Genomic DNA, 57,671 nt, shown 5'->3' with positions numbered 1-57,671 from the left:
ATGCAAAACACGCTTTTTTACGTTTGAATAAATGTTAGATATTCATGTGTATTATGCTTATTTGAATATATATTTTTAAAATGCCTTAAAAGTGCTGTTATTCTAATTTTAGGCGATAAAAAACCAGCTTAAAAGCTGGTTTAGTACTTAATTTTAACTTTGATTAAGCAGTTAAAGCGTATTCGACTTTTGTTCTTTATATTTTATACGGTAGCTATGTAGTAGTGGTTCAGTGTAACCACTAGGTTGCGTTACGCCCTCTAAAACCAGCGCAGTAGCAGCTTGAAACGCAATGCTATTATTAAGGGTTTCTTCGCTTGTTGCCATGGGTGTATACGCAGTGTCATGCTCGTTTTGGCCATCAACCACTTTGGCCATTTTAGCCATTGTTGATTTTATTTGCGCTTGTGAGCACACACCATTTAGCAACCAATTAGCCATATGCTGGCTTGAAATACGCAGTGTGGCTCTGTCTTCCATTAAACCGATATGGTTAATGTCAGGTACTTTTGAGCAACCTACGCCTTGATCAATCCAGCGTACAACGTAACCTAAAATGCCTTGTGCGTTATTTTCTAGCTCACTTTGAATATCTTCTTTTGAAAGCGTTTTAGGGTCTGCCATTAGCGGCGGTGTAAGCAGGTCATTAAGACTCGCAATAGTACGTTTAGCTATACTTTGCTGCTCAGTAAATACGTTTATATCGTGATAATGCATTGCATGCAGGGTAGCGGCTGTAGGGGAGGGCACCCATGCTGTATTAGCGCCTGATTTAGGGTGAGCTTGTTTTTGATCCATCATTAATGCCATTTTATCTGGCATTGGCCACATGCCTTTACCTATTTGTGCTTTATGACTTAAGCCACAAGCAAGGCCAATATCGACGTTGCGATCCTCATAAGCTTGTATCCATGGTTGCTGCTTAATCTGTGCTTTTGGAAGCACAACGCCCGCTTGCATAGAGGTATGAATTTCATCGCCTGTTCTATCTAAAAACCCGGTATTAATAAATACAACACGCCCTTTAGCTGCATAAATACACGCTTTAAGATTTACAGAAGTACGGCGTTCTTCATCCATAATCCCCATTTTAAGCGTGTTTTTAGGTAAGCTTAGCGCTTCCTCTACTAAGCTAAATAAAGTGTTAGTAAATGCTACCTCTTCAGGGCCATGCATTTTGGGTTTTACTATATTAATACTTTGCGCGCTTGAATTTTTTATACCTGTTTTTTTATTTAGGTCGTGCAGGGCAGCAGTGGCTGTAAACATCGCATCCATAATGCCTTCAAACACCGGTTGATTAAACACATCGGTAATAGCAGGGTTCGTCATTAAATGGCCAACGTTTCTTACAAACATCATGCTACGGCCTTTTAAAGTAACGGTGCCGCCATCAAGTGCGGTGTATGTTTTATCACTTTGCAGAGTACGCTCAACAGTTTTATCGCCTTTTTTAAACGATTCAACTAAGTTACCTTGCATCAACCCAAGCCAATTTTTATAAACTTGTACTTTATCTTCTGCATCTACCGCAGCTACTGAATCTTCACAATCCATAATGGTGGTAAGAGCGGCCTCTAGCACTACATCTTTTAAACCAGCCTTATCAGCTTGGCCAATAATGTGGTGGTGATCGATATGTAGCTCTATGTGTAAATCATTGTTTTTTAATAACACTACAGTTGGGTTTTGTGCTTCTCCTTGATAGCCAATAAGCTGAGATGGGTTAGCTAATGTGGTTTGAGAGCTGTCACGCAAGGTTATTAAAAGTGCGCCATCTACTACTGAGTAATTCGTGCTTTCTATATGGGAGCCATTGGTCAGCGGCAATGCTTTATCTAAAAACTGGCGAGCGTAGGCCATTACCTTAAAACCACGAACAGGGTTGTAGGTATTACCTTTTTCAGCCCCGTCATCTTCGCTTAACACATCAGTACCGTATAAAGCGTCGTATAACGAGCCCCAGCGAGCGTTAGCGGCATTAAGTGCAAAGCGTGCATTACTTACAGGCACAACCAACTGAGGGCCTGCTGTAAGGGCTACTTCGGGTTCTACATTTTGGGTTTCAATTTCAAAGTTGGCAGGCTCTTTAACTAAATAGCCAATATCTTGCAAAAAGGCTTGGTATTTAGCGCTATCCCAGGTTTTATTAGCAAGATGGTAGTCGTCTATTTGCTGTTGAAGCAGCTCTCGCTTTTCAAGCAGTGCCTTATTAGTAGGGGTAAGTGTTTGAACGATATGTGCAAAACTTTGCCAAAATTGTGACTCACTTAAGTGAGTACCTGGTAGCAATTGATTTTTAACGAAATCAGCGAGTTGTGTGTCTACGCTGAGTCCTGAATGTGTGAGAGTGTGGGACATAGTTGCCTTCCTTTAAACGGTCGCGATGTTGTTGTGTGCTTGTGCGTAAGGCAACAATAACTCAAAAAGGCAATGTTGAGTGCTTTTTAGCCATTCACAAAATGTATAGCCACAATAACAACTATAAATTTACTAAATCTAGAAAAGGAGCCTAATGTTGAATTAAGCGCTACGGAACACACTCCTAGCCACTCTCACAACATTAAAATAATTTACACACTCGTTCGAAGGATTTTATTATGACAACATATCAACGCGAAACAGACACACTCTCTACTCTTTGCCAAACACAAGGCAGCGCATGGAAAGCTATTAACCCTGAATACGCAAGCCGCATGCGTTTACAAAACCGTTTTCGCACAGGGATTGAAATTGCGCAATACACAGCAGACGTAATGCGTGAAGATATGGCTGCATATGACGCCGACACAAGCCAGTACACCCAATCTTTAGGCTGTTGGCATGGCTTTACAGCCCAGCAAATGATGATGGCTATTAAGCGCCATCAAAAAACAACTAAACGCAGCTATGTATACTTAAGTGGCTGGATGGTTGCAGCGCTTCGCTCTGCATTTGGTCCGCTGCCAGATCAGAGCATGCATGAAAAAACATCGGTACCTGCACTAATTGAAGAAATTTACACGTTTTTAAAGCAAGCAGATGCACGTGAACTCGATCACTTGTTTAACGACCTAGATGAAGCAAAAGCGAACGGCGGCGATGTTCAAGCTGTTATTGATAAAATAGACAACTTTGAAACCCATGTTGTGCCAATTATTGCTGATATTGATGCCGGTTTTGGTAACGAAGAAGCAACTTACTTACTGGCTAAAAAAATGATTGAAGCCGGTGCGTGTGCCATTCAAATAGAAAACCAAGTATCTGACGCCAAACAATGTGGTCACCAAGCAGGTAAAGTGACCGTTCCACACGAAGACTTTTTAGCAAAAATTAACGCAGTACGTTACGCCTTTTTAGAGCTAGGTATTGATAACGGCATTATTGTGGCACGTACAGATTCATTAGGCGCCAGCCTTACTCAAAAAGTACCTGTGTCGCAAACACCAGGTGACTTAGCAAGCCAATACAATGCATTTTTAGAAACTACGCCAATTAACGGTGTTGATGATTTAAATGAAGGCGATACGGCAATGAAAATTAATGGCCAGTTATGTAAACCAACTCGCCTAGATAACGGTTTATACCAGTTCCGCGAAGGCACTGAAAAAGACCGCGTAGTATTAGATTGTATTACTAGCTTGCAGTCGGGCGCTGATTTACTGTGGATTGAAACAGAAAAACCACATGTTAAACAAATTGCAGAATTGGTGAATCGTGTAAAAGAACAGGTGCCAAATGCAAAACTGGTATACAACAACTCGCCTTCGTTTAACTGGACGCTTAAGTTTCGTGAGCAAGTGTATCAAGAGTGGGAAGAAGCAGGCCGTGACCTTAGTGCTTACCCAAGCCTTGGCGATAATAAAGGCCTTATGGCACCAGAAATGGATGCAACAGAGCTTGCACAAGCAGCCGATTTACTAGTGCAAAACTTCCAGCGCGATGGCGCACGTGAAGCAGGTATTTTCCATCACTTAATTACTCTGCCTACGTATCATACTGCTGCGCTAAGCACTGATATTTTATCAGAAGGTTACTTTGGCGATATGGGTATGCTGGCTTACGTGCGTGATGTACAACGCCAAGAAATTCGCCGTGAGCAAGCTTCTGTTAAGCACCAAGACCTAGCAGGGTCTAACATGGGCGATACGCACAAAGAATACTTCTCTGGTGATAACGCGCTAAAAGCCGGTGGTGAAGACAACACCATGAACCAGTTTTAATTCCTAACTAGATAGTGTTACTCAAGGGCCAATAGGCCCTTTTTTATTGTTTTAAATAAAGTTAGAACATTTAAGCACAATTACAGATCAGACTTTAACTAGGGCGTGTTGATCTTTGTGGATTGAAATTTGTTCAAACTAGGGGCGATTAAATCGCGGCGCGAGGTTTGTAACCTAGTGGGCTAAGTAAAAACCGAGCAAAGCTTTCGCGTCCTGCTCACGCCCCTTACCTACATCCATGTAGGCAACAAAGAGTTTATCGTCCCTAGAAAGAACCCAAAGGGCAGCGCATGTTTGGTATTTATGCTACGTTATCGCCTATTCATGGGGAATAACCACACTACATAAGCTCCGCCTTGCCTAAAAACCAAACATACTGCTGCAAATTAACCCACCAAAGTTCAACACGCCCTTGCCAAATCATGTTGGATCACTATTTAACTACCTGAGTGAATTTACAGATCAGAGTTTAACTAACCTTTTATAAAACGGCATATTTGGGGTAATTTTGCTGTAAAAAGCGTTTACAACAACTTTAAAAGGCAGGTAAGTGACTGATTTTTGCTTTAACAGACAAACTTAGCGAATTTATAAACCGATTTTTTACTAACTTCTCCGTGCGATAAAACAAAATTTTACTAACTGAGAGGCTATAAACAGTGACTCAAACCGATTTTTTACCAACTCAAGTAACAAAAAATGCTATAAACCGAAATTTTACTAACTGAAGTTTTAGCTAAGTCCGATATTTAACTGTCACAGAAGTGTAAAGGGGGTTTACAGTTTGAATACTACGGCGATAAATATAAAAGCCACTTATTTAAAGTGGCTTTTATTTGAGCAATAAATGTTATACTAATTTTAGGTTATTTAGTGTGTTTATCAAACCACCATTGAATATAAGCTACTTTAGTCATTAAGTTTGATGGGCGAGCTGTAATACCATGTGAAGCATTAGGAATTCGCACCATTGCAGTATCAACACCTTGTAGTTTTAATGCTTGATAAAACTGTTCAGTTTCTGAAATTGGTGTACGGTAGTCAGATTCACCAGTGAGCAACATAGTAGGAGTTTTAACGTTTCCAACATAACTAATAGGCGAGCGTTTCATGTAATGCTCAATGTGATCCCATGGTTTTCCTGGAAACCAGTAATCAGCAAAAAACGGGTAAAAATCGGCAGTTAGTACAAAACTGATCCAATTAATAACCGGTTTGGCAACTACAGCCGCAGCAAAGCGATCGGTATGACCTACAATCCAAGCTGTTAATACACCGCCACCAGAGCCACCGGTTACAAACAATTTAGACTCGTCGATAAAGCCTTTCCCTATTAGCGCATCAACGCCCGTCATTAAGTCGTCAAAATCGTTACTTGGGTAATTATGATGAATAGTTTGTGCAAACTCTTTACCGTATGAATCACTACCACGTGGGTTCATGTATAAAACGACATTACCTTTGGCTGCAAACAGTTGAATTTCAGCGCTAAAATGTGGGCCATAATTAGCGACAGGACCGCCGTGTATTTCTAGTATTAGCGGATATTTTTTACTGCTATCAAATTCTGGTGGGTAAGCAACCCAACCTTGGATTGGTAGCTTATCGTGACTTGATTTAATCCAAATTTCTTCCACTTTAGCCAAAGCTTTGTCACCCAATGCATCTGCATTAAGGGTAGTTAAACGCTGCGCTTTACCGCGTTTAATTGTTGCTATATCAGCAGGGCGCTGAGTATCGGCAAGGGTAAAGGCTACCTCGCCATCTTCGCTTACATCAAAGTCGCCACCTGAATAAGGACGACCAAAGGCAACGCTGCCAATTTGGGTTGTTATTATTTTACGCTTGCCACTGCGAGGCTGATAGGCGAGGGCGGTTTGGCCTTTATCAGCGTAACTAAAGTACACACCTTTTGAATTGGCACTCCATTTTATTTGACCTACGCTACGATCAAAATTTGGTGTTAAACTAGTTGTGTTACCTGTTTTTAAATCACGAATATAAAGTTGAGCATTTTCGTAATTAGTGCGTTTATCGTCATAACCTGTGTACGCTAAGTAACGACCATCGGGCGATACTTTAGGTTGTTCATCAGGGCCATCTCGGTTAGTAATTTCGGTTATAGTTTGCGAGGCCAAATCAAGTTTATAAATTTCATTATTTGTGAATTTTAGCTGGTTGTTTGTGTGCCTGTTCGCAGAAAAATAAAGTGATTTACCATCGTTACTAAAGCTTACATCGCCCGCGTTATCAAACTCATCATGAGTGAGTTGTTTAGCATTACCACCGTTAGCATCTATGGAAAATAATTGGCTAAAACCTTTTTGTGTGTAACCGCCACCATCTGAGCGGTAATACACATCATCAATAAATTTGGCGGGCTCTGCCCAGGTTGCGCCTTTTGGTTTACCTGGTAAGCTCACTGGCGCTGAATTAGCGCTTGGGACAAACATGCTAAATATTAATTGGTTAGAATCAGGGCTCCATGTAATCGAACGTGGACTACTCGTTAAGTTACTAATTTTTGCCATAGCACCTGTTTTAAGCCATTTAATATATATTTGGCTGCTGCCATCGCGGGTTGATATAAACGCAAGGCGTTGACCATCAGGAGAGAGTACTGGCGAATAATCCATATGTACGCCAGAGGTTAGTGGCTGCATTTGTTTGGTTTTGTAATCAACAGACCAAATATTACCCACTTTGCGATCTGTTTTTATATCCATGCGGTTACGCACAAAATAAACAGTTTTACCGTCTTCGGTTATATCTATTTGATTAGCATATTCTAAATTAAACACGTCTTGCAGTTGTAGTGTATTTGTTTCAGCGTAGGCTAAATTGCTACAGCCTAAAATGAGGCTAAGTGTTAAAAGCTTTTTCATTTTTATCCCTGTTGTTACTTTTTTTAATTTGCTAAGTAGTTATATGTTAGGGATTATTAAATTAACAGTAGGATGCGATGAAGCTCTTATTTAAATCTATGAGTTAAAGCTGTAAAGGGGGTTTACAGCTTCTATTTGTGGTTGTGTAAAAGTGTTTAGTTAGCTGAGTTACACAGGGCTTTTATGTCTTTTATAAGCGCTATGCCATCAGCGTTGTCGCCATGTACGCATAAGCTATGGGCGTTGAGCGTTAGTTTTTTTCCAGTTCGTGTTGTCACGCTGCCATCGGATAAAAGCTGAGTTACTTGTTTTAGTAATGCAGCTTTGTTGTGAACGCTACCCTCAAGTGTTCGTGACACTAAATGCCCGTCGTCGGTGTACTGCCTATCGGCGAATGCCTCAAGTATTAGATCAACTCCTGAATCTTTAGCTATTTGAATGTGCTTATTGGCATTTTTAGTCGCTAAAACCATTAGCTTTAAATCTATTGGGTAGCTGGCAATTGCATTTATAACGGTTTGTAATATTTTATCATTTGCCATCATGTCGTTATAAAGTGCGCCATGGGGTTTTACATAGCAAAGTGTTAAACCTTGTACTTTTGCCATACCCTCGATAGCGGCTATTTGATAATGCAGGCAATTTGTAAGCTCTTTTTCGCTAAGTGTCATTGAGCGCCTACCAAAGCCCTGCTTGTCTGGGTAGCTTGGGTGAGCACCAATTTGTACGTTATGTTGCTTGGCAAGTACAAGAGTGTTTGCCATTACGTCGGCATCACCTGCATGAAACCCACACGCAATATTCGCCATATCAATATGTGGCATAACGTCATCGTCTAGCCCCATTTTCCATGCGCCAAAGCTTTCGCCTAAATCACAATTGAGCTTCATATTAGTGCGCCTTTTGCGGTTTTATTGTGACAGGTAATACACCGTTAGCCGGTGCTTCTCCTAGTAACACTTTTGCAAGTGCGGTAAAAGCAGGACCAGACACAATGTCATTTTTATCTACATCAATATTATATGCATACGATGCAAGTACAGCATTTGCATAATCGCCAAATTTAGCAATGTCGTAAGGTGCTCTTAGGCTTATAAATACAGTGCTTTTGTTTTCTTCTTTTGCCACTTTTAATAATGACTCAAGTGCTTTTGGCTGCTCCGCATTATTAAGTGCAAAATTTGAATCATCTTTTAAATCATCCATACCGCCAATTTCGACCGCACTTTGATTAGGTGTTGCATTACCGGCGATAACTACATCAGCAGCGTGTATTTGTGCTTTTGCGAGTGCTGGGTCGAACCCTTGTAAACTACTACAACTATAGTTAAGTTTTTGCTGGCTGATAGCTTCAATCGCTTGCTGCATTGCCATACATTTACGCTTGTCGGGCATAATAATATGAACATTACTTCCTGCTTTTAAATTAAGTGGCAAAGTACTGTTATTATTTTTAACCTGCGTTATTGCCTCTACAGCAAGCTGCGCTTCTATTTCGCGATGTGCTGCACTGCCAATTGTTTGCTTTGCATTTATGAGCGCGGTAATAGGGTCAAAATTAGTGCTTAATCTAAATTTATTTTTAAGTGTAATTATACGCTGTGCCGATTGTGCTATTTCTTGCTCATCAAGTTGGTTTGATTTAACCGCTGCAACAAGATCTTTAATAAGATCATCGAGTTTATTTAAATCATCTGGTGTTCTAATTCCAATAGGCATTAGGGCAATGTCAGCTCCAGCGGCAAATGTATTTATTACCGCTTGAGTTGGTGTGAAGAAGTTACTAATACCAGCCATATCAAGCGCATCAGTTACTACAACTCCTTGGTAATTAAGCTCGCCACGTAAAATATCAGTAATGATTGCGCGCGACATTGTTGCTGGTTTTACCATAGTTTTGCCATTAACACTTATAAACGTTGTGCTATCAAGCGCTGGGTATTGAATATGCGCCGTCATTATCATTCCTGGGTTTTGCTTGGCGATAATGTGTTTAAACGGTGCTAGGTCTTGCTCGTAAATAACTTCTTTTGCATGGTTTACTTTAGGCAAGCCTGTATGGCTATCTACGTTTGTATCGCCGTGACCCGGAAAGTGCTTTAACGAGGTAATCACGCCATTGCTTTCAAATCCTGCAGCCTGTGCGGCGCCCAATTTACTCACTAATGCTGGGTTTTCACCAAACGAACGAACGTTAATAACAGGGTTATCGGGGTTCATGTTTACATCAACCGTGGGCGCGTAGTTTACATTTATACCGAGCGAATTTAGCTCTTTAGCTATTACTGTTGCTGTTTTTGTCGCAAAGCTTGTACCGTGTTTTTTGTAGGTTGCGCCAATCGACATATTACCGGTAAATGAGGTGGCAACATCGCGTGGTAAACGCGCTACACGTCCGCCTTCTTGATCTATTGATATAAATAGCGGCAGCTTACTACTGGATTTACTTGCAGCTGTTTGCAATTGGCTATTAAGCGCAATTGTTTGCTCTATCGATTGAGTGTTTTCAGAAAATAAAATTACCCCACCAATATCGTATTTTGCAATAGCGGTAGCGAGCTCATTAGGTAACTCGGTCATTGGAGTTCGGCATTTATTACTTACTCCTTGCTGGCAGAAGTAACGAAAGTCGAGTATTAGCTTTTGCCCAAGTTTTTGTTCAAGAGAAAGCACGGGTTTAGCAAGCGAGGATTGTAATGGCATTAAGCACCCAGATAAAAAAACGATAGACGATACAATACACTTATTTAGCAAAACACACTCCAAAGCTAAAAAGTAGATAAGTGTAAGCAGCTTAACTACTTTTTGAGGTAACTGCAAAAGAAGGATTTTTTGCAGAGGAACCAATAACATATTGTAAAAGTTAAAGAAAATTTATAATTTTGCTATTAGCGAAAAGTTATATTTAGTTGTATTTTTTGTGGCTTTGTTAATGTTAGATAATAAATTTTCAAGAGGGTATAATTGCGGGCTTTATATACAATTATAGGTTCGGGTACTGAATACCTGTAATTAGGATGGCATACGTTTGCGAAAAAAATTATTAACGGCCTTAAATCTTCGATTTCTTATTTTGCTTTTAGCGATTACGGCTTCTATTAGTACTTTAGTAAGTAGCTTTTATTCTACCTACCACGTACAAAAGGAGCAGTTAACGGCTTACACGCTAAAAAGTAACTATGCTTATGCCAATAAACTGGCATCAGCAACAGATAATTTTTTAGAATCCGCAATGCAACAACTGGCCTATTCAGCTAAAAAAATAGAGCGAAGAGTTGATGATGAAGATTTATTAAACCAAGAAGCGACCCGCTTACACTTACAAACGAATAGCTTTAACTCGGTTGTAATTAATAAGCATAGTGTTGTTGTCGCAACCTCTCCTAAATTTCCGCAACTTATTGGTGAATCAATCCACTCACCTGGCGCTGTACAAGCGCTACAAGAAAAAAGACCATTAATCAGCGCGCCTTATATGTCGGCTGCTGGGAACTTTATTGTTTTTATTTCTCATCCTTTGTTTGATCAAAGTGGAGATTACCTTGGTTATATTGGTGGCTCCCTTTATCTAAAGGAGCGTAATATTTTAAATAGCTTATTAGAGCAGCATTATTATGAGGGTGGAACATATATTTATGTGGTCGACGCTAGTAGGCGAATTCTCTATCACCCAGATCAGGCACTAATAGGGACAGTCGTCACAAATAATTCCATCACTAATAATATGATTACAGGCCAAAGCGGTACTTCTATTGTTAAAAATAGCCAAGAGATAGAAATGCTAGCAGGCTTTTCCTCTGTGCCTAAAGCAAAATGGGTAATTGTCGCTCAGCGCCCTGTAAGCGCAACGCTTTCGTCACTTGATTTACTCATAACTGAAGTAATAAAACGTACATTACCGATGGCTGTTATTACGTTTCTTTTAATCGGTTTTTTTGCTCACTTTATTTCCAGGCCTTTAAAACAACTAGCAGACAAAGCAAATACACTTGACGATCCAACAAGTATTGAAGAGCTAAAAAGTGTTAAATCTTGGTACTTTGAAAGCCAAAGACTAAAAATTGCAATGCTCAATGGAGTTAATACTTTGCAAATGCAGATAGGTCAGCTTCGTCATGATGCGCAAACAGATCCCCTAACTGATACTCATAACCGTAGGAGTTTAAACGGTTTATTAAACCAATTGATGTTTAAGCAAACTCCATTTGCTATTTTAGAGATAGACATCGATTTCTTTAAGCGAGTTAACGATACCTTTGGCCATGATAAAGGAGATGAAGCTCTTAAATCGCTTACTGATATTATCAAAAAATTATCTCGAAAAGACGATATCGTAGCACGTATAGGTGGTGAAGAATTTGTACTTGTCTTGCCTAATGAAAACAGCCAAAGTGCACTCAAAATAGCAGAGCGACTACGTAAAACTGTTGAGTCTACAAATATGGAAACTATCGGCTTTATAACAATTTCAATTGGGATTGCAACTTGGCCTGAGCACAGTAACGACATAGACCAAGTTTACAAATGTGCTGACAAAGCACTTTACCATGCAAAAGAACATGGCCGTAATCAGTGCATTGTTGCTGATATTAGCTAAGCATAGCTTAGCTAAGTAATATTTTGCATTGAACTTAAATTGATAAATCCTTTACAAAGAGTGCATGAGTTTATTAAGCCAGCCATCAGCTTTTGATGGTTTGTAAATCATTACTACCTCTTCGCTGTAGTGACTGTTAACCCCCTTTACAGTAAATTTTTTAAGCCCTAAATCATCAATCACAAAGTTTGGTAAATATGCCAACGTCTAGCCACTTTGTACAACCTCTATTAATGCACTTCCAATTAGAATCTAGGAATCAATAAATAAAAAATTAAGTTGGGTGTCATCTTAAAAATAAACTCAACAAACGCTGCAGCTTCATGCAGCGTTTGTTGCTATTTAATTTTCTAGAAGCTAATTAAAACACATAGCTTATTTTGGCTGAAAAGTTACGCCCAGGTTGGGTGTATTGGCTAAAATCAGCACTTTGCGATTGCCCTGCAATTAGCTCAAAAGGCACATATTCTTTATCGAGCAAGTTAAGTACACCTACATTTAGCTGCCATGCTTGCCATTCGTAGTTTGCGTATAAATCAACAACGCCGTAGCCATGTCCTTGCGTAGTTTTATTACCGTTTGTATCAAGTACTACATCCGATTGCGATTTAGCCAAACGCAACGCGGCGGTCCAGTTAATATTACCCTGTTCTGTACTTAACAATACTGAGCCATTTAACGGGCTAATGCTGGTAAGTGGCTGATCGGTTTCTTTATTTTCACCATCAACGTAAGCCACGTTTGCCTCTAGTAGTATATTTTCAGCTACATACATGGCAATTCCTGCTTCAACACCGCTTATTTGTGTTTCGCTAATGTTTTGGTACTGATACAGCGTTTTGTTTACGCCAGGAATGTACGTTGGCTCAACACCCACTACGGCGGTTTCTATAAAGTCATCGTATGCTGCATAAAAAGCGCTTAAATTTACGCTAATATCGCTGCTGGCGTATCTTAGCCCAAGCTCAAACGAATCACTGCTTTCAGGGTCTAAATCGGCGTTTGGTAATATTTGATAAAACGGTTCAACGCCGTGGCTTTGATAGGCTTGGTCGTGTGGTGGTATTTTAAAGCCTCGTACGTATTGCCCGTACAACGACAAGTTATCATCCACTTGGTATATAGCACCTAGCTTAGGGGAAAAAGCAGATTCGGTAATATCACCAAGCTGCGCGTCAGCGTACAGCTCATCATTTTTAGCCTCTAGGGTGTAGTAATCGTATCGCACACCCGCAATAACCGACCACGCGCTATTATTAAACGAAATACTGTCTTGTACATAAGCGCCAATTAAAGAGGTATCAGCCCCCGGGAATGCTTTTTGTTTTTGGTCTGTAAAATCAACAGTGCCATCGGCTAAAATACGGGTTTTAAAACGTGGGCGGGTGGTGTCGTATAAGTCTATATCAATCCCGTATACCACTTCATGATCGGCACTCTCTGCGTTAAACCCTTTATTAAATACCGCTTTTAAACCTAAAATATTTTGCTCAAAACGATAGTCGTTATAATCGGTGTAGGTGCTTGCGCCACTAATTTGATCGCTTTGTTGCTCGTAACTACTATAAGACACTTGCCCGTACCATTTATCAAACGCAGCTGTAGTTACTTCTGAATGGTAATCTAGCGCCAGTGACCAACTCGTGTCATCTTCTTCGGTTTCTTGAACCGCGGGGGTTATTACTTGCTCAGTTGTTTGGTTAAAGTAATCAAGGGTGTATTTAACTGTGCGTTTTTCATCAAGCTGTTGCTCAAATTTAACTAATAAAGCGTCCGACTTAGCATCATAACCGGGTAAGTTTTCGTCATAGTTTTGTACTTCTTCGCTATCGCGGTGGCTATACACGGCGCTTACTGCAAAGTCGCCTAAGTCTTTTGCAGCAGTAACATCGGCGGCAACTTGATTACTTTGACCTTGATACCCAAGCGCCATTTTTACAAAGCTGCTGTTATTTTTTAAATAATCACTAGGATCTTTAGTGGTTATAACCACAATGCCACCGAGTGCGTCAGAGCCATATAATGACGATGCAGCACCTTTGGCTACTTCTACTTGTTTTACACCTGCTACGTCAAAATAATTACGGCCAACTAAATAGCCCCCTCCACCTGCATAACCATCGTTGGTGCGTCGGCCATCTTTTATAAATACAACCCGGTTACCACCAACACCACGTACTGTAAGTGTTTGCGCGCCTGCGCCACTGCCTGTCGTTGCAATGCTTGGGTCGTACTTAAACATGGTTTGTAAATCTACAGCTAGCTGACGCTCTATGTCTTGCTCGGTAATAACAGTGACTGAGCCTGTTACATCTTTAAGCTTTTGCTCAAAGCGCGAGCCACTTACAACAATATGATCGTCAATTATGTTTTCGGCAATGGCAGTGCCCGAGCCGAGTAGTAAGGTTGCTATAGCAGTAAATCTAAACGCAGAGGGATTCATTTTAACTCCAAATGATAATAGTTATTATTTATGGCGGAGATGTTACAACTAAGTCAAATTAAGATCAATTAATTATGATAATCATTTTCATTTAGATTTAACTGGTTATAATAGCCAAAAAATAAAACCGGAGTGTGTAATGAAATACCTATTTATATTGTTTGCTTTAATGGCCCAATCTGCACTTGCACAAGAGCGCGTTATTAGCGCTGGCGGCACCCTTACTGAAATAATTTATGCGCTAGGCAAACAAAATACCCTTGTAGCTGTTGATCAATCGAGCATGTACCCGCACCAAGCCACGCAATTACCGCAAGTGGGCTATTATCGCGATTTAGCTGCAGAAGGCGTACTTTCAATGCGTCCAACCACCTTGTTAGCGCTTGAAGGCGCAGGGCGAAGCCAAGCACTTAAGCAAATTGAGGCAACAGGGGTTAAGCTAATTCATTATAAAAAGCCGACCTCAGTTAACGAGCTACTTGAGCTTATAAAACGCCTTGGTACCGACTTAAACGCCAAGCAAAAAGCACAAACACTTATTACACACATTACAAAATCGTTACCTGAAAAAGCAAAAGCGCAAACACACAGCGCGCTATTTTTACTCTCAGCTAATGAGCGCGGGCTTATTGCAGCCGGGCAAGAAACCGTCCCTAATTTATTATTTAGCTATGCAGGCATTACCAATATAGGCGCTACGCATTCAGGCTTTAAAGCAATTAACACCGAAGTACTTGCTATAAATCAGCCCGACTTTTTAGTAGCCCCAGCCCATGTTGTACACAGCCTTGGCGGTAAGCAGGCTTTTTGTGAGCAGCCTACACTACGTTTATTAAAAGCGGCGCAAACCTGTAACTTACTTGTAATGGATAGCCTACTTTCGCTTGGCATGTCGCCACGTATTGCCACAGCAATTAATGAGCTTAACGAGTACAAAGCCCACTTATGAACACCCTAACATTGAGCCGTTTTAAGCCTGTAACACTTAGCCAAACCCATAAATGGATGCTATTAGCCTCTGTGTGTATTTTTGCTTTGGCGCTACTTAGCATAGGGTATGGGCCAGCAGGGTGGAATTGGCGTTTAGCCATTGCTTGGCTTGCGCCCGAGCGCTTTAATCAGTTTGATGCGCTGCAAATAAATGTCGTAATGCAAATACGTTTGCCACGCTTTGTCCTTGCAGTGCTTGTAGGGTTGGTGCTTGCTCAAACAGGCGCTTCAACGCAAGCACTGTGCCGCAACCCATTGGCCGACCCATCTATTATTGGCATTAGTGCGGGTGCGGCTATGGTTGCTGTGGCGTTTATAGCACTTAGCGCGCAGTTTAATTTTAACGCGCAGTTGTATTTACCTTATGCGTCGTTTTTAGGGGCGCTTGGTGTTACCTCGCTGGTATATTTTATTGCCAAGCAACAAGGGCAAATTAATATCACCACACTTATATTAGTCGGGGTTGCTATTAACGCATTAGCATTTGCGGTTATTGGGCTACTGAGCTTTTTTGCCGATGACAGTGCATTACGATTAATAAATTACTGGACCATGGGCTCATTAGGCGGAGCAAGCTGGAGTACGATAATTCAAGCTTTGCCATTACTACTTATTAGCCTAGTTGGGCTATGGCGATTAAAAAATCCCATGAACTTACTCCTTATTGGCGAGTCACAAGCTCAGTACCTAGGAGTAGACACTAATAAACTTAAATTATATGTAATTATACTTGTTGCATTGGGTGTTGGGGCGGTTGTGGCGCTTACTGGTTTAATAGGGTTTGTTGGTTTAGTAGTCCCGCATATTGCCCGCTTAATGGTGGGGCCGCATTTACGTAATATGCTGCCGCTTTGTATGTTAATTGGCGTAGTGGTATTGCTACTTTCTGACTGGCTAGCACGCATTGTGATCATGCCATCAGAGCTACCCATTGGCATTATTACTGCGCTTTTAGGTGCGCCACTGTTTATTTATTTAATCGTTAAAAATAAGCGAGGTTGGTCATGATCACGTTTAATAACTTAACTGTTGGCTTTGATAATCACTGCGTTTTAAACGCTATTAATGGCAGCGCTAAACAAGGGCAACTTGTAGCACTACTTGGTGAAAATGGCGCAGGTAAATCTACCTTGCTGCATACCTTAGCAGGTATGCACTCCTTTACAGGCAGTGTACTTTTTAATGCTAAGCCGCTGGCCTATCACGCTAAAAAACGCCTAGCCACACAGCGCGCAGTGATGATGCAAGCAAACCACGTAGGGTTTGATTTTACTGTATTTGAGCTTATTGCAATGGGCCGCTACCCGTATGTAGAGTCATTAAAAATGCAAAGCGAAAAAGTAAATAAATACGCCGCTATTATGGATTTAAGCCATTATTTAACTCGCCGCGTAAGTGCGCTTTCGGGCGGAGAGCAACAACGTGTGCATATGGCGCGCACTTTGGCGCAACTAAACGCCTTTACACAATCGGCCGAGCCAAAACTAATGCTGCTCGACGAGCCTACATCAGCACTTGATATGCGCCATCAACATGCTTTGCTCAGCTGCGTTAAAGCATTTGTAGAGCAGGGTAACAGCGCCATTATTGCAATACACGATCTAAACTTGGCCAGCCTTTATGCAACCGATGCTATTTTACTGCACAACAAAAAAGTGCTGCAAAGTGGGCCTATAAACACCGTATTAACTGAACAAAACTTACAACAAATGTACGCCATGAAACTGCACGTAAACCCTCATCCTTATAACGATGCACCAATGGTTTTTTCTCAACGTCAGGAGTTTTTATGAGAGAGCAAGCGTTAAACGATGCACGCACATTGGTTTACAAAACCAATGCTGGTGTCATGTCGACCATTTCTAATAATTTACGCGGTTACCCGTTTGGCTCAGTAACCCCCTATATGTGCGACGAACAAGGCCGTGTTTACTTTTTTATTAGCGATATAGCTCAGCACACTAAAAATCTAAAGCACGACTCTCGTATGAGCCTAACTGTATATGATGCCGCCGACTACGGCGATCAAAACGAGTACGGGCGGGTAACGCTTGTAGGCGATGGCTCTGTTGTGCCAAGTGAGCAAGCACACACTTTACTTAATAACTATATTGCCCTATACCCCGAAGCCGCTAGCTATCGCAACGCGCACGACTTTCAATTATGGCAATTAGACGTAGTGCGAGTGCGTTACATTGGCGGGTTTGGCAAAATATTTTGGCTTGAACAAACCGAGTGGCAAAACGAGGCAAAAGCCTGGGACGAAAGCCAACAGCAAAGCATGATTAACCATATGAATGAAGATCACCAAGATGCTATGTCGCTCATATTAATGCAGCACTACGGCGTAGCTGATAACACCCCAATAATGAGCGGCTTATTACCCACTGGCTTTTATATACAAAGCCAAAAGCGTAACTACTTTATTAACTTTAAAACCCAGTGCCACAGTCCGTTAGAGGTACGTAAAGCGCTGGTTGAGCTAACCAATCAAGCCCGAAATAACTAAACTAAATACATGACGACATAGTTAACCTGAGCCCTGGTTAAGAGATTCACTAACTATGTCGTTATTTTATAAGCAAGCTGTTTGCTCGCCTCGCTCACTTCGCTTGCCTAACGCTTTAAAACCCGCTTGTTGATGCTGTTTTTGCACATAACGAGGAGGCAAAGGGTTAACCTGCAACTGATATCCATTTTGATTAGCTTGCACACTTGTTACCGGCGATATCCACACAACATTTAGCTCTGGCGCTAAACGCTTAATAACGCGCGCTATACCTTCGCCATTTTTCACATGAAAATTGCCCGCTATATGCATTACCTGCGCATCTTTATGATTATTTAAATAGTTAACAATAGATTCTGCCATGGTTTCATCCCAGGTAACTTGTGCTGCAAAATAGTTTTCGTTTTGACTCGGTGAGCCGTGGTGCATTGACGCCATAAAACGTTGTTTATAATCACTGGGGGATGTATCAATAGCGGCTGCAATGAAGCTCTGCTGTGTTTCATCAAGTGTATTTAGGTAACTTATGCCTTGCCTGCCAATACAGGTGACTATATTTTTAGGGGCATTTGCAGCGATTACATCGCTATTGTTCGTTTTTGCCAGCTCTACCAGCGCCCGATAATCGCTTTTGTAATTAGGCCACGCTTGGGTATTGTCAATTAAATATTGCTCACCAATTTCACCTTTAACATACTGGTTTAAAATAGGCTGATCGGCGCGGCTAAATTGTTCAAGCGACAGGGCAGTGCGTTTATTGACTCTGCTTAATTGCTCAAATAACTCCGCCTGAAATAAATGCACACCCGGGTGCGTATGCCATTCACCCACTAAAACCACATCGGCATTTAATAGCTTGGGCTCTAATAATACAGAGCTAACAGGCTTTGCTTGTGCATTATAAAGTGCTGAGTAATATAACGATGAGCTTTTATCAGGCGGCACAGTTGTTGTACTACAACCACTCAAACCCATAACTAACGCCAGAGTTAACATAGACTTTTTCATACACACCTTTCAAAATCCGTTAATAAAAATAATTATCAATATCATATACTTGTAATACCTATTAAGCCAGCCAAACTGCTGCTTACTTACATAATCAAGGAAATGAGCGAAACGCGCATTTATATGCCTTAACTTTGCTTGTAAATATTAAATAGCTTTTGATAGCAATGCCTTAGGTAATTTGTTAAAACTGTATAAAGTAGAAGCATGAGCGTGACATCGGCAGAAGTATGCTCGATTCGCGGCCTATAAAATTGTTAGATGTTAAATGGAGTTCTATGAAGCATCCACTTTTTAGTGAAAACATGGAAGATGGTTTTAGCCTATTCTTACTAAAATTTTCAGAATCAAGAAGCTGTCTCTTATTTGGTACCTCAGCTCTTTTGTTATTTATATTTGCAAGTCAAAACACCAGTTTTATGAGTTTCCTTAATGAACACTGGTTTGGTAACATTCTTAAGATTTTATGTGTAATTGGAGCTTTATTAAGTTGGTTTTCAGCACAAGCACATTCATATAAAAATGGACACTTTAAACTAGTAGCTTCCATATTCTTACTTTGGCCCATTAGCTATATACTTGTTTTATATGCAGTTAACTAAAAAACCTAACGTAAATATCAAATGAAAAAATTATAGTTGGCTGTTTTTTGTTCCTAAAACCATTTTGGTCAACTATATTTTTCCGCTTATGTAAGCGTTAGGCACTGGAGAAGGTTTAATAGATGGAACCAAATTATTCAGAATATTCTATTACTGAATTGCAAGAAGCTATCACGTCTATTGATAGGGCTTTGTACCCTGAACGCTTTGAGCTATTAAAAGCCGAACTATTAAATAGAGACGAGGAAGAGCATAATGCATCTCAATTAGTAAGTCTTTCATCAAAAGACTTACTTATTAAGCTCAGCAATGCATTTTTTGTAATTCCGTTGATGATCTATGTAGGAGTAGATGCACTTAATAGGGGTGAAATACTCCTTAAAGGAGCAGCTATATCAAAAAATGAAAACTTTATATTATTTACATTAAGCGTAATGTTTTGTTTTTTAATCTCAGCGGTACTGACATGTAGCCTGTTTGTGGATAAGAGCAAAAGTTCCTGACAAATACATTATGTCGTTCATAAATTCACTAGGACACAGTTCGATTGGTAGTGTTTTTCTGGAGGTTGATAATATTTTCAACTCAGGGCAAAACATGCTGCACAAGCTAAGCAAAAACAAGTTATAGAGAATAAGAAGACGGTGAAGTGTATTTAAAAACTCTATAACTGAAACAAAAAGGCCGCAGTAATAAATACTGCGGTCTTTGTTTTTAGCTAAGTGCTATTTAGTAAGCGCCTGCGCTGTAAATAAGCTCGTAGCTGTGGCTGTAAATCTCAAGGATGTTACCAAACGGGTCTTCCATGTAGATCATGCGGTATGGCTTTTCGCCGGGGTAGTAATAACGAGGGGCTTCCATACGTTTTTTACCACCTGCTTCTACAATACGCTCGGCTAAACCTTCTACATCAGGGTCTTGAACACAAAAATGGAAGATGCCTGTTTTCCAATATTCAAAATTGTCTTTTGGGTTTTCTTGGTTTTTAAATTCGAAAATTTCGACGCCAATACGATCCCCTGTAGATAGGTGCGCAATTTTAAATTTTTCCCACTTTTCGCCAAATACTTCTGTGCACATTTCGCCAATTGGGCTTTTGTCTTCGGTAATTAAAGTGGGTTCCATTATGGTGTACCAGCCCATCACCTTAGTGTAAAACTCAACTGCTTTTTCAACGTCCGGAACCGAAATACCAATGTGCGAAAAACTACGTGGATATGTATGACTCATAATGCTTCCTCTTTAACTTGTGACTTATCTTGTGACTAGTTGATGGAGTTAGTTTACGAATCAGCAGCTATTAAGTAAAATTATCATTAATCATCATTTTGAGTACGTTTTGTAATGATAAACCCTACATGGTTAAACACGTTTTGCACGTTGGTTGAGGTAAATCATTTTACTCAAACCGCCGAACGCCTTTTTATGACCCAATCTGGCGTAAGTCAGCACATTAAAAAGCTAGAGCAACAAGTTAACTGCGCTTTACTTGAGCGCCATGGTAAGCAGTTTTCTCTTACTCCTCAGGGCCAAAACTTATATCAGCAGGGCAGCCTACTTCTTAAAGATTGGCAGTTTTTAGAACAACAATTAAAAGATGATTCGCCGTACAGCGGAGCGGTAAAGATTCAATCTCCGGGCAGTTGTGGTTTAAAATTTTATAATCAATTATTAGCACTGCAATCTGAGCATAAAGAACTAGTTATTGATTACCGCTTTGCGCCCAATGTAAGTGTTGAACAAGCTGTAGCAAATCACAGTGCCGACATCGGGTTTTTAACTCAAGCTCCAACATTTAGCGAACTAACCAGCCATAAAATAAGCCAAGAACCACTACTACTTGTAACGCCGGCAGGTATAAACATGCCTAATTGGCAAACCCTGTGTGAACTAGGGTTTATTGCTCATCCTGATGCAAACCATCATGCGCAGCTACTACTAAGCGAAAACTACAGTGAGTTTGAGCATATTGACCAAATAAGACGTACGGGATTTTCTAACCAAATTAGTTTAATACTAGAACCAGTAAGTTTAGGGTTGGGCTTTACGGTATTACCTGCTCATGCTGTTGGCGCATTCAATAAGCCCGCGCTTATTAAAACGCATCATTTAGAATGTCCGGTTAGTGAATCTATTTATGTGTGCCATCACCGAAATAGGCCGTTGGCAAAACGTATGAATACAGTGATTGAGCTAATAAAGGCGGGAGTAAATAGTTAAAACGTAAACCCCCTTTACACCCACGGCACTTAATACCATAGGCAAAAGGGGGAACAGAAAATTAGTTAACGCTTTCTAATTTTGCTTTTAAATCGAGTAAGTCGGTTGCAATAGTATTTGGCTGTATTTCCCACGGATCGAAAATAGATTCTTTAGATCGTTGAATCCACGCCGCGCGCATACCGTGCGATATAGCACCGGTTACATCAAACGGGTTACTTGATACAAGCCACGTGTTTGCGCCTGTTGAATTGGTTTCGCGTAAAAAGTGGCTATAAACCCCTGGGTTTGGTTTAAAGGTTTTAACGTCGTCGGCACTTACTACCCCTTCAAAAAGCTCACTAATGCCAGCAGTTTCTAATAAGGTATGAACTGCGTCGGCAGCGCCGTTTGAAAATGCAAACAAACGGTAATCCTTCGCTTTTAATTGCTCAAGGCCTGCTTTTACATCATCGAACGCAGGAAGCGTTTTATATAGCTCTAGCAGTTGCCCCTTTTGATCTTCACTTAGCTTGGTTTTGTGCGCTAAGCAGGCGTAATCGAGTGCGTGTTTTGTACATAGCGAGAAAGGAATATAATTTTGCATTAATCCACGTCTAAATGAATACTCTAATTGCTTTTCACGCCATGTATTTGAAAATGCTTGGGCGTTATCGCCAATCATGTCGTCGAGTAAGGACAGTACGCCGTGAGTGTTTATTAGCGTACCGTATACGTCAAATGCAAGTGTAGTTGCCATGTTTGCTCCGCAATAAAATAAATTAAGTTGGTTTTAGAGTACTTGCTTACAGCTTAACTTACTTTGAACGAACGCTCAAATTAATAAAACTTGTATGCATCAAGCGCTAAAATATCCATTTCTATATCTTCATGTATTTTTTTGGCTTTACCGTCACTACTTCCAAGCGCTGCAAAAAGAGGTAAAAAGTGCTCTGCAGTAGGGTGGTTAAATAAAGCATTGGGTGCTTCATTTAAATAGTTAAGTAACGCTTGGGCGTTTTGCGCTATTAATTTTTGCTCAACCCAATGGGTAAACTCATCAACCATTTGAACACGATTAGGTGTAGAAGGGTTTTTAAATATTTCACGTAGATTATGACTAATCCCGCCGGAGCCAATAATTAATACGTTATCGCTGCGCAGTGGTGCAAGTAACTGCCCGTATTTATACATAGCCTGAGCACCTAAACGCGTGTTAATAGACACCTGAACAATGGGAATATTAGCTACTGGGTACATTAACCGCAGCGGGATCCACACACCATGATCCCACCCTTGATCTGCATTTTGCACCGTTTTAATACCCGCTTTGTAAAAGTACTCACTAATAGTATTAGCAAGCTTAGGGTCTCCTGGTGCTGGGTATTGAATTTCATACAGGGGCTTGGGGAAGTTATAAAAGTCGTGAATAGTAGGCGGCGCATCTCCTGATGTAATAACTATATCGTGCGCTTTATCAAAGTGGGCAGAAAAAACCACAATAGCACGTGGTTTACTAAGCGTTTGACCTAATGATGCAAGAAAATCTGACGTAGCCGATTGCTGAACAGCCATCATTGGCGAACCGTGAGATATAAATAAAGCGGGCTGAGTCATGCTAAAACCTTAAACAAATAGATGTGTTATTAAGCACTATATTAGTTTTTATTTTGACGATAAATATGGTATTTATTTATACATTATCAATAAAATATTGTTAAAAATGGATAAACTCACCACCATGAAGACCTTTTTAGCCGTTGTGCAAGAAGGATCGTTTTCAAAAGCGGCCGATAAACTCGATATTTCGCCGCAGTTAGTCAGCAAATATATTTCTGCGCTGGAAGATAATCTACGCACGCGTTTATTACACCGTACAACGCGAAAAGTAAGTGTTACAGAAGCTGGAAATCAATATTATCAGCGTTGTCAGCAGGTGATTATTGATATTGAAGACATGGAAAACTCACTAAATAACTTAAGCGAAAATGTATCGGGTGTGCTTAGTATTAGTGCGCCTATGTCGTTTGGTACTAAACATTTAGCATGTTTGTTGGTTGATTTTCAAAAGCAGTATCCAAATTTAAAGTTAGATTTACGGCTCACCGACCAATATGTAGATATAGTAGAGCAGGGTATTGATATTGCTCTACGCATTGGCGTATTAAAAAACTCAACGTTGATAGCTAAAAAAATTGCACCTATACACCTAGCGGTTTTTGCATCACCCGACTATTTAGAACGCCATGGCACGCCACAAACACTGCTAGATTTACAGTCACATAATTATTTACGTTATTCCCACAGCGAACCCACAAAGCGATTATTTGGGGTTAATGAGCTAAAAAGCGAGCTAAAGCTTGAAAGTAACTTTGTGGCTAACAATGGTGATTTGCTACTAAATACAGCCATTGCGGGTGGTGGTATTGCTATGCAGCCAACATTTATAGCAGGGGAAGCACTGGCTCAAGGTAAAGTAGTGCGCATTTTAAAAGACCATGAACCCGAGCCAATGGGGCTTTACATGGTGTATGCAAACAGACAGTTTTTACCCAGTAAAGTACGTGCGTTTGTTGATTTTGCAAGTGGCTATTATGGCGATACACCTTACTGGGATTTAGGAGAGTGATATGTCGATAACTAATCAATTAACGTTATTTGTAGATGTAGTGCAAAAAGGCTCATTTGCCAAAGCCGCAGCACTGCATGATATGGATAATTCGTCGCTGTCTAAACAAATTAAAAAACTCGAAACCAGTTTAGGTGTGCAATTGTTAAATCGTTCTACGCGCTCGTTTTCGCTCACCTCAGCAGGAGAGGAAATTTTAACGCAAGCGCATATTCTTATCGATACACTTTCTGATATCCATAGCATAGCCGACTCGTATCAGGCAAAGCCAAAAGGTATTTTGCGCATTACCTCCGGTATGTTTTTTGGTCAGCAGTATATTCAGCCCGCTATTAATATATTTATGCAAAAGTATCCTGAGGTAAAAATAACCTTGATGCTTGACGATAAGCGTAACGATATTATTGCCGATCATTACGATTTAGCCTTTAGAATAGGCAAACTAAACGACTCTAATTTAATGGCTAGAAAAATTGCTAATATGCACTTTGCGCTTGTTGCATCACATGATTTTATAAAAAAGCACGGAATGCCAAGCACGCCAGAAGATTTATTAGCCTTACCCGCTATTATTTATGGCAATGGCGATGTAAGTCTCGACCAAATTAAGTTAAGCACTGAGCCTCATGGTGATGAGCAAAAAATACATAAAATGAAAGGCAATTACAAAGTGAGTGATGTACGCGCTATGGTCGATGCAGTAAAAGCAGGGCTTGGGTATGTAATGCTCGATTTATTTAATCTAGAAGAACCTATTGATAAAATGGGCCTTGTGCCGCTTTTAACTAATTATAAACTATCAACTATGGGCACAGGTATTTACGCGCTTTACCCTCATCGTAAACAAACCCCATTGGTAAGTGAGTTTATTAAAACCGTGCAAGAGTATATTGGTACACCGCCATTTTGGGTTGAACATATGCCTAATTACAAACAGTTATACAAATAGCAGATATAAAAAAGCCCCGTTAGGGGCTTTTTTATGTACTCAAAATATACTTATAAAGTGGTTATTTAAAAGCCCTCTAAAACAACTTTACCTTTAGCCGTTTGCGTTTCAAGATGCTGATGCGCTTTACGTAAATTAACGGCGTTAATAGTGCCTAAATGCTCACCAAATGTTGTTTTAATCAGGCCTTCGTCAATCATCGTCGCTACGTTATTTAAAATAACGTGTTGCTCTTGCATATCGTCTGTTTTAAATAATGAACGAGTAAACATAAGCTCCCAATGTACCGACACACATTTGGTTTTGAATGGCACAATATCAAGTGTTTCAGGGTCGTCAATCAGTGCAAACTTACCTTGTGGCTTAATCACTTTAACTATTTCAGGCAAGTGTTGAGCAGTGTTATTTAAACTAACGACATAATCTACTTCACCTAAATTTTTAGCTGCAAACTCTTCACTTAATAAATTACGGTGATTAATAATAGTATCGGCACCTAAATCCTCTAACCACGACGTGGTTTCGGCGCGAGACGCTGTAGCAATAATTTTAAGCTTAGTGCGCTGCTTTAACAATTGCACCATAATTGAGCCTACACCGCCGGCAGCACCAATCACTAAAATACTTTTAGAATCATCATTTTCAGCTACGTTTAATCTATCAAACAACAACTCCCATGCGGTAAGGCTAGTAAGAGGAAGCGCTGCGGCTTCAAAGTTAGATAACGTCGTTGGCATTTTACCTACAATACGCTCATCAACTAATTGAAACTGTGTATTACTACCTGAACGCGTTACATCGCCGGCATACCAAACTTTGTCGCCAGGTTTAAATAAAGACACATTTTCGCCAACAGATTTAACAACGCCTGTAGCATCAAAGCCAAGTACTTTGTATTCGCCTTCTGGCGCTGGCATTGATTCACGAATTTTAAAATCAGCCGGATTAACAGATACTGCTTTTACTTCCACTAAAATATCGTGGCCGTGTGCTGTTGGCATTTCAAGTTCAATGTCTTGAAGTGATAGCTCGTTTGAAACAGGTAAGTTTTGTTGATATCCAATTGCTTTCATGTGTTTTGCCTCTCGTCGTTTAATACGCTGTGTTAATGACGCTATTTTGGCTTTATTGACACAGTTAAAAAAGAGGTAAAAAACCCAATCATTATGGAAATAATATTCCACAATAGAAATTTTATAACAGCCCTCGTAATACACTTCGAAGCGCTTTAAACACTTTTTGATTACTATGCCGCTGATGCTGTAATACATCAACATTAGCCAACCAACCCATTTCTTCAAACTCAAGAGGAAGTTTAACCAGCTCACCACTTTGTACTGCATCTAGAGCTACATGGTTTGGTAATAAGCACCACCCGTTACCTTGTATTGCTAGCTCGAGTAATACAAAGTAATTATCGGCATACCAAATCTCTGGGCTAATTTTTAGCTGAAAGCTGCTTGTTTGTGTATTGCGCGAACGAAGAAGAAGTTGTCTATGTAGCCGAAGACCATCCATATTCTCACATCTGATCCCCGCTAAAGGGTGCGACTTAGCAACATATAAATCAAATTTTACCGTTCCAATACATTCATAGTCTAAGTAACTCGGTATATTTAATTCACTAAAAATAATACCCGTTATAAGCTTTTCGCTGTTTAGCATGTCAATTATGTCATGGCTGGATGCACTTAAAAACTCAAGCGATACGTAAGGATACTTACTTTGCAGCTTGCTAATAATACTCGCGATAGTTTTAAACGGGATCCCTTCGTCAAGTGCGATAGTGATTTCGGTTGGTGTTTTTTCGTTTAGTGCTAATGCAGAGTTTGTTAATCGCTGGTGTTGATTAAGCACGGCCTTAGCCTGGGGTAGTAACTGTTTACCGGCTTCGGTTAATTGTGGATAGCGCCCTGTGCGCTCAAATAATGTCGCATTACAGTCTATTTCTAAATTAATAATATGCTGGCTTATTACCGACTGCGCTTTACTTAAACCGCGCGCAGCAGCTGAAAACGATCCAGCTTCAACGGTAGCCACAAATGCCTGAAGTTGTTCAATACTAAACATATCGCTTTTCCCGATACTAAGTAACTAACACATATCTTTATAATGAATGAAAATACAGCCATCGTCATCAACTTAAGAAGTTATTTGTATATGAACACAGCAGAACGTATTTTTCAGGCCCTAATATTTGAGATGATTGCATTATTTTTTGTTGTACCTGCATCAGTTTATTTTGGTGGGTTTGCAACAGGAAAAATGGCAATAGTAGGCATTGGTTTATCAATTTTTGCCATGTTGTGGAACTACATTTACAACATAGTGTTTGATAAAATAGCAGGACATAACCGAAAAGATCGCAGCTTACTAACTCGTGTTACTCATGCATGTGGCTTTGAGCTGGGTATGGTGGTTATAACGTTGCCAATACTTGCTTGGTATTTAAATATTACATGGCTAGCCGCTACAGCATTAGAAGCTGGCTTTTTAGTGTTTATACTCATATACACATATATTTTTAATGTACTGTACGATAAGCATCAGCCTTACAAAAAATGGGTTAATAAATCATAATGCGCTTGATAAGCTAAAGCTAACTCACATACACTTTATAAAACACATAAAAATAAGCCCGAATGGATATTCCTAACATTGGTTTTAACCATGATAAGTCAGCGCAAGCTGAGCTTGAAATATTGCCTCTTAGTAATTTGTACGAGCGAGATATAATTTCTCACGACCCGCAAATGCCGCATCGAGTCTCGTTTTATATGATTATTTATATAGAACAGGGCAATGGAAAGCACATGGTTGATTTTACACAATATTCATTTGAGCCAAACACACTTATTTTTTTGCAACCCGACCAAGTGCACGCATTCGACTTTAGTAAGCAACCAACAGGGTATGTTATATTGTTTACGCAAACATTTTTAGACCGCGTGCATACCAATATGCGCTTACCAAATTACACACCAACCCATTTAAACCAACAACATACGCCATTACTTACGCTAAATAAACATAGCCAAGCGCGGGTAATAAATGCCATAAACGAAATGGAAATAGAAATTGCACACCCGCAATCAGACCCACTCATTGTTATGTATTTATTTAGCGCGCTGGCTTTAGGATTGCATAGGCTACGCCCAGAACTGCGTCATGATAATATCAACCCAGAGCAAAGCATTAAACTGGGTACTTTTTATAAGTTGCTACAGAGCCATTTTCTAACTATTCGCGATGCTAACTGGTATGCAAACAAGCTGCATACAACCTACAAAACCCTTAATAGTATTTGTAAATTAAGTACCGGCCTTACAGCAAAGCAAATGATTGACGCGTTTACCTTAATAGAAATAAAACGCCGCTTAATAATAAGCAATGTAACAACACAAAAACTCGCTTACGATTTTGGTTTTGAAGATGCTAGCAACTTTGTAAAATATTTTAAAAAACAAACAGGAGCTACACCGAGTCAGTTTCAAGTACGCCATAGTGCCACTATTTTATAGCCGACTTAGCTTAGATTGGCGGGGTTCGATTTTTACCATTTTAGCGCCAACTTACACTCTACTGCACATTATAAATATTACATAAAATGCCTGCATACCAATAATTAAGGGCATTACAATGAAACCATTATCACTACTTACTCGCAGTGTGTTAGCGACTGCAGTTATTAGCTTAACTGCATGTGCAAGTGTACAAAAAACCACATCTGAACAAACTACACTTAGTAATACCGATAAAGCGGTTGCAGTTATTTCAAGCATAGAAACAGGCGATGCCAAAGCCATTAGCCATATAAACCCAACTCAATACACACAGCATAATTTAGCCGTTAAAGATGGCCTTGCAGGTTTTGGTGAAGTACTCCAGCAATTACCTAAAGGCAGCGCAAAAGCGCAAGTGAAACGCGCTTTTTCTGATGGTAACTACACAGTTACACATACTGAATATAACTTTTTTGGTCCGAAAGTTGGCTTTGATATTTTTAAGTTTGAAAACGGTAAAATTATAGAACACTGGGATAACTTACAAGCCATTACACCTGTAAATCCAAGTGGCCGTACGCAGTTAGATGGCGCAACAGCGATCACCGATTTGAGTAAAACAAAAGCGAATAAAGCGCTAGTTAAAGGCTTTGTAAATACCATTTTAATTAACGGCAACATGGCTAAAATCAATGACTTTATTAGCAGTGAAAAAGGCGAGTATATTCAGCACAACTCTGCAATTGCAGACGATTTAAGCGGCTTAGGTAAAGCGCTTGGTGAACTCGCTAAGTTAAACATGCCAATGATAGTAAGCAAAAACCATATTATTTTAGGCCAAGGTAACTTTGTTTTAGCAGTAAACGAAGGTACATTTATGAATAAGCATGTATCGTTTTATGATTTATTCCGTGTAGAAAATGGCAAAATTGTAGAACACTGGGACACTATTGAAACTATTCCTGCAAAAGCACAATGGCAGAACAGCAACGGTAAATTTGGTTTTTAATTAAACCAATTAGCCCTACTTAATTTATTAAGTAGGGCTAATTTACTCTTTTACAGTTTACCGGCTAACTGTAATGGGGGTTTACAGTAACTTTTTGCGTTATACATTTAGCTCTTTTAATTTATTCCAGACGCTCTGGCCGCCAGGGGTGAAACGCAGCATGATACCGATATGCGTAATATGTAATAGGCACGTAATAATGCTTTTGGCCAACCACAACTAAACAATCCTCTTTTAACATACTCACTGAGATGTTCATTTGGTTTATAAGGTTACGAGCTGTTATATAAAATATTTTACTGCTTGAGGTAGTGTAATCGGTAGATTTTTCCTGCCTATTAGCTCTGCGCCTTGTGTCTATTATTTATCGAGACACAAGATGTATAGCTTGCTCACGCGAGAAGCGTTGCTTAAAAATAAACCATATATTAGCTATGAATAAGTGTGCCAAGCAAATGGCACACCTATTTTGTTATGCAGGTATGGGGGCGTTTTGGGCAATAAGCTGTTTAGATTTCAACTCACTCCAAAATTCGCTTGGTATGGTAACTTTCATTGAAGCTACATTAGCTTTAATTTGCTCTGCCGTGCGTGCGCCAGGAATAATTGAGGATACCGTTGAAGGCGCCTCTGCGAATTGCAGTGCAGCTGTTTTAATATCAATCCCATGTTTAGATGCAATGTCGCTTATTGCATTAAACTTTTGCTGCATAGGCCCTGGAATTTTAGGCGAGTAATTAAAGCGATTACGACCGGCTAAAAAACCACCATTGAGCGGCGCACCAATGACTGCTGAAATACCTCGTTTATCAAGCATAGGAAAGGTTTTATCAAGTGCCTGCTTGTGATCTAAAATTGAATACTGCAGCGCTAGTAAGCAAATATCTGGGTCTGACATATCAAGCGCTTTATAAACAGCATGAGGTGTATTTACTCCAAAACCCCAGCCTTTAATTATTCCTTCATCACGCATTTTAGTCAGCTCAGGAATAGCACCTTTAGCCGCTTGATCAAAATACTTAAGCCAGTCATCTCCCATATCGCTGTTTTGTGGTGATAAGTCGTGAATATAGACAATATCGAGTGAAGCTACTCCAATACGATGCAAAGTATCTTCTATTGAACGGCGCGTGCCTGATGCTGAATAATCATACTTATAATGAAACGGTGAGTGATCAGCCCAATGCCAACTATTTTCTAAAGGCTCTGCTGAAGGGGTAAGAAGGCGGCCTACTTTTGAGGATAAAACATAATCTTCACGCTTTTTATTTCGAAGTAAATCACCGAAGCGCCTTTCGCTTAAACTCAAACCGTAAAAAGGTGACGTATCAAAATGACGAATACCAGAATCCCATGCTGCATTTAGCATTGTTAAAATTTCTGTATCGCTTGATATAGTATTAAAGCCATTCCCAGCGGCAAGGCCGCCCAAGCCCATTCTTGATTCCGGCCGGTAATGCTTAGCGTTAGTAACATCGTTTGTGGGTAGAGCAGCGCTTTTATCTATTGATCCTTTAGTTTGCATAACACTGCCGTTAGACATTTTTACCTTTAATTGCTCAGCCAAAGCTGAAGCACTAAAAATAGAGCCTAAACTTAAAGCAGCCCCTGCTTTAATAAAATTTCTGCGAGATACCATGTGACTATTCTCCTTGAGTAGGTTAAATATCTACGTTATAAGCTAGTATAAATAACAACCAAATTCAAGCAACAAGAAGACAATAAATATCAATACTATCAATAAGATAGTTAAATTAACAAACGCTGAACAGACATTTGAATTAACATTTAAAACTGATTATTTTCTTTACTCGTATAGTCCTTTTAAATGTACAAAACAGTGCATTTTAATAGCTTGATAAAAAAGCATACTTCCAAATTGGTGCACGCTTTAATACTCATTTATACAACACAAAATGGTTACATTTATTAGATGTGTACAAATAAGTAGACAAAATCGTAATAAATTAAAGATGCACAAATAATCTCACTAGCAAAGCGATTGCGGCAACACTTAGCTAATTTAACCGAGCGTAGTTGAAATAATTGGGGTAAATAATACTGAAGCGTTTATTATTGAAGGTTTGCCTTGCAATACACGGCCTATTTGTCTCTTTCACAATGCAATTACTGGCAAGCCCTGTAAGAGTTTTATCTTGCCAAGTAACACTGTGCAGTGAAGCCTATTACAACTAAATTCAACGTAATTAGCGCTGAAAATAGCTGCTTAAATAGATCTATTATTCAAGTTCAGGTTACTTGAGCTTTTTAATACCAATTAACACACAGATAGCACCGCCAATAATACCCGCCCATGCTTCTATTGGTGTGTCGCCACTAAATGCACGGCTAAGCTGCGAAGCCGCCGCATCATACACGTCGTATCCCCACATAATTAAAGCGATACCTATAACGATTAAAACAATTCCTACAATCTTATTATTCATAAATACCCTTAAGGTTTAACTTACATAAACTAAATAAAAATAAATCAGGGTTAGGGTCTGTTGATCTTTGCGGATTAAAATTTGTTCAAACTAGGGGCTATTTAATCGCGGCGCGAGGTTTGTAACCTAGTGGGCTAAGTAAAAACCGAGCAACAAAGAGTAAATAGCCCCTAGAAAGAACCCTTTGGGCTGCGCCTGTTTGGCATTAATGCTACGTTATCGCCCATTTATGGGGAATAACCACACTACATAGGCTCTACCTTGCCTAAATACCAAACAGACTGCTGCAAATTTAACCTTGAAAGATCAACAGACCCTAATCTAATTCTAATTGAGCACGTTCTACGCTCTCACTAGGTAGCTCTTTTTGTACCGACACACCTAGCTCTTTAAACTCTGATGCTTGTTTAATTAAATTACCTTTACCACGGTATAACTGCGAAAATGCTTTATCATAACTTTCTTTCGCTTTATCAAGCTGCTTACCTACGCCTTCCATACTCAATAAAAAACCATTGAGCTTGTTATAAAAACGCTCCGCTCGACTTGCCAGCTCTTTTGAATATTTGGTTTGCTCTTCAAAACGCCAAAGCTGTTTAACAATATTTAAACTAGTAAGCAGGGTAGTGGGTGTAGCTACCAGTATATTTTTTTCGATTGCTTGTTGGTAAATATCGCTTTGATATTTGAGTGCTTCTACAAAAGCTGATTCTATTGGTACAAACATAACCACCACTTCTGGCGAGTTTATACCTGGCAAACGGTCGTACGATTTACTCGCAAGTTCATTAATACGCGCTGTAACGGCGTTTACATGCTCTTTAATTGCTTGATTAGCATCTAGCTCATTTTCAGCGTTCACGTAGCGTGTATAGGCATTTAATGATGTTTTAGCATCAATAACTAAGTGGCGACCTTGTGGTAAGTACACAACTACATCAGGGCGCAAGCGGCCATCTTCAGTGTTAAACGACACTTCGCGCTTATAATCAACCCCTGCACGTAAGCCAGCACTATCTAACACATTTTCGAGCATAAGCTCGCCCCAGTTACCTTGGGTTTTCTTTTGCCCTTGTAGGGCGTTACTGAGCTTGTCGGCTTGATCTGTTATAGCTTGGCTTTTAGCTTGCAAATGCAGTAGCTCGGTTTTAAGCGCAGTCCGTTGTTTTATGTCTTCAACGTGCATTGATTCCATTTTTTCTCTAAAGCCTTTTAGCTCGCCTTGAACTGGTTTTAATAATTGCTCAATGCTTTCTTGATTTAAGGTTTTAAAGCTTTGTGATTTTTCTTCTAGAATTTTATTGGCTAGGTTTTCAAACTCTTTTTTGAGCGTATTTTTACTTTGCTCAATTTGCGCGAGTTGCTCGCTAAAGTTTTGCTGTTTTTGCTCAAGGGTAGTGCGCATATTATTATATTCAACATCGCGCTGATTATATTGTTCACGAAGCGCTGTCAGCTCGCCTTCGGCTTTACGCCAAAAATGATTGTATTGAATGCTTTGTTTTTCTTGTTCGCTAAAACGCGTTTTAAAATGCTGCGCTTCATCGCGCTGCTCTTGGTGGGTATGTTCTAGCAGTTCATGATCTTCTAGCAAGGCGCTGTATTGCAGCTCTTTATTATCAAATTGGTTTTGTAACAGGGAAAGCTGTTGCTGCTGTTCGCTTATTTGTAGATGTAGTTTTTTGCGAAGCCGTGTTGATACAGCGCCGTAAAATAGGGCGCCTAAAGCAACACCAGCACCAGCGCTTAGCCAATCAATATTAGTGAGTACTTGAGTGAGCATAAAATAAACTTATAAAATTTAGAGACATGCCATCATAACCAATAACCAACAACAGAAGTAGGGGAGTTAAGAAATTACAGCCATAAAAAAACCAGCTTAAAATAAGCTGGTCAAATATTACTAAGTTAAGTAATCAAAGGGATAATCAACATCTGCCCGAGCAAGCTGCAACTTAAATACATAATCACCAAAATAACTAATATTATTAGGTGAGGCTATATAACAACAGGCATTAGAGTAGACCGGATAACAAAATAATTAATTCAAATTAATTTGCGGAAGATCATTTATTTTTATTCGGGTTGATTTAAATAAATCAAATTATGGGCATAAAAAAAGCCAGTTCAAAATGAACTGGCTCAATCATTACTAAAATTAGTAACTAAATAGGGGGAATCAACATGAAAACTTGTATTAACTGCAATTAATCAACAAGCATAATAGTAGACGCGTCTTTTTTAATTAAGTTCAAAAAAAATAAAAACTTTTAAAATAAGTGCTCAACGCTAAGTTTTAGACATAAAAAAAGCCAACTCAAAATGGGCTGGCTCAATCATTACTAAAATTAGTAACTAAATAGGGAATCAACATGAAAACTTGTATTAACTGCAATTAATCAACAAGCATAATAGTAGACGCGTCTTTTTGAATTAAGTTCATAAAAAAATAAAAACTTTTAAAATAAGTGCTGCACGCTAAATTTTAGACATAAAAAAAGCCAACTCAAAATGGGCTGGCTCAATCATTACTAAAATTAGTAACTAAATGGGAAATCAACATGATGCTTGTGTTAACTGCAATTAATCAACAAGCATAATGATAGACGTCCGCTTTTTAATTAAGTTCATAAAAAGATCAAAACTTTTTAGATCTTTTTTAGTTTTTAATTAATGACAACATTTGCTGCTCATCAAACTTTGTAAAGCTCATTGATTTATCAGTAAATAATGCATCAACAAGGGCTTGCTTGTCTTGCTGCATTTTAAATACTTTTTGCTCTATTGAGTTACTCATTATGAGCTTATAAACAAATACAGGATTAGTTTGGCCAATACGGTAGGCTCTATCAGTCGCTTGCTTTTCTACTGCGGGATTCCACCATGGATCAAAATGAATAACGGTATCTGCTTGTGTTAAGTTAAGGCCTGTTCCACCGGCTTTTAAGCTAATTAAAAACACGGATGTTTTACCACTGGTAAACTCGTCGATTACTTTATCTCGTTGACGCGTTTGCCCTGTAAGCATACTAAAGTTAATGTTTATTTCTTCAAGGCGTTGGGCTATTAAATCGAGAGCCGATGTAAACTGACTAAATATAATAATCTTACGACCCAGGCTTAGCATAAGCGGTAAGTGTGTTGTTAACCATTCAAGCTTAGCAGAGCCTGCTTGAGTATCTGGTTCTATTAATTTAGGGTGGCAACAAATTTGCCTTAACTTTAAAAGCGCCTCTAAAAATGCAAGCTTACTTTTTTGTGCGCCTTGTTCGGCAAATAAGTCTATTAGCTTCTCTTCTAATGAACGTGTAATGCCTTGGTACATTTCTTTTTGCTTAGGCTCAAACTCAAACTCTTTTGTAAGCTCTGTTTTTTCAGGTAACTCTTGCGCTACTTGTGCTTTAGTGCGGCGCATTATAAAGGGCATAATTAACGCTTTTAACTGCTCAGCCCTCTGCATATCAGCTTCACGCTCAATAGGCGTTTGAAAGTGCTGCTTAAAGTGCGCTTGAGACCCAAGTAACGATGGCATAGCAAAATCGAGTAACGATTTAAGCTCAAGTAAATTATTCTCGATTGGAGTACCACTTAAACAAAGTTTAAAGTCGGCATTTAAGCGTTTAACTAATCGTGAGACCTGTGCGGTATCGTTTTTAATGTATTGTGCTTCATCGAGGATAATATTTTCAAAATATAATGGCGAATAATATGCAATATCACGCTTTAAAAGCGGGTATGTAGTAAGAATGCATTGCGCTTGTGCTAAGTGTTGTAAAGGATCGTTACGGTTTGATCCAAAAATAGTGGTTACTTTTAAACTTTTAGCAAACTTAGTAATTTCGTTTTTCCAATTACTCACCAAGCTAGTTGGGCACACTATAAGTGTAGGGCCTGCTTGAGGGCGGTTAAATGTACTCGCTAAAAATGCAATAACTTGGAGTGTTTTACCCAACCCCATGTCGTCAGCTAAAATACCACCTAATTGATGACGTTTTAAAAAGCTAAGCCAATCAACGCCTTGCTGTTGATACTCACGAAGTGTTACTGAGTCATTTAAGCCATGTAATGAAACCTTAGGCATTGCCTTATCGGTATTATTTAACTCTTGTAAATATAGCTCAAGTGAATCGTCGTGAAGCTCTACGTTAATAGCTGTGTGCTTTACTAGTTCAGGTAAATACGAAAGCGGAATATTAAATTCGTCACGTGTTTTTACAAATTCAAAGCGTTCTTTAAATTCGTTTAATAAGTTAATGGCAGACTTATTAATAACCCCAAATTGACGACCAAGCGGGTAGTAATAAAACAGTTCACTTTGGCGATTCAATGACTGATAAAGCGAATCAGCATTAGTAAACAACAGCGCTGCTTTTGCGTCACACAACAATACTTTGCAGTGCATTTGATGCCCTGCTGCACGGTGTACATGTAAACTCACTTCACACTGTGGATTAGGGCTTGTTACTTTACTTACACTGACTTGCCAACCACGCTGCTTAAAGCCTGGGAATACTTCGTATATTAGCCAATGCAAATGGATAGGAGATTGCTTTGTAAATACAAGCTCACTTTGTAAACCCCCTTTACAAAATTCAAACCCCAGATTGATTAGCTCGTTAGTTACGGTGTTTTCAAATGCGCTATTTATAGTACTTGCTGGGGCAGAACCAGCTAAATAGTTTTTATTTTTATACTTAAATAACAGCGAAAGTGATAAACCTTGCTCGCCCATTGTTACTTTTAAAACAGCATTACTAGATAGCTTAGGTAACGTTGGCTGCAAGTTTGTAGGGTGCGGTATAACACCAGCGCCAAAGTTATCTGCAAGTTGTTTATATATTCTGTCAAAATTAGCGTCATGCAAAGCAGGCATAGTTTGTAAATGCGCTATTTCGTCTGCACTCAATGGTGTACGAAGACGACCCGCTTTTAAATGATCTAAATCGAGGTAAGTAGGCGGTGTTGTTTTTAATAAAGCCCAGTTTTGGGTTTGCTCGAGCTTAATAACTAATTGTGATAGATCTTTATCTTGCTCCCAACTAAAACTCAATGCTTGGCCAGATTGCGCTTTAATTGGCACGCGAGAGCGCTGAAAAAACAAGCGTTCAGTAGCTATCAATTGTTGTAGGGCACTAAAGCCCCATTGGCCTTTTAGCTCAATACTTCCTACTGCATTTTGTGAACGTATCCAGCTAAATAATCTAAAATCACTTTCGAGTAAATCATTTGGCGTTACGAAACTATTTAACTGTTGCTCTGTGAGGTTTCGGCCTAACGTATAATTTTTTTTAGTCTCAAAATTAGCTATTTTAGGTGTTAAAAATACTTTGTTATTTTCAATATCTAATACAAATAATAATACTTGCGACGGTGTATGCTGATCACTACTTTTAAGAGCGCTTAATTCACTAAACCAATCATTAATGAAGTAATCTTCACCGTATTCACCCGAGTGCTCTATTTTAAGCTTAAACAAAATAGCAGCTAAATGTCGGCATTTGGTTTTTGCATTACACGTACAGTGTGTATCAACAGAATAACCAGTTGGTACTTTACTGATCTCAATACGTTGGTTAAATGATGATCCGTTATCCACTTGCACGGTAGAGTCTACAACAGAAAAATTAGGGGTATGCTCTAGCCAGGTGATTTGACCTTTCTTGTAGTACTCTTTGCCTTTATCTAAGACATTTTCGCGGAAAAGTTTTTTAATAAAGCGTTCAGAAAGAGGAAACTGGGTAGCCTGCTCATTTTTAATTTCTTCAAAAATAGCCATTAAATCATTTTTTGATAAGTTAGCAGACATGTCACTCTAAGCATTAAATTTTAAAAATAATTCTGCCAGTATATGCCTTATGTGCTCTGAGCTAAAGCACTATTAACAAGATATAAACTGGTTGGAGCTGATAGCTTAGTAAAAAATCGGTTTATAGGTAAAAATGAGTATAAAATTTCGCAAAATATTAGGCACTACATACAAATATAAAGATTAAACGACACGTTATAGATCACAATTTTACTAACAATAATAATTAACCAAGAGCAAATAGCTAAAAGGGGGCGATTAGTTAGTAAAAAAGTGATCTTGAAGAGGAAATATGATTATTTAAGGTAGGATTAGGCTAGTAAAGATCAGATTTTTACTAACAAAACAATCTGTCAGATCAGTATTTAACTAAGTAGACATGTCTGACAGATCATTATTTAACTAACTAATTAAAGGCACTTAATAGCTTAGTTAATTGTTCTAAGCGTTTGTCTGTCATCACTTTATTGTCGATTTTGATAGACACATCACCACTTTTTAAATTGCGTTGTACCGATACAAACTTATTTTCAAGTACAGCTTCACGCTTAACAGCAGCTTGAGGCTCAGCAGTTAGGCATTTGGTGATTGCCATTGCACGCTTGTCGTCACTTGTAATGGCGTTTAGCTCTTCATCACTAGCTAGGTCACTAACAAGTTGATTAAACGCCTCTTGGTCTCTCTCCTTTGCGCTCATGAGCTTTTTAGCCACTTCGCGACCCACGTGATTCGCAGTAGGGTAGAGTGCAATAACTTCAGCAGGTATTTGTTCATACGCTTTAACAGCATCAGCAATGGCGGTGTGTGATACACCTTCAATTGCAGCAATCTCTCTGTAAGATCCTTTTCTACCTTGTTCAATAAGCTCATTTTTAGTTTGCTGGTAAGCTTGTCCCAGCTCCCATAAACTTGGAGCGATATATTGATCTGAAGATACAGCTAAAATTTTAGCGTCTTGCTCAGTAAAGTCACTTGAACTAAGTACTAAATAATCAGCGTTGCCTAAAATACAGGCCATACGACGGCGAGAACCTGCTAAAACTAGGCTTTTATCACCCTGATCCCAAAGTAACGCAGGGTGCTGATTACGGCCATCCTCTGCAATGGCAGGTAGAATATCCGATACTGACTTTTCGTTAAGAAGTGCTTGTACACGGCGATTTTTACCGTACACACCTGTTGTAGATTCAATGTCAGCGTGTGCGATCACTTTGCAAACAAGTGTAATTTGGCGCTCAGGATCGCTCGGTGCTGGCATGCGAATTACATCACCAGCATTTGCTTGTTCAAGTAATGCGTCAAGGCTACTACTTCCTACAGCTGTTGCAAAAGGATCTAAGCGGGTGTCATTTTTACGTTTTTTAGCCATTTTTATTTAACATCCTTACTTAGGGGTATTGAGTGTTGATTGAGTTGACTGCCAATTTGAACGAATAAGCATTTCTAGCTCATCGACCACATCTTTAATATTTTCTTGAGCGCGCATTAGTGATTCACGGCTTGCTAAGCTGTCTGATGCTTTTTGATCAAAAATAGTATTGAAAGACGAAGAGCTAGCAGTAATCGCCGAGCTGTGGTTGATTGGGTAACTCATAACTTGGCGACCAAATGCACTACGAACATCTTTAACAATATCGCGCTGTGAGTGATTACCTTTTACATAGTTAGTCACTAAAAACTGCATAAAGTCCCATCCCTCATGGCCAAGTGCCGCAACGGTATGGTAAATCTCACCTAGTCGTTTTAAATATTTATTATTAGCATCAAAGTCTACAGCTTCTGGATGAACAGGGATAAGCATCGCAGTAGAAGCCATTAATGCATTATAAAACATAAAGTTAAGAGTTGGAGCTGTATCTATTAATATAATATCAAACTCGTCTTTAACAGGCTCAATTACTTTTTCAAGTAACTTATGGTAATGACGAGTTTGCTCATAATTTGAGGTGTCTTTGAGTAATGTTGCAGTTTCGTGCTCAAAATAAAAATCGTCCATACCTGATGGTAGTACACGAATATTTGGGATGTGCGTTGATAAAAATGAGTTTGAAACAAATTCAGGCCATGTTTCGCCCTCATCTAAATCTATACAATCACGCATTAAATCACCAACAGTAATTGGGTCATGCTCGCTTGAAGGAAAAAAGCTTGAAGAAGAACCTTGAGGATCTAAATCAATTATACCAATGCGATAGCGCTTAATATTTGTAGTTGCCAGCGCTGCTGCAATATTAACCATGCTGGTTGTTTTGCCACAGCCACCTTTGAGAGAATTAATGACAATAACTTGCAGTTTGTCATCACCAGTACGATGATCTGGTTTAATATCCATAATATCAGCCATAGCAAAAATGTTTACTAATGTGTAAGCATAATGACCATTGGCGCCGCGTTTTATGTTTAAATCATCAAAGTCACCGTTGTCATGACGTCTTTTTAAAGTACGATTATTACAACCTAATAAATCGGCAGCTGCTTTTTGCGTATAAGTTCTTAATTCTTTTTCTTCTGATTTAAGATGAGCACGATAGTGCTGAATACGACCTTCTAATGATTTTTCAGCTACTTCGGCAGTTGCTTTTAAAAGCCGGTAGGTACTTAACGCATTATTATTGATAGACATACTTTCTTCCTCAAAGTTAGGCAGTTAGTATAATGTCCATTCAAATTGCTGTAAACAACTATTTAAGACGACATGCATTTTAAAAAGAAGACATTTAAAAATACTTTTACACCTTTAATATTGCTTAGTATAAATAAAGAAGTTTAAAGGTGGTTAAATATATAAGGTAGTAAAGGTTAAGGGCCTTAAATTAACACATAACATTATGATTAATATAAACAATATAAAAAAAAGCAGATCAGCGTTATACTTGGTTAAGATCAGATCTTTATCTACCTGCAGATCACCTTTTTACTAAGCCTTCTTTTTTAAATCAAGTTATGCACAGGTTGCGCATAAGGTTATGAACAAAAAAAGCCCTTGAGATCAATTTTTTACTAAGTAAATTATAAAGTTATGCACTAACCTTAGCGTCAATAGGTTCGTTTAATTAGTATAGATCTGATCTGTACTTGGTACAGATCAGATCTATGCTAACTCGATAAGCCTTTATCCACAGGGATATTAATTTTATTATGAATTTGTCGTGCTAAATTTTAAAATAAAGCCATTGTGATGGACAAAATAACAGCTGAGTTAGTAAAAAACAGATTTGTGATGACCCAGTTAGTAAAAATATGATCTGAAATCGCAAGTTATATACATTACTTAGTATAATAGTGATCTAAACGTTTTATTTAAAGTCAGATCACTTTTATACTAACTTAAACATTTAACTTTTGTTGTTTAATGTGTTGTTATTAGATGTCGCAATAAAAATGGAAATAAGAACAATGAGCCGAAAGGTCAACATCTCGGTAGATAATTTGCCCGATACACTCAGGGGCCAAATCCACGGGGTGGAAAGTGCAATTGATAACGAAAGTTTAGCACTATTTACAGACAACAAAGACGTGCGAATTTCTATTGAAAATGCAGCTCATGGTTTACGTGCATATTCAAACACGTTTAATCATTATGATTTGTGGGGACGCTTTGTACGCTCGGGCTATAAAAAATTGCCACTTGAAGAAGCGCCTAAAAAAACAATCATTACGCGTAAAATATCAGAGAAAGTAGATGGTATTTTATACGATGGTGAGATAAAAATTACCCCTGCTGTTGTCAGTACTCGTAAAGATGGTGAAGATATTGAGTATCTTGTTTGGCCATCAGACAGAGAAGAAAAAGTAGAACGAGCACTTATTCGTTTAGCTTCTAAAGGCAAAATAGTTAAAATTAATTTTAAGTCCGGTATTCAATACGCAGTTGTTTTTTCTATGAACGAATTAGCGCAAGAGCTCAAAGCGGTAGGGCAGTCAATGCCATATCCTGCAATTAAAGAGTCACTTGAAGCATTGCAAGGTTCTAAACTTTCATTTAAATATTCAGCAACCGATACTAAAAACTCCGATATAGATGATTCGTTTTACGAGTCAAATATGAACTTTTTATCGTCACTTCACTTTAGTGGCAAAAAAGGTCAAGGTGGTAATGTAAAGTGTGTGGCCTGTTTAAATGCGTTCGTTCATAACATGATTGATAACCTTGAATACAAAGGATATTACTTTAATAGTGCACAAGAATTAAAACGGGGATTGTCGCGTTGGATGATGCTTCGTTTGTATCACCTTTGGCGTTATGCAGCTCCAGGTAAAACGTATCATTTTAGATTACTTTCTATTATGGAAAAATACGGATCTATTTATTCAACTGATGATATTACGGAAAATAAATTAAAAGCGCTTCGTCGTGATATGACCACCACAATGAAAGATTTGATTGAAAAAGGTGCTATATCAGAATACAGCATTACAAACGTCAAAGATGACAAAACTGGTAACATTATTGATTACACATACGAAATGCACCCCTCTGATCAGTTTTGCGATGAAATACTTACATTGAACAAACACAACAAACGCATTGAGATTCAAGGCGGTAAACGTATTGTTGAAAATGCAGTGTTAATCGATGAAGATAAAATAGAAGAGATAGTAGAAAAATAATAAACGTTATTTTAAATACTGTACATATTTAGTAAAAAGGCCACATATTGTGGCCTTTTTAACATAATAGCTATCGGTCAACTTGTTCTAAATATAGCCTATCAACTAAAAAATCATACTCACGTTTTCGAGGATGAGCTTCGGGTTTTTTATAATCAGGTAAGATACCTAGTTTAACGTCTGGTTCTGGATTAATCAGAATAAATGGTAATGCGGCGCTCACATGATAGCGGTTTTGTGCTGTGTATCTCACATTAACTTGAGGGCTTACGCGAGTAGGGCGACGAATTCTTAATTTTTCCTTTTCACCTAAACTAGCAACCCGTAATTGTTCTTGAGCTACAAGTGATTGCCATTTTTGTTGATCTATCATTCTTGGATTTCGATAACTGGCCGATTTGTCGAGCATTTCGAGGGCCATTTTTTTAGTCAACGTTTTAGTTGCGTGCTTGTGCATCCAAGTAAACCTAACGGAAAATGGTGATTCGCTCTCACTGTGAATCTTACGATAAGCAGCAAGTGTTATTAAATTTGGTATTGCATTATGAACAGCCTCAAATCGGGCATCGTTATTATCAATTGCCAATATACACTCTTTGAAACTAGCTTTAGCTTTGTTAACTTGTGCTATACGATTATTTAAAGCTTGTTTATCTGCATTTTTAATAACAAGTAAACCAGGGTGCCTTTTTAACACGCGACTGCTTAAGCCCGATTTTTTATAAATGTCAGAAAAGGAGTTTAAAATTGCCTTTTGAGCCGGCGCTCCAGTTATTTTAGAGACAAGTATGGACTCAGGAACCTTATTTTCATCTAAACTACTTACATCAGGTAACTGATAGTACTCTGCTCTGGAAAACTCACATTCATTTAATTCCTCAATTAACCTTAAAGTTAATTCGTTCATTAAATCAAACTGACTCCTAATTTGCACTTTAGTAACCACGGCACACCTCAAAGAACACATCTTACAAACCCCATATTATTGCATGCACTTTACATTGAGTAAATATTTAATAAAATTACGCTCGGTGTTCAGATAATATGCAAAGCAGAATGAGTATGATGTGTTCTTTTGTAGGTAAATAGTTCTACTTATTCCTGTAATCTAGTACTGTCTTATTGATTAAAGAGCTAGTCCGTTCAGAGCTTAATTGCCCATGTAGTGTAATAAATGGGGATGTAAAATGAACTTGGTGCGGTTAAGTTCTAAATAATAGTTTTGGTTTTGGTTGTTTCTCTAATTAGTGATTAATATTATAACGTGTTTAACTATGGGTTTATCATCCAAAAGCTCAGCATGTCGTACATGCTTTTTACATGAGAGCCATTTAAGGCATCACTGGCAGTTAAGTTTTTAGTTATCACAAGTTGCTAAATAACGCTGGCGGCAGGGTGGGAAGATGCGTGGTGAATCAGCAGATTAACCTCGTGTCAGTTGTAAGTATATTCTGGCATCAGAATAATCAACAGCGCTATTCTACTAGGTTTAAAGTGCATATAAATGAGCAACACAAAATCCCATATCATATATTTAGGCCTGCACATAGCCCCTGTCAGTTAATAATTAATTCAGCACGTAAAGTTAAGATTACATTTAATGCAATTTAAGTATGATGTGTTCTTAAGTAAAATACATATAATATACCCTTGTGCCTTATTTATTCTCAATGTGTTAAAATTGAAACTAATTAACTCTAATTGTATGTTTTAAATCACTTTAGTCTATTTGAAATAAAACTAAAGTGATTGTTATATAACCACCTGAGTTAAGTAAAATTACTTTTATACTTAACTCATAACTAAATAATTGGAAAATAGTGAATTTAGTCCTTGAACATAGGGGTCTGCATACGTTAATTTCTTCTTATCAGGTAATGTAGGAATGAGGAAAAATTATGTCATCGTGGAACCCAAATAGCTGGAGAGAGCTGCCAATACTGCAGCAGCCACAGTACCCAGATCAAGAAATACTTAAATCAGTTGAAGGCCAATTAAAAACGGCTCCGCCTCTAGTTTTTGCAGAAGAAACAAGAAGCCTATTCAAACAACTTGAAGACGTGTGCGAAGGTCGTGCATTTTTACTTCAAGGTGGTGACTGTGCCGAGTCGTTTAGCGATTTTAATGCCGCTAATATTCGCGATACATTCAAAACAATTTTACAAATGGCTGTTGTATTAACTTACGGCGGTAAATGCCCTGTAGTTAAAATAGCGCGTATGGCTGGTCAATACGCTAAACCTCGTTCAGCAGACTTAGAAACAATTAATGGCGTGTCTTTACCATCTTACCGTGGCGACATCATCAATAATATTGAGTTTACAGAAGAAGCGCGCATTCCAGACCCACAACGTTTAATGACTGCATACCATCATAGTGCTGCTACGTTAAACTTATTACGTGCATTTGCACAAGGTGGCCTAGCCGATCTTCACCAGGTTAACCGCTGGAACATGGGCTTTGTTGCTGCAAATCCACTTAAAGAAAAATACCAACAACTTGCAGATAAAATTCAAGACGCACTAGAGTTTATGGAAGTGTGCGGAATTAACTCTACAATTGCGCCAAGCTTAAAAGAAACCGATTTATACACTTCTCACGAAGCTTTATTACTTGGTTACGAAGAGGCACTAACACGTCGCGACCATTTATCGGGTGATTGGTACGATTGTTCTGCTCACTTTGTTTGGATTGGTGAACGTACACGCCAACTAGACCATGCACATATTGAATTCTTTAAAGGCATTAAAAACCCAATTGGTGTTAAAGTTGGCCCAGGTATGGACCCAGATGACCTGATTCGTTTAATTGACGCATTAAACCCAGATAATATTCCTGGTCGTTTAACGCTAATTACGCGTATGGGTGCAGACGTACTGCCAGAAAAACTCCCAGCACTAGTAAGAAGAGTTCAACAAGAAGGCCGTAAAGTAATTTGGAGCTCAGATCCAATGCACGGTAATACTGAAAAAGCGACTTCAGGTTACAAAACGCGTAACTTCGATAATATCATGCGCGAGATCAGTCAGTTCTTCGCTGTACACAAAGCTGAAGGTTCATACGCAGGTGGTGTTCACCTAGAAATGACTGGTCAGCACGTAACAGAATGTACAGGCGGTGCTTACGGTTTATCTGACGATGACTTAGCACAGCGTTACAAAACACAGTGTGATCCACGCCTTAACGCCGACCAAGTATTAGAGTTAGGCTTTTTAGTCGCTGATTTACTAAAAGACGCACGTAAATAATATTTATTGATACTAAAAAAACCGCTTAGTTGCGGTTTTTTTATTTCAAATTTGATGAGTAAGTTAGTACTTACGTCGCTCTAAATCTGTTTCTATCAGTATTTTTGCAGATATTTCTTCAACAGAATGATGCGTAGAATTAAAGTAAGCTATTTTGTGACGCTTATACAACATTTCCACTTCGCGCACCTCAATACGGCACTGTTTAATTGAAGCATACTTAGAGTTAGCCATACGTCGATGCCTTATAGCCGCAAGCCTCTCAGGGTCAATCGTCAGCCCAAATAACTTATGTTTATAAGGAACTAAACATTTAGGCAAACCTTCATTATCTAAATCTTCTTCTGTAATAGGGTAGTTAGCCGCTTTAATGCCGTACTGCAGTGCTAAGTATAAGCTTGTCGGTGTTTTACCACTTCTGCTAACGCCAATTAAAATGATGTCTGCTTCGGAAAAGTTTTTAATATTTCCGCCATCATCATTCATAAGAGCATAGTTAACCGCATCAATTCTAAAATCATAACTTTTTTCGTGGATAGAATGCGTACGATGCATTTTTGGAACAGGAGCTACATTGAGTTCTTTTTCGATTTTTTCACTATACGTAGTTAAAAAATCATACGTAACTGCATTAGCCGATTTTATAATTTCACTTAAATTGTGATTCACAAAAGTAAAAAACACGAAAGGCTTTTCACCTGTTTTTGCAGCGGTTGCATTAATTAAAGCTTTAATTTCGTGCGCTTTTTCTTCAGTTTCTACAAATGGAATTGTTTTATGATTAAAATCGATAGGAAACAATGACAAAGTCGCATGCCCAAACACCTCTGAAGTAATCGCTGTTCCATCTGATATATAAAAAGCAGTTCTCATAATTAACCTTTTTATTGCGTTTAAATCCCTAAAATGGGTTTCCCACGGTTTACGTGAGGACTGTTGCCAGTGTAGAATGATGATGACCTTTATAAAAGGTTTTCTTTCTTAACTCTCACAGTTAGACCTACAATTTGTTTTTTTGGAGAAAGATCCGTGCAAGAATACGTTCTCTGGTATCAAGAGCTTGGTATGCAAGATGTTCCTCGAGTTGGCGGTAAAAACGCGTCACTTGGCGAAATGATTTCAAACCTCGCAAACGCTGGTGTACAAGTACCGGGTGGTTTTGCAACTACCGCAGATGCTTTTAATGAGTTTCTAGATCAATCAGGACTCACCGCCAAAATTCATGACATCCTAGATACACTTGATGTTGATGATGTAAATACACTCGCTAAAGTCGGTGCCGATATCCGCCAATGGATAATCGACACACCATTCCAACCAAACCTAGATCAAGCCATTCGCGACGCATATAGCCAACTCCATGGCGATACTGCAGCAGATGTTTCATTTGCAGTACGTTCATCAGCTACCGCTGAAGATATGCCAGATGCATCATTCGCAGGCCAACAAGAAACTTTCCTTAACGTTGTCGGTATCGATTCAGTCATGGTCGCTATTAAACACGTATTTGCTTCATTATTTAATGACCGCGCAATCTCATATCGTGTTCACCAAGGTTACGATCACCGTGGTGTAGCGTTATCAGCAGGTATACAGCGCATGGTACGTTCAGATAAATCAGCATCTGGCGTAATGTTTAGTATTGATACAGAGTCTGGTTTTGAAGACGTTGTATTTATTACATCAAGCTACGGCTTAGGTGAAATGGTTGTACAGGGCGCGGTTAACCCTGATGAATTTTATGTTCATAAACCAACACTCCTTAAAAATAAACCTTCAGTAGTACGTCGTAATATCGGCTCTAAAGCCATACAAATGATTTACTCAGAAGATAAAGCACATGGTAAGCAAGTAGACATCGTTAATGTTGACCCTGAGCTTTCTAATAAATTTTCGATTACAGATGAAGAAGTGCAAGATCTTGCCAAACAAGCTGTAATCATTGAAAAACATTACGGTCGTCCTATGGACATCGAATGGGCAAAAGACGGAAACGACGGCAAACTATATATAGTTCAAGCACGTCCAGAAACTGTCCGCTCAAACGAAGACTCAAACGTAATGGAACGTTTTCAATTAAATGGCACAAGTAATGTACTTGTTGAAGGCCGTGCAATTGGTCACAAAATTGGTAGCGGTGTTGTACGTGTTCTTGATTCAATCAAAGAAATGGATCAGGTACAAGTAGGCGATATTTTAGTTACCGATATGACCGACCCTGATTGGGAACCAATCATGAAACGTGCAGCAGCTATTGTTACAAATCGTGGTGGCCGTACGTGTCACGCGGCAATAATTGCACGCGAACTTGGTATTCCAGCAGTTGTTGGTTGTGGTAATGCAACTGATTTAATTAAAGCGGGACAAGAAGTAACAGTATCGTGCGCCGAAGGCGATACCGGCTTCATTTACGAAGGTATTTTAGATTTTGAAATACTAACGTCACGCGTTGATAAAATGCCAGAACTACCAATGAAAGTAATGATGAACGTGGGTAACCCCGATCGCGCCTTTGACTTTGCACGCTTACCGCATGCAGGTGTTGGCCTTGCGCGAGTTGAATTTATTATCAACCGTATGATTGGCGTTCACCCTAAAGCGTTATTAAATTTTGATGCGCAAACAGATGCATTAAAAGCAGAAATTACTGACATGATTGCCGGTTACGAATCACCAGTAGAGTTTTACATAACAAAACTGGTTGAAGGTATTTCAACGCTTGGTTGTGCTTTTGCACCGGAGCGTGTAATTGTGCGTATGTCTGATTTTAAATCAAACGAATACGCAAACCTAGTTGGTGGCCAGCAATACGAGCCAGAAGAAGAAAACCCAATGATTGGTTTTCGTGGCGCCGCACGTTATATCTCTGAAGACTTCCGCGATTGTTTTGCACTAGAATGTGAAGCTATAAAACGCGTAAGAAACGACATGGATATGGCAAACATTGAAATCATGATCCCATTCGTACGTACCCTTGAAGAAGGTAAACGCGTAATTGAATTACTAGAAGAGCATGGCCTTAAACGTGGTGAAAATGGTCTTAAAGTAATCATGATGTGTGAGCTGCCTTCAAATGCATTACTTGCTGATGAATTTTTAGAAATGTTTGATGGTTTTTCTATCGGCTCTAACGATTTAACACAGTTAACGCTTGGTCTTGATCGTGATTCAGGTTTAATCGCACATTTATTTGATGAGCGTAACCCAGCAATTAAAAAACTACTTTCTATGGCAATTAAAACAGCTAAAGAAAAAGGCAAGTACGTAGGTATTTGTGGTCAAGGTCCTTCAGATCACGAAGACTTTGCAGCATGGTTAGTAGAGCAGGGCATTGACTCTGTTTCACTAAACCCAGACACAGTAATAGAAACATGGTTATACCTAGCTAAAAAATTAGCAAAGTAATAAATAGGTAAGCTATAAAAAATGCCAGCAATGTATTGCTGGCATTTTTTTATACCCAATTAAAAGTAAGTTAACGGGCTAATTTTTTATCTAAATAAGCACATGATTTAGTTAACGCCTTTTGACAAAGTGATAAGTAATGTCGCGCTTTAGGGTAGTAAAACGAAAAACACAATAAACCCGCCATAAAAAATATAAGCGATGGGCCAGGAACAATCGCAAAAAATAATCCTAGCAAAATAAATAGCACGCCACTGATCTGTAATAGTAATTTTTTCATATAACACACCTCATTACTCGTTAACTTGAGTATAATTTAAGCTGCATTAAAATCGACTAAAAGAGTGTTACAAACTGTAAAATCTTCAATTTCTATTCGCCATCACCATGATATAATTAGTCAAATGCCCTAAGATATCGCCGTCATGATAGCAACAATTACACAGCAAGATGCCGCGACAGAACTTGTCGCAAATTACCTAAATACCATTGCAAGCCAAGGTTTTAGTGGAGATACCGATGCAAGTTATGCAACGCGTATTACTGCTTCAACCGATAACAGTGTGTATCAGGAAATACCCCAAGGTGTTATTTTTCCAAAAAATGAAAAAGATATTCAACTCGCACTGCAAACTGCATCTCGCGACCCATTTTTATCATTAACTTTTGGCCCTCGTGGTGGCGGAACAGGTACTAACGGTCAATCGTTAACACCAGGTATTGTTGTAGATTTGTCTCGCTATATGCGCGAAATCCTCGAAATAAATGTAGAAGAAGGCTGGGTACGCGTTCAAACTGGCGTAATAAAAGATCAACTTAATGATTTTTTAAAACCTTATGGTTTTTTCTTCTCACCCGATTTATCTACTAGTAACAGGGCAACTATTGGTGGCATGATAAGTACTGACGCCTCTGGGCAAGGTTCGTTAGTTTACGGAAAAACAAGCGATCATGTTTTAGGGCTTACAACTTATTTAGTCGATGGTACGCCTATGTGCACCTCACCAATAGACATCGACAAAGCAAAAATTATAGCCGAGCAAGACTCTCTAATTGGTAGTTTATATAAAACAGTTTTAGATATTTCAGTTAATGAACGCGCAGCTATTTTAGCTAAGTTTCCACGGTTAAATAGGTTTTTAACCGGCTACGACCTAGAGCATGTGCTAAGTGATGACTTACTTACTTTTGACATGAGCCGCTTAATAACGGGTTCAGAAGGCTCATTAGGTATAGTAACTGAAGCTAAATTAAACCTAACGCCTATTGCCGAATTTAAAACCCTTATAAATATCAAATACGATAGTTTTGATTCTGCACTTCGTCATTCACCGTTTTTAGTTGATGCACGCGCAACATCGGTAGAAACCGTTGATAGCAAAGTTTTAAACTTAGCGCGTGAAGACATCATTTGGAATTTAGTATCGGACTTAATAACCGACGTACCAAATAAAGATATGCAAGGCCTTAACATGGTCGAGTTTAATGCAGTATCAAACGATGATATAAAAGACAAAGTAGACACGCTTTGTAAGCTTCTAGATGAATGCGTAGCAAATCAAACTAATGGCGTTATTGGTTATCAGTTAACCAGTGATAAAAGCGATATACTAAAAATTTACGCAATGCGTAAAAAATCAGTGGGTTTATTAGGTAATGTAAAAGGCAGTCAAAAACCACTCGCCTTTGCAGAAGACACTGCAGTACCCCCTGAAAATTTAGCAGATTATATTGTCGAATTTAGAGCATTACTCGACAGCCATAATTTACAATATGGTATGTTTGGCCATGTTGATGCAGGCGTTTTACACGTACGCCCAGCACTTGATATGTGCGACCCAGAACAAGAAAAACTACTTAGAACTATTTCAGATCAGGTAGTAAAACTAACCGCTAAGTACGGTGGTTTAATGTGGGGCGAACACGGTAAAGGTTACCGAAGTGAATACAGCCCTGAATTTTTTGGTGAGCATTTATATACGCAACTTCGTAAAATAAAAACAGCTTTCGATCCTAACAACCGCATTAACCCCGGTAAAATATGTACTCCTATCGATAGTGAAGACTCACTAGTTAGTGTTGATGGACAAAAGAGATCGCACTTCGATAAGCAAATATCAATAGAAGTTAAAACCAGTTTTAACAATGCAATGACCTGTAATGGCAATGGCATATGCTTTAATTACGATGAAAATTCACCTATGTGTCCATCGTATAAAGTAACTGGCGATCGTCGTAATTCACCAAAAGGACGCGCAAGTTTAATGCGCGAATGGCTTCGATTACAAGAGTCAAAAAATGTAGATTTACTCGAAGTAGAAAAGCAACTTAACAAAGGTGAAGTCATTACCTGGTGGGAACGTTTTGTTCACAGCCGCGAAAAACGAAAAGGTATTTACGACTTTTCTCACGAAGTAAAAGCGTCAATGGATGAATGTTTAGCATGTAAAGCATGTACAACTGCTTGCCCAATTAAAGTAGATGTTCCTACTTTTCGGTCGCGCTTTTTAAATTATTATCATAGTTATTATGCGCGTCCGCTAAAAGATTACCTTGTTGGTAACATAGAAAACAGCGCGCCATTAATGGCAAAGTTTGCAAAAGTTATAAACCCAATTGTTAAAACATCATTAGTAAGCAATGTTATTAAAAAAACAGTTGGCTATGTTGATACCCCACAGCTAAGTATTCCTGCACTTTCAAAGCGTATTACTAAAACACAAAAATTTGATTTTGATTTATTAAATAAATTAAATGCAGAGCAACAAAGTGAATATGTATTAATAGTACAAGACCCATTTACGAGCTTTTACGAAGCCGAACTAGTAGAAAGTTTTATTACTTTAATAACCCAACTTGGCAAAAAACCAATGCTATTACCTTTTAAACCAAATGGTAAACCGCAACACGTAAAAGGTTTTTTGCATGAATTTAAAGTTACAGCTAAAAATGCAGCTGAGTTTTTAAATAAATTAAATGATATTAATGCACCGCTAGTCGGTTTAGATGCGTCACTCGTTATGTGCTACCGCGATGAATATAATACAATTTTAGAAAATAACCGTGGTCAATTTAATGTGCAACTTGCCCATGAATGGTTCGAAACACAATCGTTCAAATCACTAAGCGCAAAGCAAAATACAGATACCGAATTTACATTACTGAGTCACTGTACTGAAACAACTGCACTGCCAAAAGCAGCAAATGTTTGGCAAACAATTTTCAGTGATATTGGTTTAACATTAAAAACAACAAATACAGGTTGCTGTGGAATGGCGGGAACTTATGGCCACGAAGCACAAAATCAAGATAACTCACGTGCACTTTACGAAATGAGTTGGAAACCAATTGTAGATAAAAATAAACCAGAGCAACTTTTATCTACGGGCTTTTCTTGTCGCAGCCAAGTTAAACGTTTTGAGAAATTTAAACCAAAACACCCAATTGAATTACTCGCACAGGTACTTAGCTAATAAAAGTTAAAAAAAGGCGTAACTTAAAAATAAGTTACGCCTTTTTTTATTAATACCCATTCGCTTAATTAAATGATCGTTTTTGAGGCTGGAAAAACGCCTTAATACCTCGGCAAAAAATTCACTAATTTTTATAACAGCTATTTAGATTTTTTAGCGAAACTGTCTGCAATTGGCTTTGTACTTATACCATGTATAAATACACTAAACAAAATAGTCGTCATTGCTATTGTCGCAATTTGATATTTGTTTTCTATTTGCGTATCAATCACCATCAATGTAAAAACAATTGATGCTAATCCTCTTGGTCCAAACCATGCAAATGTAAAACGCTCTTTAATATTCAATGCCGTAAACTGCAGAGACAACATAACTGGAATTATTCTAATTAATGTTGTACTTAATAAAGCGTAAATTATAATTTCAGTATTTAATTTCGGAATAACTAAGTAAGCACAAACAAACCCGAACAAGCACCAAATCATTAGTGATGTGAAATCTGCAATGTGCTCTGAGTCTTCAATTAATTCTGTTCTAACTTCTTCAGTCGAAAATTTATCAAATAATAAGCCTGCAATAAACACCGCAATAAATCCACTGCCATGAAAATACTGAGTGACAGAAAAAACAGCCATAGCAAAACCAAGTAATAAAAACGGACTGGTATTTTGTGCAAAGTAATGACGTTTCATTGCAAAGTTTAAACTCGGTATAAAAACAGCAATACTTATAATAGCTATTAATAAAGCCAAGCCAAGCTCTCGTCCAAACACACTTAATGTTTGTGTTGCGGTAATAGCTGAATCCGGATTTTTAGCGAGTAATATAAATATTAAAAATATGGGTACGCATAATCCATCGTTCAAACCACTTTCAGTATTTATTCCTTCGCGTATTTTTTCAGGCACTTGTGTACTTGCTAATAGCCCTTTACTTAAAGCTGCATCGGTAGGCGTTAAAATAATTGCGAGCAACGCCGCTTGAATAAGTGAAAGCTCAGCAAAGAAAAATAAAGCAACAGCAATACCGAGTAATAATGTTAAAGGTAGGGCAACAAACAATAGTAAACTAGGATACTGAAAACTATGCCTTAGAACACTTAGCTTTGATTTAGCTGCATCTGAAAATAAAAATATACTTAGCGTAAGCTCTATAAATGGTAATAAAAGATCAACGCCTTCTTTTATTTTATGTCCTTCGTTGGGTAGCATAAAAGCTAAACATATTCCGCCGACAACAAAAAACATTGGACCTGTTACTTCTGTTTTTTCTAATTGGCGAAGTGTTAAAGAATAAATTAAAAATAGTCCGCCTATAAATGCTATTACTAAATACTCCATTAAATTTTCCTTTTAAGTCCTGATTTTGCTCGCTCTTTAATATTTGTTTGAATATAAATTTGATCGGTAGTCGCAATTTTAGAATGACCTAAATCTTCTGATAAATGTTTAAGCGGTCTAGTTTGCGCATCATGTGTGGCACCAGTATGACGAAGCCAATGTGCAGTTGCAGCGCCAAGTTGTTCAGCATCATCTTTAAAACCATCATCAAGTAATGATTGCTGAGCATAATCAAAACTTTGTTGAACTAAACGCCTAATTTGCCTTACGGTCATGCCACCTTGACCGCGAATTTTATGAACTAACGGCTCAGATTCATCAACCCGAGGAAGGGCAGGTAGCCCTCGATATAATCTGTATCGTTTTAAATATTCAACAAAATCATCACTTAAGGTTACATCTCGTAATTTATTACCTTTACCCATTATACGTAAAAACCAAAATCCATCATTATCTTGCCAAAAATGAGACATTACCGGCGACCATTGTGGGCGCTCAGATAATTCTGAAATTCGTAAATAAAGACCTTTTAAGCAGGCAAGCGTAAATAAGTTTCGCTCTAAATCAGGGTTATGTTCGCATAAATCACGCGTTACACCAAAAACGTATTCCCATTGAATATCACTTAATGTATCAGGAATTTGAATTTGTGATTGAACAACTAAATACGGGCTATTTTTTTTAACAACAGGGACAAAGTTCGCGAATGTTTTTTCTTCGAGTAGGGCAAACTTATAAAATACATTTAAGGCAGTAAACATGGCCGATAAAGTTTGTTGGCTGGCAGTTGATTCTTTTAGCATAAAAGGGCGCCAATTTTGATTTAATCTACGAATTCCTTGCTCATCTTTATAACGCCATTGCACTGAAGTTGCAGCCCATTCTTTATCAGGTTCAACCATAAAATCAACGTAAGCTTCAATATCTTCACGTTTTAAATCGAATACTGATTTTTCTGCTATTAACCACGACCATAAATAAAAGCGTTCAAGTTCATTTCGAAAACGGCTATAAGTGGCTTCTGACTTGCGGCCATAAACATATAAAAACTGATATAAGAATGTCAGATCGGCTTTTGATTCAGTTACAGTCAAGCCAATTTCCTGTATAAAGGATGCAAGTTCTGGGTATTCTGAATTTAGAGTACCGTCATCTAGATGGGCAATTTGATATCTTAATTGTTTTAACGTATCAACCAAAGCAACAAGCATAATGTATAAATATTCAATTAAATAATAGGCTTACAGAATAACGTTAAAGTCCGATACTGTCTAGTATTGGACATAGTAAAGCTCTAATTATTTTAATGCCGTGATTATTCTATGGTTGTTGGTTGCTATATCTTATTAAGGAAAAATCATGAAAAAACTAATTATACTAAGCGTACTTGCTTTAACTGTTGCGTTAACTGGATGTGCTACTACAGGTAGTGCATCACCAAGCGAAAAACGTTCACTTGTACAAAGTATGAAAACAAATACATTAGATAAATTATACGCTGAAAAACCTGACGTTAAAAAACAAATTGCTAATTCGGCTGGTTACGCTGTTTTTGATAACGCGAACGTAAATGTTGTTTTAGCCAGTTTTGGTGGCGGTTACGGCGTAGTTAAAAATAACCTTACTGGTAAATCGACTTACATGAATATGGGTGAAGCCGGTTTAGGGCTTGGCTTAGGCGTTAAAGATTTTAACGTTGTAATGGTTTTTCATAACCAAGCTGCACTAAATAGATTTATTGAACATGGTTGGGCATTTGGCGGAAACGCTGATGCAGCAGCAAAATATGAAGATAAAGGCGGTGCACTGGTTGCCGAAGCGATTGCAGATCAAGTTACTGTATATTCTGTAACCGAAAATGGCCTTGCACTACAAGCTGTATTAAAAGGTACCAAGTTTTGGGTTGATTCAGAGCTTAATTAACCCCCAAATTACTCTCCTAAAAGCGAGCTGGTTTGTATAATCACGCTCGCTTTATTAAAGCTCACCAAATTTAACATAACGTAATTTATGGGTTGTTTTTAGTTATTCTAAAATTTTTCACTACGGTATATAAGCTACCAGAATTAAAATTTTAAATTCATCTAGTTATTTTACTTATTTTTATTTCGTTATTAATCTCTTTAGCTTCCATTTTGAAAGCTATATCTCTGATATTACCTATGTCTAGATTCATTGCATCATCAGAAATATTATTAGGATAGAATGCAAACCTGTATTCTTTTTGATGTGAAAACTCTATTCTTTTCTTAAATATCGCATCATCATCTGTGAATTTTCCTGAGAATATTTCAGGGTCATAATATTCGATTAAACCAGCTTTAAAATTTAATTGCTGTTGTTCAGCTTTATTCAATACTCTATTAATAAATTCTTCTACATTTGTCACAATCACAGCTTTTCTACCCAGCCCCAAACAGCTTTCAGATATTTTTAATTCTTCAATTAATTTTGGTAGATTTTCTTGAGTCAATTCAAAATTTTCCGTTTGGTAAGATGCATACAAACAGAAGATGTTAACATTATCATGGTAGTTCATATTCATTGATACATTACCAACAACATCCTTTAAAGTAACACCATTTATTTCAATTATTAATTCTTCTGCTTTATACCAACTAACAACTCCTTCATGCTTATCACCTCGATTTCCTAAAGCTTCATCATAAAGTTTTCTAAAATAAGAAAGTTTTTTTGAGTGAAGAAATCCATCTAAAAACATTTCAGCATGTTTATCTTCATCAAAAATTTTTATTAAAAAATATATATACTTATCCATAACAATCCTTATTAATTTATATTTATAGTTCCTAACAGATTTAATCTATTATCGTTATATAACCACCTTATATTCTATAAGTACATAATTTAAAATATTTAAATTGCCATAAGATAACATCTATACTGCGAAACTAGACATTTGCTTATCTACTTCTAGCATATTAAACATACCGTAATTTATGTGTTGTCAGTAATTAAATTATTAATATTACTTCAAATAAAATTATCATTATTTAATTTTTTATCAAACGCCTCAGCCAATTTCTCAGTTTCACTAAAAACAGTATTCCAGTATTTTATACGTGTATCTGCATCGAGATCGGTAAAGTCGTTTCTGTCTGGGATTTTTCCGTAAGGTAAGCTTGCTATAAATTCTTTTGATGGAGTGATCATCACCACATTATCGTAATTAAGTGGTGATACTTTACGTTTTAAATTTTTATCGAACCACCCTGCTTTTGGCTCTGAATTAAAATGCGGATATAAAATAAGTCCTGGGTTATTAATTTTTAAATCAAAGTGGTAATCAATTATTCCGCCATCGCGATATATTCCTTGCGGCGAGCCTGCAATATTTTTTATGCCTTGCATAACAAGTGGTATTGAACCCGATGCAAGTAACGCATCTTTTAAATTATGTTGAGTAAGCGCTATGTTTTGCGTTTTAAAATTGTAACTGTCGGTGATTGATAAGTCACTTGTTGCTGGGCCAAATATAAAACGCTCATACTGCGAGCCTAATAATTTTCGGTTAACGCGGTTAAGCATGTAACTTTTTGATAAGCCCATTAACTGTATTAATTTATTTTCGCTGGCAATAAAGCCATTCGATTTTGCTACTATAAAGTGCGCTTTATATATTGGGTTATTTATAATTTCGGTTACGCCGTTATCGCCAAAAACATCTTCAAGTAATGCGCGCGCTTTTATTGTTATTTCATTTGGTGTTGGTTTATTACTTGAGTACCTAGTTTGCGAATACGATTTTGCTAAGCGCTCAATGGCAGCAACGGGATCGTTTTGTGCAAAACATGC

General features: G+C 38.3%; 43 protein-coding genes (1 of these 43 cut by a window edge). 19 read left to right on the top strand and 24 right to left on the bottom strand.

Annotated elements, in window-relative coordinates; genetic code table 11:
* Window positions 1-171: 171 nt before the first annotated feature.
* The gene (locus tag FFU37_RS17505) at window positions 172-2,361 is read right to left on the bottom strand and encodes a malate synthase G (protein ID WP_138490126.1); all 2,190 of its coding nucleotides are present in this window, start codon (window positions 2,359-2,361) and stop codon (window positions 172-174) included.
* A 239-nt stretch (window positions 2,362-2,600) separates the two neighbouring features.
* Here FFU37_RS17505 and FFU37_RS17500 point away from each other — a divergent pair, with 239 nt between their 5' ends.
* Entirely contained in the window at window positions 2,601-4,202 is a 1,602-nt protein-coding gene (locus FFU37_RS17500; RefSeq protein ID WP_138490125.1) for an isocitrate lyase, read from the top strand.
* 866 nt (window positions 4,203-5,068) lie between these two features.
* Here FFU37_RS17500 and FFU37_RS17495 read toward each other — a convergent pair.
* The 3 genes from FFU37_RS17495 to FFU37_RS17485 form a co-directional block, all read right to left on the bottom strand.
* The gene (locus FFU37_RS17495; protein WP_138490124.1) at window positions 5,069-7,087 is read right to left on the bottom strand and encodes a S9 family peptidase; all 2,019 of its coding nucleotides are present in this window, start codon (window positions 7,085-7,087) and stop codon (window positions 5,069-5,071) included.
* 155 nt (window positions 7,088-7,242) lie between these two features.
* Window positions 7,243-7,977, bottom strand: a complete 735-nt coding sequence (locus FFU37_RS17490) for a 5-oxoprolinase subunit PxpA (RefSeq protein WP_138490123.1) — start codon at window positions 7,975-7,977, stop codon at window positions 7,243-7,245.
* Window position 7,978: 1 nt separating this feature from the next.
* Window positions 7,979-9,790 carry a glycoside hydrolase family 3 protein gene (locus FFU37_RS17485; RefSeq protein ID WP_138490122.1) on the bottom strand — a complete coding sequence of 604 codons (1,812 nt, stop codon included), beginning with the start codon at window positions 9,788-9,790 and terminating at the stop codon, window positions 7,979-7,981.
* A 325-nt stretch (window positions 9,791-10,115) separates the two neighbouring features.
* Between FFU37_RS17485 and FFU37_RS17480 the strand changes: the two genes are divergently transcribed.
* Window positions 10,116-11,684 carry a sensor domain-containing diguanylate cyclase gene (locus FFU37_RS17480; protein ID WP_441295153.1) on the top strand — a complete coding sequence of 523 codons (1,569 nt, stop codon included), beginning with the start codon at window positions 10,116-10,118 and terminating at the stop codon, window positions 11,682-11,684.
* Between the two features lie 361 nt (window positions 11,685-12,045).
* Here the strand turns inward: FFU37_RS17480 and FFU37_RS17470 are convergent, their stop codons facing one another.
* On the bottom strand, window positions 12,046-14,127 hold the full coding sequence (locus tag FFU37_RS17470; protein WP_138490121.1) for a TonB-dependent hemoglobin/transferrin/lactoferrin family receptor: 2,082 nt from the start codon (window positions 14,125-14,127) through the stop codon (window positions 12,046-12,048).
* 139 nt (window positions 14,128-14,266) lie between these two features.
* Here FFU37_RS17470 and FFU37_RS17465 point away from each other — a divergent pair, with 139 nt between their 5' ends.
* Genes FFU37_RS17465 through FFU37_RS17450 form a run of 4 tightly spaced genes read left to right on the top strand, consistent with a single transcriptional unit; the run spans window position 14,267 to window position 17,626 of the window.
* Window positions 14,267-15,076 (top strand): heme/hemin ABC transporter substrate-binding protein, encoded by an 810-nt coding sequence (locus FFU37_RS17465; protein WP_024596036.1) that lies wholly within the window; start codon window positions 14,267-14,269, stop codon window positions 15,074-15,076.
* A complete protein-coding gene (locus tag FFU37_RS17460; protein ID WP_138490120.1) occupies window positions 15,073-16,125 on the top strand; it encodes a FecCD family ABC transporter permease in 1,053 nt (350 codons plus the stop codon). Before FFU37_RS17465 ends, FFU37_RS17460 begins: the two co-directional genes overlap by 4 nt.
* The gene (locus FFU37_RS17455) at window positions 16,122-16,910 is read left to right on the top strand and encodes a heme ABC transporter ATP-binding protein (RefSeq protein ID WP_138490119.1); all 789 of its coding nucleotides are present in this window, start codon (window positions 16,122-16,124) and stop codon (window positions 16,908-16,910) included. The genes FFU37_RS17460 and FFU37_RS17455 overlap by 4 nt, the downstream gene beginning before the upstream one ends.
* Entirely contained in the window at window positions 16,907-17,626 is a 720-nt protein-coding gene (locus FFU37_RS17450) for a HugZ family pyridoxamine 5'-phosphate oxidase (protein ID WP_138490118.1), read from the top strand. Before FFU37_RS17455 ends, FFU37_RS17450 begins: the two co-directional genes overlap by 4 nt.
* 66 nt (window positions 17,627-17,692) lie before the next feature.
* Here the strand turns inward: FFU37_RS17450 and FFU37_RS17445 are convergent, their stop codons facing one another.
* A complete protein-coding gene (locus FFU37_RS17445) occupies window positions 17,693-18,634 on the bottom strand; it encodes a ChaN family lipoprotein (protein WP_138490117.1) in 942 nt (313 codons plus the stop codon).
* Between the two features lie 278 nt (window positions 18,635-18,912).
* Here FFU37_RS17445 and FFU37_RS17440 point away from each other — a divergent pair, with 278 nt between their 5' ends.
* Both FFU37_RS17440 and FFU37_RS17435 read left to right on the top strand, forming a co-directional pair.
* Entirely contained in the window at window positions 18,913-19,236 is a 324-nt protein-coding gene (locus tag FFU37_RS17440; protein WP_131632820.1) for a hypothetical protein, read from the top strand.
* 122 nt (window positions 19,237-19,358) lie between these two features.
* Complete coding sequence (locus FFU37_RS17435; protein WP_033020786.1) at window positions 19,359-19,739, top strand: hypothetical protein; 381 nt, start codon at window positions 19,359-19,361, stop codon at window positions 19,737-19,739.
* A 226-nt stretch (window positions 19,740-19,965) separates the two neighbouring features.
* Here FFU37_RS17435 and FFU37_RS17430 read toward each other — a convergent pair whose 3' ends face one another.
* Window positions 19,966-20,466 (bottom strand): lactoylglutathione lyase family protein, encoded by a 501-nt coding sequence (locus FFU37_RS17430; protein ID WP_002959229.1) that lies wholly within the window; start codon window positions 20,464-20,466, stop codon window positions 19,966-19,968.
* Window positions 20,467-20,580: 114 nt separating this feature from the next.
* Between FFU37_RS17430 and FFU37_RS17425 the strand changes: the two genes are divergently transcribed.
* A complete protein-coding gene (locus FFU37_RS17425; protein WP_138490116.1) occupies window positions 20,581-21,456 on the top strand; it encodes a LysR family transcriptional regulator in 876 nt (291 codons plus the stop codon).
* A 61-nt stretch (window positions 21,457-21,517) separates the two neighbouring features.
* Here FFU37_RS17425 and FFU37_RS17420 read toward each other — a convergent pair whose 3' ends face one another.
* Together FFU37_RS17420 and FFU37_RS17415 are read right to left on the bottom strand one after the other, a co-directional pair.
* Entirely contained in the window at window positions 21,518-22,195 is a 678-nt protein-coding gene (locus FFU37_RS17420) for a haloacid dehalogenase type II (RefSeq protein ID WP_138490115.1), read from the bottom strand.
* A gap of 80 nt (window positions 22,196-22,275) precedes the next feature.
* Window positions 22,276-23,052 carry a DODA-type extradiol aromatic ring-opening family dioxygenase gene (locus FFU37_RS17415; RefSeq protein WP_138490114.1) on the bottom strand — a complete coding sequence of 259 codons (777 nt, stop codon included), beginning with the start codon at window positions 23,050-23,052 and terminating at the stop codon, window positions 22,276-22,278.
* Window positions 23,053-23,158: 106 nt separating this feature from the next.
* On the opposite strand from FFU37_RS17415, the gene FFU37_RS17410 reads away from it, so the two are divergent.
* Complete coding sequence (locus FFU37_RS17410; RefSeq protein ID WP_138490113.1) at window positions 23,159-24,064, top strand: LysR family transcriptional regulator; 906 nt, start codon at window positions 23,159-23,161, stop codon at window positions 24,062-24,064.
* A 1-nt stretch (window position 24,065) separates the two neighbouring features.
* The gene (locus FFU37_RS17405) at window positions 24,066-25,013 is read left to right on the top strand and encodes a LysR family transcriptional regulator (protein ID WP_002959254.1); all 948 of its coding nucleotides are present in this window, start codon (window positions 24,066-24,068) and stop codon (window positions 25,011-25,013) included.
* A gap of 65 nt (window positions 25,014-25,078) precedes the next feature.
* Here FFU37_RS17405 and FFU37_RS17400 read toward each other — a convergent pair whose 3' ends face one another.
* Together FFU37_RS17400 and FFU37_RS17395 are read right to left on the bottom strand one after the other, a co-directional pair.
* The gene (locus FFU37_RS17400) at window positions 25,079-26,086 is read right to left on the bottom strand and encodes a zinc-binding alcohol dehydrogenase family protein (protein ID WP_002959255.1); all 1,008 of its coding nucleotides are present in this window, start codon (window positions 26,084-26,086) and stop codon (window positions 25,079-25,081) included.
* A 121-nt stretch (window positions 26,087-26,207) separates the two neighbouring features.
* Window positions 26,208-27,083: a LysR family transcriptional regulator gene (locus FFU37_RS17395; RefSeq protein WP_002959257.1), complete on the bottom strand. Its 876-nt coding sequence runs from the start codon at window positions 27,081-27,083 to the stop codon at window positions 26,208-26,210.
* Window positions 27,084-27,173: 90 nt separating this feature from the next.
* On the opposite strand from FFU37_RS17395, the gene FFU37_RS17390 reads away from it, so the two are divergent.
* From FFU37_RS17390 to FFU37_RS17380, 3 genes are all read left to right on the top strand, one after another.
* Window positions 27,174-27,593 (top strand): PACE efflux transporter, encoded by a 420-nt coding sequence (locus FFU37_RS17390; protein ID WP_138490112.1) that lies wholly within the window; start codon window positions 27,174-27,176, stop codon window positions 27,591-27,593.
* A 62-nt stretch (window positions 27,594-27,655) separates the two neighbouring features.
* The gene (locus tag FFU37_RS17385; protein ID WP_138490111.1) at window positions 27,656-28,534 is read left to right on the top strand and encodes an AraC family transcriptional regulator; all 879 of its coding nucleotides are present in this window, start codon (window positions 27,656-27,658) and stop codon (window positions 28,532-28,534) included.
* 118 nt (window positions 28,535-28,652) lie between these two features.
* On the top strand, window positions 28,653-29,525 hold the full coding sequence (locus FFU37_RS17380) for a nuclear transport factor 2 family protein (RefSeq protein WP_138490110.1): 873 nt from the start codon (window positions 28,653-28,655) through the stop codon (window positions 29,523-29,525).
* A 472-nt stretch (window positions 29,526-29,997) separates the two neighbouring features.
* Here FFU37_RS17380 and FFU37_RS17375 read toward each other — a convergent pair whose 3' ends face one another.
* The 6 genes from FFU37_RS17375 to FFU37_RS17350 form a co-directional block, all read right to left on the bottom strand.
* A complete protein-coding gene (locus FFU37_RS17375) occupies window positions 29,998-31,164 on the bottom strand; it encodes an aldo/keto reductase (protein ID WP_138490109.1) in 1,167 nt (388 codons plus the stop codon).
* Between the two features lie 616 nt (window positions 31,165-31,780).
* Complete coding sequence (locus FFU37_RS17370; RefSeq protein ID WP_024596528.1) at window positions 31,781-31,972, bottom strand: DUF3185 family protein; 192 nt, start codon at window positions 31,970-31,972, stop codon at window positions 31,781-31,783.
* A gap of 316 nt (window positions 31,973-32,288) precedes the next feature.
* Entirely contained in the window at window positions 32,289-33,755 is a 1,467-nt protein-coding gene (locus FFU37_RS17365) for a DNA recombination protein RmuC (RefSeq protein WP_039488906.1), read from the bottom strand.
* A gap of 876 nt (window positions 33,756-34,631) precedes the next feature.
* Window positions 34,632-37,778 (bottom strand): DEAD/DEAH box helicase, encoded by a 3,147-nt coding sequence (locus FFU37_RS17360; RefSeq protein ID WP_138490108.1) that lies wholly within the window; start codon window positions 37,776-37,778, stop codon window positions 34,632-34,634.
* A 406-nt stretch (window positions 37,779-38,184) separates the two neighbouring features.
* Complete coding sequence (locus tag FFU37_RS17355; protein ID WP_138490107.1) at window positions 38,185-39,147, bottom strand: transcriptional regulator; 963 nt, start codon at window positions 39,145-39,147, stop codon at window positions 38,185-38,187.
* Window positions 39,148-39,162: 15 nt separating this feature from the next.
* Window positions 39,163-40,401 carry an AAA family ATPase gene (locus FFU37_RS17350; RefSeq protein WP_039488911.1) on the bottom strand — a complete coding sequence of 413 codons (1,239 nt, stop codon included), beginning with the start codon at window positions 40,399-40,401 and terminating at the stop codon, window positions 39,163-39,165.
* Window positions 40,402-41,174: 773 nt separating this feature from the next.
* On the opposite strand from FFU37_RS17350, the gene FFU37_RS17345 reads away from it, so the two are divergent.
* A complete protein-coding gene (locus FFU37_RS17345) occupies window positions 41,175-42,389 on the top strand; it encodes a hypothetical protein (RefSeq protein ID WP_024596523.1) in 1,215 nt (404 codons plus the stop codon).
* Window positions 42,390-42,459: 70 nt separating this feature from the next.
* Here FFU37_RS17345 and FFU37_RS17340 read toward each other — a convergent pair whose 3' ends face one another.
* On the bottom strand, window positions 42,460-43,335 hold the full coding sequence (locus FFU37_RS17340) for a DNA replication terminus site-binding protein (protein ID WP_039488913.1): 876 nt from the start codon (window positions 43,333-43,335) through the stop codon (window positions 42,460-42,462).
* A gap of 952 nt (window positions 43,336-44,287) precedes the next feature.
* Between FFU37_RS17340 and FFU37_RS17335 the strand changes: the two genes are divergently transcribed.
* Window positions 44,288-45,637: a class II 3-deoxy-7-phosphoheptulonate synthase gene (locus FFU37_RS17335; RefSeq protein WP_024596521.1), complete on the top strand. Its 1,350-nt coding sequence runs from the start codon at window positions 44,288-44,290 to the stop codon at window positions 45,635-45,637.
* A 63-nt stretch (window positions 45,638-45,700) separates the two neighbouring features.
* On the opposite strand, the gene ppsR is transcribed toward FFU37_RS17335, so the two are convergent.
* The gene (gene ppsR / locus FFU37_RS17330; protein ID WP_138490106.1) at window positions 45,701-46,510 is read right to left on the bottom strand and encodes a posphoenolpyruvate synthetase regulatory kinase/phosphorylase PpsR; all 810 of its coding nucleotides are present in this window, start codon (window positions 46,508-46,510) and stop codon (window positions 45,701-45,703) included.
* Between the two features lie 156 nt (window positions 46,511-46,666).
* Between ppsR and ppsA the strand changes: the two genes are divergently transcribed.
* Window positions 46,667-49,042, top strand: a complete 2,376-nt coding sequence (gene ppsA / locus FFU37_RS17325) for a phosphoenolpyruvate synthase (protein WP_138490105.1) — start codon at window positions 46,667-46,669, stop codon at window positions 49,040-49,042.
* Between the two features lie 70 nt (window positions 49,043-49,112).
* Here the strand turns inward: ppsA and FFU37_RS17320 are convergent, their stop codons facing one another.
* On the bottom strand, window positions 49,113-49,322 hold the full coding sequence (locus FFU37_RS17320) for a PGPGW domain-containing protein (RefSeq protein WP_039488918.1): 210 nt from the start codon (window positions 49,320-49,322) through the stop codon (window positions 49,113-49,115).
* 145 nt (window positions 49,323-49,467) lie between these two features.
* Here FFU37_RS17320 and ydiJ point away from each other — a divergent pair, with 145 nt between their 5' ends.
* A complete protein-coding gene (gene ydiJ, locus FFU37_RS17315) occupies window positions 49,468-52,515 on the top strand; it encodes a D-2-hydroxyglutarate dehydrogenase YdiJ (protein ID WP_138490104.1) in 3,048 nt (1,015 codons plus the stop codon).
* Between the two features lie 140 nt (window positions 52,516-52,655).
* On the opposite strand, the gene FFU37_RS17310 is transcribed toward ydiJ, so the two are convergent.
* Together FFU37_RS17310 and FFU37_RS17305 are read right to left on the bottom strand one after the other, a co-directional pair.
* On the bottom strand, window positions 52,656-53,855 hold the full coding sequence (locus FFU37_RS17310; RefSeq protein ID WP_138490103.1) for a cation:proton antiporter: 1,200 nt from the start codon (window positions 53,853-53,855) through the stop codon (window positions 52,656-52,658).
* The gene (locus tag FFU37_RS17305) at window positions 53,855-55,066 is read right to left on the bottom strand and encodes a tyrosine-type recombinase/integrase (protein WP_033040017.1); all 1,212 of its coding nucleotides are present in this window, start codon (window positions 55,064-55,066) and stop codon (window positions 53,855-53,857) included. The genes FFU37_RS17310 and FFU37_RS17305 overlap by 1 nt, the downstream gene beginning before the upstream one ends.
* Before the next feature lie 148 nt (window positions 55,067-55,214).
* On the opposite strand from FFU37_RS17305, the gene FFU37_RS17300 reads away from it, so the two are divergent.
* Window positions 55,215-55,778 carry a lipid-binding SYLF domain-containing protein gene (locus FFU37_RS17300; RefSeq protein ID WP_024605345.1) on the top strand — a complete coding sequence of 188 codons (564 nt, stop codon included), beginning with the start codon at window positions 55,215-55,217 and terminating at the stop codon, window positions 55,776-55,778.
* A 157-nt stretch (window positions 55,779-55,935) separates the two neighbouring features.
* Here the strand turns inward: FFU37_RS17300 and FFU37_RS17295 are convergent, their stop codons facing one another.
* Complete coding sequence (locus FFU37_RS17295) at window positions 55,936-56,634, bottom strand: hypothetical protein (RefSeq protein WP_138490102.1); 699 nt, start codon at window positions 56,632-56,634, stop codon at window positions 55,936-55,938.
* 215 nt (window positions 56,635-56,849) lie between these two features.
* Window positions 56,850-57,671: the 3' portion of a patatin-like phospholipase family protein gene (locus FFU37_RS17290; protein WP_138490101.1), read on the bottom strand. Its footprint extends 210 nt past the window's final position; 822 of the gene's 1,032 nt are visible here — the last part of the coding sequence; its start codon lies off the right edge, out of view; it ends in the stop codon at window positions 56,850-56,852.

Origin of the sequence: Pseudoalteromonas distincta (assembly GCF_005877035.1) — a bacterium.
Taxonomy (GTDB): Bacteria; Pseudomonadota; Gammaproteobacteria; order Enterobacterales; family Alteromonadaceae; genus Pseudoalteromonas; species Pseudoalteromonas distincta.
Note: the sequence above shows the minus strand (reverse complement) of the source record. Positions and strands in the feature narration are given on the sequence as shown.

Coding starts and splice junctions, on each gene's coding strand:
- FFU37_RS17350 (WP_039488911.1), bottom strand. CDS start 40,401: ATGTCTATCAATAATAATGCGTTAAGTACCTACCGGCTTTTAAAAGCA.
- FFU37_RS17370 (WP_024596528.1), bottom strand. CDS start 31,972: ATGAATAATAAGATTGTAGGAATTGTTTTAATCGTTATAGGTATCGCT.
- FFU37_RS17415 (WP_138490114.1), bottom strand. CDS start 23,052: ATGACTCAGCCCGCTTTATTTATATCTCACGGTTCGCCAATGATGGCT.
- FFU37_RS17335 (WP_024596521.1), top strand. CDS start 44,288: ATGTCATCGTGGAACCCAAATAGCTGGAGAGAGCTGCCAATACTGCAG.
- FFU37_RS17500 (WP_138490125.1), top strand. CDS start 2,601: ATGACAACATATCAACGCGAAACAGACACACTCTCTACTCTTTGCCAA.
- FFU37_RS17445 (WP_138490117.1), bottom strand. CDS start 18,634: ATGAAAAAGTCTATGTTAACTCTGGCGTTAGTTATGGGTTTGAGTGGT.
- FFU37_RS17410 (WP_138490113.1), top strand. CDS start 23,159: ATGGATAAACTCACCACCATGAAGACCTTTTTAGCCGTTGTGCAAGAA.
- FFU37_RS17465 (WP_024596036.1), top strand. CDS start 14,267: ATGAAATACCTATTTATATTGTTTGCTTTAATGGCCCAATCTGCACTT.
- FFU37_RS17455 (WP_138490119.1), top strand. CDS start 16,122: ATGATCACGTTTAATAACTTAACTGTTGGCTTTGATAATCACTGCGTT.
- FFU37_RS17295 (WP_138490102.1), bottom strand. CDS start 56,634: ATGGATAAGTATATATATTTTTTAATAAAAATTTTTGATGAAGATAAA.
- FFU37_RS17440 (WP_131632820.1), top strand. CDS start 18,913: ATGAAGCATCCACTTTTTAGTGAAAACATGGAAGATGGTTTTAGCCTA.
- FFU37_RS17360 (WP_138490108.1), bottom strand. CDS start 37,778: ATGTCTGCTAACTTATCAAAAAATGATTTAATGGCTATTTTTGAAGAA.
- FFU37_RS17380 (WP_138490110.1), top strand. CDS start 28,653: ATGAAACCATTATCACTACTTACTCGCAGTGTGTTAGCGACTGCAGTT.
- FFU37_RS17470 (WP_138490121.1), bottom strand. CDS start 14,127: ATGAATCCCTCTGCGTTTAGATTTACTGCTATAGCAACCTTACTACTC.
- FFU37_RS17425 (WP_138490116.1), top strand. CDS start 20,581: ATGATAAACCCTACATGGTTAAACACGTTTTGCACGTTGGTTGAGGTA.
- ppsR (WP_138490106.1), bottom strand. CDS start 46,510: ATGAGAACTGCTTTTTATATATCAGATGGAACAGCGATTACTTCAGAG.
- FFU37_RS17430 (WP_002959229.1), bottom strand. CDS start 20,466: ATGAGTCATACATATCCACGTAGTTTTTCGCACATTGGTATTTCGGTT.
- FFU37_RS17420 (WP_138490115.1), bottom strand. CDS start 22,195: ATGGCAACTACACTTGCATTTGACGTATACGGTACGCTAATAAACACT.
- FFU37_RS17375 (WP_138490109.1), bottom strand. CDS start 31,164: ATGGTATCTCGCAGAAATTTTATTAAAGCAGGGGCTGCTTTAAGTTTA.
- FFU37_RS17400 (WP_002959255.1), bottom strand. CDS start 26,086: ATGAAAGCAATTGGATATCAACAAAACTTACCTGTTTCAAACGAGCTA.
- FFU37_RS17345 (WP_024596523.1), top strand. CDS start 41,175: ATGAGCCGAAAGGTCAACATCTCGGTAGATAATTTGCCCGATACACTC.
- FFU37_RS17355 (WP_138490107.1), bottom strand. CDS start 39,147: ATGGCTAAAAAACGTAAAAATGACACCCGCTTAGATCCTTTTGCAACA.
- FFU37_RS17450 (WP_138490118.1), top strand. CDS start 16,907: ATGAGAGAGCAAGCGTTAAACGATGCACGCACATTGGTTTACAAAACC.
- FFU37_RS17305 (WP_033040017.1), bottom strand. CDS start 55,066: ATGCTTGTTGCTTTGGTTGATACGTTAAAACAATTAAGATATCAAATT.
- FFU37_RS17460 (WP_138490120.1), top strand. CDS start 15,073: ATGAACACCCTAACATTGAGCCGTTTTAAGCCTGTAACACTTAGCCAA.
- FFU37_RS17385 (WP_138490111.1), top strand. CDS start 27,656: ATGGATATTCCTAACATTGGTTTTAACCATGATAAGTCAGCGCAAGCT.
- FFU37_RS17310 (WP_138490103.1), bottom strand. CDS start 53,855: ATGGAGTATTTAGTAATAGCATTTATAGGCGGACTATTTTTAATTTAT.
- FFU37_RS17320 (WP_039488918.1), bottom strand. CDS start 49,322: ATGAAAAAATTACTATTACAGATCAGTGGCGTGCTATTTATTTTGCTA.
- FFU37_RS17405 (WP_002959254.1), top strand. CDS start 24,066: ATGTCGATAACTAATCAATTAACGTTATTTGTAGATGTAGTGCAAAAA.
- FFU37_RS17505 (WP_138490126.1), bottom strand. CDS start 2,361: ATGTCCCACACTCTCACACATTCAGGACTCAGCGTAGACACACAACTC.
- FFU37_RS17435 (WP_033020786.1), top strand. CDS start 19,359: ATGGAACCAAATTATTCAGAATATTCTATTACTGAATTGCAAGAAGCT.
- FFU37_RS17390 (WP_138490112.1), top strand. CDS start 27,174: ATGAACACAGCAGAACGTATTTTTCAGGCCCTAATATTTGAGATGATT.
- FFU37_RS17395 (WP_002959257.1), bottom strand. CDS start 27,083: ATGTTTAGTATTGAACAACTTCAGGCATTTGTGGCTACCGTTGAAGCT.
- FFU37_RS17485 (WP_138490122.1), bottom strand. CDS start 9,790: ATGCCATTACAATCCTCGCTTGCTAAACCCGTGCTTTCTCTTGAACAA.
- FFU37_RS17365 (WP_039488906.1), bottom strand. CDS start 33,755: ATGCTCACTCAAGTACTCACTAATATTGATTGGCTAAGCGCTGGTGCT.
- FFU37_RS17490 (WP_138490123.1), bottom strand. CDS start 7,977: ATGAAGCTCAATTGTGATTTAGGCGAAAGCTTTGGCGCATGGAAAATG.
- FFU37_RS17495 (WP_138490124.1), bottom strand. CDS start 7,087: ATGAAAAAGCTTTTAACACTTAGCCTCATTTTAGGCTGTAGCAATTTA.
- ydiJ (WP_138490104.1), top strand. CDS start 49,468: ATGATAGCAACAATTACACAGCAAGATGCCGCGACAGAACTTGTCGCA.
- FFU37_RS17300 (WP_024605345.1), top strand. CDS start 55,215: ATGAAAAAACTAATTATACTAAGCGTACTTGCTTTAACTGTTGCGTTA.